Raw genomic sequence first — 47,045 nt, forward strand, 5'->3', positions numbered from 1 at the left:
AGCAAGCGTGGCCTGGAAAGCGTGCGCCAACACGTGACCACTGTGACCGTCGACAGCATCGAGCAGATGCGCAAAGGCGTGACGCCGCCGGACCTGTTTGCCTCGGTGCTGGAGCGCCTGACTTCATCGACGGTGTGTCACATCCTCGGCATCCCCGAAGAGGACCGGCTGCTGTTCCGGCCCTGGAGCCAGATGATTCAATCGGCGCCACCGGACGATATCGTCGGCATCGAAGCAGCGGTCAACGCCAGTTTCGATTACATGATGGACTTCGTGCAGGGCCGCAGGGAGGCGCATCCGGACGGCTTTATTCGCCAATATGTCGACCAGCGTCACACCCTGGAAGACCCACTGAGCGACCGGGAGTTTGTCGGCGTGCTGCTGGGTATTCTGCTTGGGGGCGACCATAACGCCCTGAGCGTGATGACTAAAAGTCTCTATACCTTGCTGTGTGCGCCATCGCTCTGGCAGCACGTCCGGGAAAACCCCGATCGAGCGCCGCAATTGATCGAAGAGCTCATTCGGCTGATTCCCATCGGCAAGTTATCGGCGTTCCCTCGGATGACCACCCAGGCCCTGCAAACCAGCCGCGGCGTGATTGCGGCGAACACCACGGTGTACGCCAACGTGTTCCTCGCCAATCGCGACCCCAGCGTGTTCAACGCACCGCTGCTGATCAATCCCGACCGCCAGGACAAGGCCGCGCATATGCAATTCGGCCATGGCATCCACAGCTGCATGGGCCCGGCGCTAGCGCGCCTGGAAATAGCCACCGTGCTGTCGACCCTGGTACAGGCATTGCCCGACCTGGAACTGGCATGTGACCCGGCGTCGATCCGCTGGATCAACGGTACGGTACTGCGCCGCCCCGACGAACTGCCCGTGCGTTTCTGATGCCATTTCAATCAAGGGAATAAGCCATGATCTTTAAACCGCTGATAAACGGATTTGCGCAGTTTTCGAACCAGATCTTTCTGAATGACCCTGAACAGTCCTACACCTACGCCCAGTTGAGCGACGAGATCGGTGTTCAACTGGACTGGCTGGCCGCCAATGGCGTGCCCAGGCAAGCGGTAGTTTTCATGAGCGGCGACTTTTCGTTCGCGGGCATCGCGCTATTCCTGGCGCTGTACCAGAACGGCCACATCATTGCCCTCAACACCGCTGAAAACCCGGCGGAAATTCAAAACAAGCAGGCGGCGGCAAACCCTGAGTTTGTGATCGATATCGATACCCGTCAGATCCGGCCATGCGTCCGTGCTCAAGCTCCGGAAAACCCGATGATCGGCGAGCTTAAAAAACAGGGGCATGCCGGCCTGATTCTATTCAGCAGTGGCACCACCGGCACACCCAAGGCGATGTTGCATGACCTTGACCGACTGGTGGGCGAGTTTTCCGAAAAACGATCTCGTCGCCTCGATATCTTTCTGTTTTTACTGTTCGATCATATCGGCGGCATCAATACGCTGTTGAACATACTTTCCATTGGCGGAACGGCAACGATCTCGGCCAGCAAAACCCCGGACACCGTTGCCCGCCTGATTGAAAAACACCGCATTACCGTGTTGCCGACCTCGCCGACATTCTTGAACCTGATGCTGATCAACCAGGTGTTCGACACCTGCAACCTCAGCAGCTTGCGCATGATTACCTACGGCACGGAGCCGATGCCGGAGAGTTTGTTGCTCAAACTGCGCGAGCGCCTGCCACGGGTAAAATTTCTGCAGACCTTCGGCACCAGCGAGACGGGCATTATCAACACCAGCTCGTTGTCGTCCGATAGCCTGTATATGCGCTTTCAGGAAGGCTCGAGTGAACACAAAATCGTCGATGGTGAGCTCTGGCTGCGCAGTGCGACTCAAGTCATGGGCTACCTTAACCACTCGATGGACAGCTTCACCGACGATGGCTGGTTCAAGACCGGCGACCTGGTGGAGGTCAATGCCGATGGTTACCTGAAAATCCTCGGTCGCAGCAAAGAGATCATTAACGTCGGTGGCGAGAAGGTCTACCCCGCGGAAGTTGAATCCGTGCTGCTTCGCCATCCGCAAGTGCGTGATTGCAAGGCGTACGGAGAGGCCAATGGCTTGACCGGGCAATTCGTCGCTGCGCACATCGTCCTGGATAGCGACTATGGGGACTCGACGGCGACGGTGCTGCGTGATATCCGGCACTTTGCCCGGCGGCTGATGGACGCCTATAAGGTGCCGGTACGCTTGAAGTCGGTGGAGGCTATCCAGTATTCGACGCGTTTCAAAAAGCTGCTGATCGACTGAGTCTGTGGCGTGCCCTGAAGGAGCGATCAGCCGCCTTCAGGGCTGCTCATCAGTTGCGCTTCACCGAGAAAATCAATGAACGCGCGGGTCTTGGGTGACAGCAAGCGGCTTGGCGACCAGACAATCCAGAAATCCCCCTCCAGGCTCAATTCGGGCAACACCCTGATCAATTCGTGGCTGGCCAGGTATTCCTGAATGACGAAGTCAGGCAGGTAGGCCAGGCCCAGGCCATTACGGCACGCTGCCAGGACCGCTTCCACGCTGTTCATGACCACCGTGGTTTCCAGGCTGATCTTGACGGTGTCGCCATTGACCTTCAGCCACCAGGGCTGAAGTTTGCCGTTCGAGGGAAATTTATAGGCGATGCCTTTGTAGTGCTGGAGATCCTCGACGCTCTTTGCTGTGCCGTGGCGCTGCAGGTAGTCGGGCGCTGCGCACAAGACAAACCTGAACGTGCAGATTCTTTTCGCCGCGAGGCTGGAATCGGGCAGTTCGCCGCTTCGGATCACGGCATCAAAGGCTTCATCGACCACATCGACCAGTCGGTCGCTGAAGTCCAGATCCAGTTCGATTTCCGGATAGCGCTGGTAAAACTCGCGCAAGATACCTGAGATCAGACGATAGCCCACAGCCGGCAAACTGATTCGCAGACGCCCTCTGGGGCGGGTCTTGGAGTGGGAAAGCGCGGCCTCGGCATCCTGCAATTGCTGGAGCAAGGTCCGGCAACGACCAAAAAAATCCAGGCCTTCGCTGGTCAGGCTGATTTGCCTGGTACTACGGTGGAACAAGCGCACGCCAATCCGCTCTTCAAGACGGCTGACACTTTTTCCTACTGCAGAAGACGAGATGCCCAGCGCTCTGCCCGCCAGGGTAAAACTTTGATTTTCCGCTGCCCGCACAAAAGCAATCAACCCGCTCAGATTATCCATATTCCGTGTCCGCCCACTTATTGGGGAGGGGGTCGATAGCAGACCTATTGAGGCTTCAGAATTCGACAGGTCAAAAGAGAGGCATCGCTGCTTTATTCTTGGGAATTAAACAGCACTTCTCCCGCCTATTCGTCGATTTCGGAGTCTGACGTGACGCCACAGAGAGAGCAACCATTTTGTCTGTGGAGCGGTGAGTCGATAGTAATACCGGGTAGCGTTACCAGATTTCAGGCACAAAAAAAGACGTCCGTGGACGTCTTTAGATGATGAAGTGGTGGAGCCGGGGGGATTTGAACCCCCGTCCGCCAGTACTCCGCTGTCGGTACTACATGCGTAGCCGTGTCTATTAAGTTAACCCTCAGCGACCCGACGGGCAGGGTGCTTTGGGCGAGTTGTGTAAGTTTTAGCCGCTTCGTCCACAACGTACTGCACGGCGATTCTGTTCTATATGACAATCATTTTGGGTTTACAGACATCCCCTGATGATTGCTGGCACCGAAGTAGCCAGAAGTGCATGTCAGCTGCAATTAAGCAGCGAGAGCAGCACCGTATTGGTCGTCATTGGCAACTATAAGTAGTTGCAACAGTGGATTTACGAGTTCTGTTACCAACTCGGCATGCACCTAAAGTTTCGCAACCGGCGTCGAATCCTAAACGGCCCCGAACCTGCTGTGCGTAACCAGCAGGTAAGCGCAGTGTACGCCAATGCGCGTGGCGAGTCGACCTCCTGTCCTTACCTGTGTGTCAGGGCCAACGGCGGATTGGCTCTGGCCCGGCCCTAATGGCTATTCATGTGGCTTTGAATGTCCTGGAGCGCTTGCTGCGCCAAGGAAACACATTCTTTGTCATTGTTGGAAGCGTGGGCGGCCTTGGCTTGTTCGGCCTTGGTGATGACGACACCTTTGGTGGCGGCGTCCAGCGTGGCAGCGCTGGACAGCTTGCTGTTGACTTCCTGGAGCTTCATTACGCATTGATCGCTATCGTTTGAGGCGTATGCGGAGGAGGCCAGCATTGTTGCAGCGATGAGCAGTCCAGCCAGGGCGGAACGCTTCATGGGTATCTCCTGGAACGGGGGTGGGGATTGGGGCCACGCTTATTGGGGCTTAACAAATGGACTGTGACGGCGTGCAAGGGTTCTATATTCGCTTGCGAGGGAGTGCAAGATTTTTCTGGGAGGCGGGGGCTAAAAAGGGGCAAAAACGCCCCTTCTTTTTTTTGTGCTTCGGTGTCAGACCGCTCTGGCCCGGGTCACCCGATCCACCAGATAGACCAGCCCATGGTAGTCAATTCCACCGTGTTGTGTCAGACCGATCTCACAGGTGCGGCTGGTGGAAATCCCCTCGCTGCATTGCTGTACCGCGTCCTTCAGCGTGCGCAATGAATGCGCGTTCAATTCCGGGGTGGTAAAGCCCTTGTCACCGGCAAAACCGCAGCAGTGAATGCCTTCCGGAATGACCACGTTTTTACTGCACTTGCGCGCCAGATCGATCAACGCCTGGCTCTCGCCAAGATGCTGCGTGCTGCACGTGACGTGCACCGCGATCGGCGCTTCTTGCGGGGTGAAGTCCAGTCGATCGATCAAATGCGTACGAATGAAACGCACCGGGTCGTACAGGTCCAGTCGCACGTCGCCCAGGTCCTGAACCAGCCGCAAGGTGCAGGGGCTGGTGTCGCAGTAGATCGGATCGAGCCCGCCACGGCTGGCGTGCAGCAGCGCGCCGATCAGTTCCTGACGTTTGTGTTCGGCCTGTTCGGCATAGCCCTTGGAAGCGAATGGCTGGCCACAGCAGAGGTTGTCCTGATTGTCTGGAAAGACTACCTGGTAACCGGCCTTTTCCAGCAGGCCACGGGTTTTGTCGTACAGCGACATTTGCTCTTTATCACCCGCCGCCGGGCCCATGACCCGCGACACGCAGGCCGCCAGATACACCACCCGAGGGCGTTCGTCCGACACGCTCGGGCTGAAACGAATGGCCTTTTCTGGTTGTGGCATGGCGTTGGTCCATTGTGGGACCTGGCCTTTGGATAGGCGCGTCAACGTTGCCGACAGTTTTGCCAAACGTGGAGCCCCCAGCAGCATCCGCGCACCGTTGGCGACGTGCAGGGTGAAGCGTGCGCCTTGCAACGCAGTGGCGAAATTACCTTCAATCCAGTTGGCGGTTTTCGTATGGGTCGCGTTACGGCCACGGAGCTTTTTCACCAGCTCGCCAGTGTTGATTCCTACAGGACAACGTTGTGCACACAGGCCCGTGGCGGCGCAGGTATCGATGCCCTGATATTCGTAGGCCTGTTCCAGTTCGGCGGTGTCTATGCCGGCGCGCTTCTTCGCCTGGATGTCACGCCAGATCACGATGCGCTGGCGTGGGCTCAAAGTCAGGCCTTTTGACGGGCATACCGGTTCGCAGAAACCGCACTCGATGCACTTATCCACAATCTCATCGGCGGCGGGCAACGGTTTCAGATGTTTGAGGTGGATCTGCGGATCGTCGCTGAGCACCACGTCGGGGTTGAGAATGCCGTTGGGGTCGAGCAGGCGTTTGAGTTGCCACATCAACTGGTAGGCGTCGCTGCCCCATTCCAGTTCGACAAAGGGCGCCATGTTGCGACCGGTGCCGTGTTCGGCTTTCAACGAACCGCCGAACTCCACGGCCACCAACTGCGCCACGTCATCCATGAACGCCTGGTAGCGTGCGACTTCTTCCGCGCTATTGAAGCCTTGGGTGAAGACGAAGTGCAGATTGCCTTCCAGGGCGTGTCCGAAAAGGATCGCTTCGTCGTAGTGATGTTTGTCGAACAGCTCGATCAAGCGGTTCACGCCGATGGCCAACTGCTCCACCGGGAAGGTCACGTCTTCGATGATCACCGTGGTGCCGGTTTTGCGCACTGCGCCGACGGCGGGGAAGGTGTCTTTACGGATTGCCCAGAGCCGGGCGTTTTCCAGCGGGTCTTCGGTGAAGTCGACTTGTTTCTCTACCGGGAATCCCATCAGCGACGCCATGATTTGCGCCAGTTGTTCCTGCAGCAAAGTGGAAGAGGCGGCGCGGGATTCGATCAGCAGGGCGCAGGCGTTGGTCGACAGTTGTTGTACGAAAGCCGGCATGCCGGGCTTGTCCTGCACCGAGCGCAGACTGCGACGGTCCAGCAATTCCACGGCCGACACCGGTTGGCTTTTTAATACAGTGACGGCGTTGCAGCAGGTTTCTACGTCCGGGAACACGATCAGCGCCGACGCCTTGTTCGGGTGATCGATCACCGTGTCGTAGGTCACCGCGCTGATGAACCCGAGCGTGCCTTCGGAACCCACCAGCAAGTGGCTCAAGATATCCACAGGCTCGTCAAAATCCACCAGGGCATTGAGTGACAGCCCGGTGGTGTTTTTCAGACGGTATTTGTGGCGAATTTTCGCAGCCAGTTCGGCATTGGCGCGGGTCTCGCGGCCCAACGTCGCCAGACGCTCCAGCAGTTCGGCGTGGCTCTCTCGGAACGCCGCAACACTGCTGGCGTCTTCGGTATCGAGACGGCTGCCATCGGCCAGTACCAGACGAATACCGGCCAGGGTGTGATAGGTATTTTGCGCTGTGCCGCAGCACATGCCGCTGGCATTGTTGGCGACGATGCCGCCGATTTTGCAGGCGTTGATCGACGCCGGGTCCGGACCGATCTTGCGTCCGAACGGAGCCAGCCAAGCATTGGCCTGGGCGCCGATCACGCCCGGTTGCAGACGGATTCGCGTGCCCTGGCCACGGATCTCGCGACCGTTCCAGTTGTCCCCCAGCACGATCAGCACCGAGTCACTGATAGCCTGGCCAGACAGGCTGGTGCCGGCGGCGCGGAAGGTCACCGGGACTTGGTCCCGCTGCGCCAGTTTGAGCAGCGCCACCACTTCGTCTTCGGACTCGACGCGAATCACCAGTTTTGGAATCAGCCGATAGAAACTGGCGTCGGTGCCGAAGGCCAGAGTCGACAGCGGGTCGTCGAAACGTCGTGCTTCGGGAATCAGTTGCTGCGCATCGCGCAGGAAAGCCGCCGGTAGACTCATTGGTCCTCCCGGATCAGCACCACCAGGTCTTTCGGGCCGTGGGCGCCGTAAGCCAGCACTTGCTCGATGTCGGCAGTCTTCGACGGGCCGGACACCAGCAAGGCGTTGGTCGGCATGCCTTGGGCCCATTCGAATTCCTGCTGCACCTGATAGAAGTTGTCGCGAATTTCACTGGCCTTGAGCAGGGCGAAATGCACCGGTGGCACCAGGCTCATCAACCGCGGTTCTTCCCGCGTCGGCCAGAGAATCAGGCTACCGGTCGCAGCGATCGCGCCGAGGGTGGTGGTCAGGCTGGCCGGGGTGTCGTTGAACAACTCGGCTTTCCATTCCTCGACCGGGCGGTTGTAGGCTTTGAGCGCTGGCAGGCCAGGATTTTTCGCCCAATGCTCGGTGATGCGCTGCCCGTGAGGTGTCGTCGGCGCAATCAGCAGGCTCGGCAATTGGCGATCCCGCAGCAACTGTGCGAGCAATTCGGGCCAGCCTTCTCTGGACGTCAGGTGAATTTCGGTGTGCACCGCTTCCATCAGTTTGCGCAGTTGCGAGATGCGCTGTTCCGGTGTGTAGGTGTAGGGCTCGGTCACCAGTTCGACATCGAAGTTGTCAGCCACCGGCGTGGTGCCCGTCAGACTGTTGCGCAACTTGGCGAGGATATTTTGTTTGGCGCTCATCAACGGTCCCCCTGTTTGGCCAGATGCTCGCGGGCCATGTCATGCAGTGAGCGGGCCGCGGGTTTCGGTGCGCTGTGGTTCTGGGTCCATGGGCCGACGTTGCTCGGTGTCAGCGCTCGCAGGCGAGTGGCGAAGAAGCCGAACAGGCGATAAAGCATTGGCGAACTGTTGAGCCTGGCCCAGGCGTTCCAGATAAATCGTTCTTTGCGCGAGTATTTGCTGCCCTGACCGCGCATCACTTGATGCGGGCTGTCCGGCGCTTTGACGTTTTCTTCCCGCAAGCGACGCAGCAATGCAGGGATCGGAATTTTTACCGGGCAGACTTCACCGCAAGCGCCGCATAACGAAGACGCACTCGGGTGGTCGGGGACTTTCGCCAGGCCGACCATGTGCGGGGTGATGATTTTTCCGATGGGCCCAGGGTAAACCTCGCCGTAGGCATGGCCGCCGATTCGGGTGTAGACCGGGCAATGATTCATACAGGCGCCGCAGCGAATGCAGTTCAGGGTCTGGCGCAATTCGCTGTCGGCAAATGCCTGGCTGCGACCGTTGTCCAGCAGTACCAGGTGCACTTCCTGTGGGCCGTCTAGCTCATGTTCCTTGCGTGGGCCGGAGATCATGTTGACGTAGGTGGTGATCGGGATGCCCAGGGCCGAGCGGGTCAGCAGCGACAACAGCGGCACGACGTCGCGCAGGTTTTCCACGACTTTTTCGATGCCGGTGACAGCGATGTGCACCGGCGGCACCGTGGTGGTCATCCGCCCGTTGCCTTCGTTTTCCACCAGCAGCAAGGTGCCGGTTTCGGCCACGGCGAAGTTGACGCCGGAGACGCCGATGTCGGCTTCGAAGAATTTCTGCCGCAAGACTTTGCGACCGATCTGAATGAGTTGGTCAACGTCCTTGGTGTACTCCACGCCAAGTTTGTCGTGGAACAAGGACGCGACCTGACCGGCATTCTTGTGGATCGCCGGCATAATGATGTGTGAAGGCTTCTCGTGGTCGAGCTGGACGATGTATTCACCCATGTCCGACTCCAGGCATTCAATGCCTTGAGCTTCGAGGACATGGTTCATCTCCATCTCTTCGCTGACCATCGATTTGCCCTTGATCACTTGCCGCCCCTCGTGAGCGCGGATGATCGATAAGACGATGCCATTGGCTTCGTCCACCGTTTCCGCCCAGTGCACTGTCACACCGTTGCGGGTCAGGTTCTGTTCAAGCTGCTCGAGCAGGTCGGGCAACTTGGATAACGCACGGGCGCGGACCGCATTGCCCAGCGCTCGCAAATGTTCTCTTTCATGGGCATCGCTGAAAGACGCTGCCCGTTTGCTCATCAGTGAATCCATCGCCGTGCGAAAGTTGTTTCGCAGTTGCGTGTCAGCCAAAGCCTTGTGAGCCCGGCTGCGAAAATCTTCTTCTACGGCGACCGTAGGAATAATCGTGGAAGTGCTCATCGGACACCTCCGGTACGCTGCCAAAGGAAGCTGGCCAGATGCTGACCGCGCAACGCTTCCTGCTGTTTCTCCAACGAGCCGTTGATGTTCATCAGGCAACCGCAGTCGGCACTGAGTACCTTGTGCGCGCCGGATTCCTTCAACGCACGGGTCTTGTCGGCCACCATCGCGCCGGAAATATCCGGCATACGGACGCTGAAAGTCCCACCAAAGCCACAGCATTCACTTTCGTGGCTGTGGTCGACTCGCTCCACGTTGCTCAGCTGCGCCAACAACTCGCGACCATGCAGGTGGGTGTTCATTTCACGGCGTGCCGAGCACGACGTGTGCAACGCCACTTTGACCGGTTCGCCGCTGTCCTTGAGCTGCACCTTGCAGACAAACAGCAGGAACTCGGCGAGTTCGTAAGTCCGTGCAGCGAGGGCCTGAACCTGTTTCAGTGTCTGCGGCTCGTCCTTGAACAAGTCGGCATAGTGTTCGCGCAACATGCCCGCGCAAGAGCCCGACGGCACCACTACCGGATAGTCCCCGGCAAACAACGCCAGTTGCGAGCGCGCCACGGTCCGGGCCTGTTCGGTGTAACCCGAGGTGTAGGCCGGTTGCCCACAGCAGCTCTGCCCTTGCGGGTATTCGACACGAATGCCCTCGCGTTCCAGCAGGTGGATCGCGTCCATCCCGGCTTCGGGGTAGAACAGATCCACCACGCAGGTCCCGAACAGGTACACCCGTGACGGTTTTTCGCTGGGGTATCGCCGAGGTTCAGGCAGTGGCGGGGCGACGCGGGTCGCGTTCGGCACAGCGTTGTAAAAAAGCTCGCTCATCAGGCGTGTCTCCGGGTGGTCCCGGTTATCCGTCCGCTGAGGCTGCTGAATATAGAGAGGGAAGCTTTCAGCAGCCTTGCAGACCCGGTTGTGAATAGCTGACGCCGGGGGCGTAACCCAGCGTCGGTTTTTTCCGTGTGGCGTGTAGTGCTTAGTGCACCAGCATGCCGGTGAACCAGTAAGCCTGGGCCAAGGTGATCAGGCCGACGATCGTTGCAAAGAATAGGCTGTGCTTGAGGGTGAAGCGGAACAGGTCCGATTCTTTGCCCACCAACCCGGTCGCGGCGCAGGCCACAGCGATCGATTGCGGCGAGATCATCTTGCCGGTCACCCCGCCGCTGGTGTTCGCCGCCACCAGCAAGGTGTCGTTGACGCCGATCTGGTGCGCGGTGGTCGCTTGCAGCGAACTGAACAGTGCGTTGGACGAGGTATCGGAGCCGGTCAGGAACACACCGAGCCAGCCGAGGAATGGCGAGAAGAACGGGAACGCCGCGCCGGTGCCTGCCAATACCAGCGCCATGGTCGACGACATGCCTGAGTAGTTGGTGACGAAGGCGAAGGCCAGCACCATGCCGATGGACAAAATCGGCCAGCGCAGTTCGTAGAACGTTTCCTTTAAAGTGGTAAGACCAGTTTTAATGTTGACCTTCAGCACCAGCATCGAGATCAGCGCGGAGAAGAAAATCGCCGTGCCGGTCGCGGAAACCGGATCGAGTTTGAACACCGCCGGAATCGCTGTCGGGTTGGTCACGATCGGGGCGACCTTGATCACCATTTGATCCAGGTGCGGGATCGCGAAGTTGAACACCCAGCCATACATCGAGCCACCTGCGGCAAACATCGCCTTGAACGGTTTCAGCGTCCAGATAGTCACCAATACGGTGAGGATCAGGAACGGCGACCAGGCTTTGAAAATCTCCCCCAGGCTGTAAGGCGAAGCCACGGTGGTGCGTGGTTGGCCGAAACCACCGGTGCTGGCCACCACGGAAGCCGAGACGGCGCCGACGATGTGTGCGCCCGCAGCGCGTTTTGGCTGCCAGATTTTCAGGAACAGTGTCAGGGAAATCAGGCTGACCAGCGCCGAGGTGATGTCCGGCAGTTCCGGGCCAATGAAGTTCGAGGTGAAGTATTGGGTGATGGCAAAACTCAAGCCGGCCACCAGCGCAGCTGGCCAGGTTTCCCGAACGCCGCGCAGGCCGTCCATCATGAACACCAGCCAGAACGGCACGAACAGCGACAGCAACGGCAGCTGGCGACCGGTCATGGCGCCGATCTTGAACGCGTCGATGCCAGTGACTTGCCCGGCGACGATGATCGGAATCCCCAAGGCGCCGAAGGCCACCGGCGCGGTGTTGGCGATCAGGCACAGGCCGGCGGCGTACAGCGGGTTGAAGCCCAGCCCTACCAGCAGCGCGGCGGTAATCGCTACCGGTGCACCGAAACCGGCGGCACCTTCCAGGAACGCGCCGAAGCAGAAGCCGATCAGCAGCACTTGCAGGCGCTGGTCGTCGGTGATCGACAGCACCGAGCTGCGGATCACTTCGAACTGGCCACTCTTGACCGTCAGTTTGTAGAGGAACACCGCTGCCACGATGATCCACGCAATCGGCCACAGCCCGTAGGCGAAGCCATATCCGGCGGCGGCGAAAGCCATATCGACCGGCATCTGGAAGGCGAAGATTGCCACGGCAATGGACAACGCCAGGGTGATGCTGCCAGCTACATGGCCTTTGAGGCGGAACACGGCCAAAGCCAGGAAGAAAAATACGATGGGAATGACGGCCGCGAGTGCGGACACGCCGAGACTGCCGAGCGGGCTGTAGAGCTGTTGCCAGGTTTGCATATGGGGTGGCCCCTAATTGTTGTTGGTCAGGCACTGGTCAGCGTTCTTGGATAATTGGTAAGACCAATTTACAATCGCTGTTGGCTAGGGTAAAAGCCTTGGAGGCGGTGTGTCAATTTGCCGCCCTAAAACTTTTGTCGAATGAGCGGCGCAGAACGCATCTGATCTGTTCGATCAAGCGTCGTCTGGTAGGTGCTGGCGCAGCGCCGATAGGCCAGAATAGAGAGCCCGGCGAGCCGCCGGGATCGTGGAGAACTGAGTGATGGGGTTTGATCAGATTCGGCAACGCCGTTTGTCTGACGATATTGTCGAGCAACTCGAGGGGATGATTCTCGAGGGCACCTTGAAGGCTGGCGAACGCCTGCCAGCAGAGCGTGTGTTGGCCGAGCAGTTCGGCGTGTCACGCCCTTCGTTGCGTGAGGCGATTCAGAAACTGGTGGCCAAAGGGCTGTTGGTCAGTCGTCAGGGCGGCGGCAACTATGTGGTGGAATCCCTGGGCTCGACGTTCAGCGATCCACTGCTGCATCTGCTGGAAAGCAACCCCGAGGCCCAGCGCGATTTGCTGGAGTTTCGCCATACCCTGGAAGCGTCCTGTGCTTATTACGCAGCTTTGCGCGCCACCGACGTCGATCGCGAGCGGCTGACGGCGGCGTTTGACGAATTGCAGGACTGCTATTCGCGCCATGATGAGGTGAGCCGGGCGGAAGAGGGCGCGGCAGATGCGAATTTTCACTTGGCGATCGCTGAGGCCAGTCATAACGCAGTGTTGTTGCACACCATTCGCGGGCTGTTCGACCTGCTCAAGCGCAACGTGGTGACCAACATTGGCGGCATGTACAAACAGCGCGTCGAAACCCGCGACATGCTGATCGCGCAGCACCGGGAGTTGTACCAGGCGATTATTGAGGGGCGGGCGGAGCAGGCGCGAGAAGTTTCCAGCCGGCACATTTTGTATGTGCAGGAAGTGCTGGAAGAGGTGCGTCAGGAAGTGCAACGCATGGCTCGGGCGGAGCGGCGCAAGGGGATGTAGTCAGATGTGATCGTTCCCACGCTCTGCGTGGGAATGCATCCCGTGACGCTCTGCGTCACAAAGCGGACGCAGAGCATCCATCGCTGCATTCCCATGCAGAGTGTGGGAACGATCAGGCAGGAAAATTAATCTTCCTTGCCCTTGTTCCGCACCGCACGCTGCAATTCACGACCGGCGTCGCGTTCGCGTTCGGTATCACGCTTGTCGTATTCCTTCTTGCCCTTGCCCAGAGCAATCTCGCACTTGACCATGTGCTTGCTCCAGTACCAGGACAGGCACACGCAGGCGTAGCCTTTTTGCTGCACGGCGGCGGCCAGCTTCTCCAGCTCGCGCCGGTTGAGCAGCAACTTTCGGGTGCGGACCGGATCGGCAATGACGTGGGTACTGGCGGTCGTCAGGGGCGTGATGTGGCTGCCGAGCAGCCAGGCTTCGCCATCCTTGAGCAGTACGTAACTGTCAACCAGTTGCAGCTTGCTTGCCCGCAGACTTTTTACTTCCCAGCCGGCCAGGACCAGACCAGCCTCGAACTTATGCTCGATGAAGTAATCGTGTCGCGCCTTTTTATTTTGCGCGATGGTCCCTGTTGGGTGTTTCTTCTGTTTAGCCATAGGGGCGGCATTATAGGGAGTTGCACGCGAGTCGGCTACGGTGACGCTACGTGCTTGAGCAGGTTGATTGAATCCCGGACAATGCGGCCTCTTTTTTGAACGCTTGGGCGTGATAACGATGTCGACAGACAAGGTTTCTGTCCACGGCAGTTGGGCTAGCCGCTGGGTCTTCATACTCGCCGCGACCGGTTCGGCCGTGGGTTTGGGGAGTATCTGGAAATTCCCTTATATGGTTGGCGTCTATGGCGGCGGGGCCTTTGTGCTGATGTTCCTGGCCTGTATCGCGCTGATCGGTGTGCCCGTCATGTTGGCCGAAACCCTGATCGGCCGGCGCGCGCGGCATAGCCCGGCCAATGCCTTGAAGGTCCTGGCGCTGGAAGCGGGGCATTCGGCGAAGTGGTCCTGGGGCGCATTTGCCGGGATGATCACGGCATTGCTGATTCTGTCTTTCTATAGTGTGGTTGGCGGTTGGTCGCTGGATTACATCATCGACATGGGCCGTGGCGACTTTCGGGGCGTGACGGCTGATCAGGTCGGCGCATACTTCGGTAATGTGATCGCCGACCCATGGCGCCTGACACTTTGGCACACGATTTTCATGCTGTTGTCGGCAGTAGTGATCGCCAAGGGTGTGGTCGCCGGGCTGGAGCGCAGCCTGCGGATCATGATGCCGCTGCTGTTCGTGATGGTGATTGTCCTGCTGGGTTACAGCATGACCACGGGGCACTTCATGGAAGGCGTGCATTTCATGTTCGACTTCCACCCGGACAAGGTGCTTGATGGCTTGCTACCGGCCATGGGGCACGCGTTCTTCTCCCTGAGCGTGGGTGTCGGTTCGATCATGATCTATGGCGCTTACATGCCGAAGCACTCGTCGATTTCCGGAACCGTCGTTGGTGTGGCGCTGCTCGATACCTTCGTTTCGCTGTTGGCCGGTCTGGCATTGTTTCCGATTGTGTTCGCTGCCGGCCTGAACCCGAGCGAAGGCCCCGGCCTGATGTTCGTCAGCCTGCCATTTGCCTTCGGTAACGTAGCGTTCGGCCAGTTGATGGGCGTAGTGTTCTTCGTACTGGTAGCGATTGCGGCCTGGAGTTCGGCGATTTCCCTGCTCGAGCCGATGGTGGCTTACCTGGTTGAACGCACCAAAATCAGCCGCGCCTGGGTCACCTTCTGGCTGGCATTCACCTGCTGGTTCGTCGGCCTGGGTACCGTGTTTTCTTTCAATATCTGGAAGGAAGCCAAGTTTTTCGTGAACGAAGGCGGGATGTTCCACCTCTACCAATGGGGAGCCGTCGGTGGCCTGGACTTCTTTGGTGTGATCGACTTCTTCACTTCGCGGATCATGTTGCCACTCGGTGGTTTGTGTTTCGTGGTGTTTGCGGGCTGGGTGATGGGGCGTGAAGCGGTGCGCGACGAGTTGTCGATCCGTAGCCCGGTATTGTTCGCCCTGTCCCTGTTTTTGATGCGCTATGTGGCGCCCATTGGCATTCTTGTAGTGTTTGCCGCCCAGCTGTGGAAGTAACGCTGACATGACGACACATATTCAACGTTCAGCCCTGCTGCCGTATCCGGCGCAAGCGCTTTATGACCTGGTCAACGACGTGGCCCGCTATCCGGAGTTCCTGCCGTGGTGCTCATCGACCGAAATTCTGGAAAGCTCTCCTGAGTTCATGCGCGCCAGCGTCGGCGTGGCCAAGGGCGGTCTTAGTCAGCATTTCGTAACGCGTAATACCCTGGTGCCCGGGCGTTCGATCGAAATGAACCTCGAGGAAGGTCCGTTCAGCCAATTGCATGGCGTCTGGGTGTTCAAGCCGTTGGGCGAGAAGGCCTGCAAGATCAGCCTGGACCTGTCGTTCGACTACTCGGGGCCGCTGGTGCGCGCGACGTTGGGGCCTTTGTTTAATCAGGCGGCGAATACGTTGATGGACGCATTCTGCCAGCGCGCGAAGCAAATGCATGGTTGAGGCCGTGATCAAGGTCGAGGTGGTGTATGCCGCCGTTGATCGTCAGGTGCTGCTGAGCGTAACGGTGCCGGTGGGCGCGACGGTACGGGATGCGTTGTTCAAATCGGGCCTGAATGGCGAGTTCCCGGAACTGGATCTGGCCAGTTGTCCGGTCGGGATCTTTGGCAAAGTGATCGCTGAGCCGGCCATTCGCCAGGTTCAGGCAGGGGATCGCATCGAGATTTACCGGCCGTTGCTCGCCGATCCGAAAGAAGTTCGCCGGTTACGTGCAGCCAAAGCAGCCGAGGCCAAAGCCCGGAATCAGTGATTCAGTTAAACACCAGACAATAAAAAACCCGGACATGCCGGGTTTTTTATTGCGTCGCAAATTATTGCGGCGAGGTTTCCAGCGGTTCTGGCGTCGGGACAGGGACAGTTTCTACGTTGTCCACGTCCTTCTGGATCTGATCCAGCAGCGAGCCTGGCTTGACCGGTTTTTCTGGCTTCGGCTTCTCGGCGTTTGCTGCCGGCGCGGTCACGGTGGTGCCGCTGTCCTTGCCGAGAATGGCCTCGTCGCGGCTCACGCCAGGCATGAAATCGCCAGAGAGGCTGACAAGTTGGTCATTTGGGTTGAAGATAACGCTAATGCGTTCCTGTTGGCGTTCACCACCACCCGGTTGCAGGCTATACAGGTAATCCCAGCGATCGGCGTGGAACGTGTCGGTCAGCAGAGGGTTGCCCATGATAAACCGTACTTGCCGGCGGGTCATTCCCGGGCGTAACTGGTCTATCATGTCCTGCGTGACGACATTGCCCTGCTGGATGTCGATTTTGTAAACCCCGGGGAATGAACAACCGGCGAGTGCGAGCAGTCCCACAAAGGTGAAACTGGTTAGCAAGAGCTTGGTGTTTTGCATCGGTGGGCGACTTCCACTATCTTGGCTGGGACAACGTAAACGCCGATCATACCCGCATTAAGAGAAGCTGCGAAGCAGCATCGCGAGAAAGCTGACCATGGTTGAAAATAGCGAACTACGCAAAGCCGGCCTCAAAGTGACCCTTCCACGGGTCAAGATTCTGCAAATGCTCGATTCCGCCGAGCAACGCCACATGAGTGCCGAGGACGTCTACAAGGCACTGATGGAGGCTGGTGAGGACGTCGGTCTGGCCACGGTTTACCGTGTTCTGACCCAGTTCGAGGCAGCTGGCCTTGTGGTGCGGCACAACTTCGACGGAGGCCATGCGGTCTTCGAGCTGGACGACGGCAAGCATCACGACCATATGGTCAACGTCGAGACCAGTGAAGTGATCGAATTCTTCGACGAAGAAATCGAGCGGCTGCAGAAAGCAATCGTCGACAAGTACGGCTTCGAGATGGTCGATCACAATCTTGTACTGTACGTGCGCAAGAAAAAGTAAGCATGTCGCGCGAACTTCAGGTTCGCGAAACGAACGAAGGCGACCTCAGGGTCGCCTTCGTGCTTTCTGCCCTTCTTAGATTTTCGCGGTAACAACCATTTTCTTCGCGTGAGCCAGGGACTCCTTGGTGAGGTCGATGCCGCCCAACATCCGCGCCACTTCTTCGACGCGATCATTTTTGCTCAGCTTGGAGACGGCCGTGTGCGTGGCATCTTCACCGCGGACCTTGTGCACGAATAGATGTTGATGCCCCTGCGCCGCCACTTGCGGCAAGTGCGTCACGGTTAGAACCTGCCCGCGCTCCCCGAGGCGTCGCAGCAACTGGCCGACAATCTCGGCGGTCGGGCCGCCAATGCCTACGTCCACTTCGTCGAACACCAGTGTCGGTACGCGGGAGGTCTGTGCGGTGATCACCTGAATCGCCAGGCTGATGCGCGATAGCTCGCCACCCGATGCCACTTTTGCCAGGGCTTTCAATGGTTGCCCCGGGTTGGCGCTCACCAGCAGTTCCACTTGTTCGAGCCCGTTGGGCAGTAGTTCGTCGCTGCTGTTGGGGCGCAGTTCGATGGTAAAGCGGCCGCCAGGCATGCCCAGGCGCTGGATTTCTTGCTCCACGGCACTGGCCAGGCTGCTCGAGGCTTGATGGCGCAGGTCGCTCAACTCCCGAGCCTTCTCCTGATAATGACGGGCGTAGGAGGCCAGCTCATCGCTCAGTCGTTCGATGGATTCATCGTTGGCATTCAGGGTTTCGATTTCATCGAGCAGTTTCTGTTGCATCTCGGCGACCTCGGTCGGCTGGATGCGGTGTTTGCGCGCCAGGGTGTAGATCGCATCGAGGCGTTCTTCCAGGTATTGAAGGCGTGCCGGGTCCGCGTCGAAATTGTCGAGAAAACGGTTCAATTCGCCCACGGCTTCTTCAACCTGAATCTGCGCGCTGGTCAGCAGGTTGCTGGCTTCACCCAGGGCGCCGATCGAATTGTTCACGCTCGATAGGCGATTGAGGCTGGCGGTCAGTGCGTTCAATACATTGCCGGAATCACTTTCGCTGCATTGTTCGACCACTTGCCGACAAATGCCCAGCAGGGTTTCGGCGTTGGTCAGGTTCTTGTGTTCCTGCTCCAGTTGCTCCAACTCACTTTCGCCGAGGCCGAGATTTTCCAGTTCTTCGAGTTGATAGCTGAGTAACTGATGACGAGCGCGCTGTTCATCGCCGGAGTTGGAGAGGCGTTCCAGCTCCTGGCGGGTCTGGCGCCAACGTTGGGCGGCCAGTTGCACCTGGCGGGCAAGGTCCGTGGCGCCAGCGTACTCGTCGAGCAGGCGGCGATGGGTATCGGTTTTGAGCAGGGATTGGTGTTCGTGCTGGCTGTGGATATCGATCAGCAACTCGCCCAGGGCCTTCAGGTCGCCGAGAGGGCAGGGGGTGCCGTTGATATAGCCGCGCGAACGCCCTTCGGCGGTGATCACGCGACGCAGGATGCACGGGCCGTCGTTCTCGAGGTCGCGTTCGGCCAGCCAAGCGCTGGCTTCAGGGATGTCGATCAGGTCGAAGGTGGCCAGGATGTCGGCCTTGTCGGCACCGGGGCGGACCACGCCGCTGTCGGCGCGATCGCCCAGGGTCAGGCCGAGGGCGTCGAGCATGATCGACTTGCCGGCGCCGGTTTCCCCTGTGATCACGCTCATCCCGCGATCGAGTTCGAGATCGAGATGTTCAACGATGGCGTAGTTGTGTACGGACAGGTGCACCAGCATGAAGGCCGCTCCCAGGCTTTAGGTCTGGTTATTTATACAGTGTTTTGTTTCTGGCTGACAATGCCCCCTCTTAGGTCGATTTGCTTGATTGAAAGAAATCCTTAGCGCGCCTGGGAATGACAAAGCAGTTGTTTTTTGTAGGGTTAATCATCAAACAGCCCTTGAAGCTGAATTTTGCGGCCCCATATACCGGGGCAGAAGCGCGAGTTGAGCTCGCGGACGATATTGGAAGGAGAAATCTATGGCTGACGAACAGACAGTGGATACGCAAAATCTAGACGCCAACCAGACCCCCGAGGCTTCGGGTGATGACCTGGCGGCTCGTGTACAAGTGCTCGAAGAGCAATTGGCTGGTGCGCAGGATCAGGCTTTGCGTGTAGCCGCCGATCTGCAGAACGTCCGCCGTCGTGCCGATCAGGACGTTGAAAAGGCTCACAAGTTCGCCCTGGAAAAATTCGCAGGCGACCTGCTGCCGATCATTGACAGCTTGGAGCGCGGCCTGGAGCTGTCCAGCCCTGACGACGAAAACATTCGTCCGATGCGCGAAGGGATCGAGCTGACCCTGAAGATGTTCCAGGACACCCTGAAACGTTATCACCTGGAAGCCATCGATCCTGAAGGCGAACCCTTCAATGCCTCGCACCATCAGGCAATGGCCATGCAGGAAAGCGCCGACGTCGAGCCAAACAGCGTGCTCAAAGTGTTTCAGAAGGGCTATCAGCTCCACGGTCGCCTGCTGCGCCCGGCCATGGTTGTGGTCAGCAAGGCACCTGCACCGGTTTCGCCTTCGATTGACGAGCAGGCTTGAAATTAGCCGCAAGGCCCCCATTTAGAAGTCAAGCGTTTAAGTGCTACCGCAGTCAGCCACCACTACTGCGGCATCCAAATCCAAAGTTTCGGGAGAGTGAACATGGGCAAAATTATCGGTATCGACCTGGGGACTACCAACTCCTGCGTCTCCGTGCTGGAAAACGGCAAGGCCAAAGTTATTGAAAACGCTGAAGGCGCGCGTACCACGCCGTCGATCATCGCTTATGCCAACGATGGCGAAATCCTGGTTGGCCAGTCGGCCAAGCGTCAGGCAGTGACCAATCCGCATAACACCCTGTACGCGGTGAAGCGTCTGATCGGTCGTCGTTTCGACGAAGAAGTCGTACAGAAAGACATCCAGATGGTCCCTTACAAGATCGTCAAGGCTGACAACAGCGACGCCTGGGTTGAAGTGAACGGCCAAAAAATGGCTCCGCCACAAATCTCGGCTGAAATTCTGAAGAAAATGAAGAAGACCGCCGAAGACTACCTCGGCGAGCCTGTAACCGAAGCGGTAATCACCGTGCCGGCCTACTTCAACGACAGCCAGCGTCAAGCCACCAAAGACGCCGGCCGTATCGCGGGCCTGGACGTAAAACGCATCATCAACGAACCAACCGCAGCCGCACTGGCCTACGGTATGGACAAGGCGAAAGGCGATCACACCGTGATCGTTTACGACTTGGGTGGCGGTACTTTCGACGTTTCCGTGATCGAGATCGCTGAAGTCGATGGCGAGCACCAGTTCGAAGTGTTGGCCACCAACGGTGACACCTTCCTGGGCGGTGAAGACTTTGACATCCGTCTGATCGACTACCTCGTCGACGAATTCAAGAAAGAAAGCGGCATGAACCTTAAAGGTGACCCGCTGGCGATGCAGCGCCTGAAAGAAGCCGCTGAGAAAGCCAAGATCGAACTGTCCTCGAGCCAGTCGACCGACGTGAACCTGCCGTACATCACTGCAGACGCTACCGGTCCTAAGCACTTGAACGTGAAAATCTCCCGCGCCAAGCTCGAAGCGCTGGTGGAAGACCTGGTTCAGCGCACCATCGAACCTTGCCGCATCGCCATGAAAGATGCCGGTATCGAGATTGGTGCGATCAACGACGTGATCCTGGTCGGCGGTCAGACCCGTATGCCACTGGTTCAGAAGCTGGTGACCGATTTCTTCGGTAAAGAAGCACGTAAAGACGTCAACCCTGACGAAGCTGTTGCCATGGGTGCTGCTATCCAGGGCGCGGTATTGGCTGGTGACGTGAAAGACGTTCTGCTGCTCGACGTCAGCCCGCTGACCCTGGGTATCGAAACCATGGGCGGCGTGATGACTGCGCTGATCGAGAAAAACACCACGATTCCTACCAAGAAATCGCAAGTGTTCTCGACTGCTGATGACAACCAGGGCGCCGTGACCATTCACGTGCTGCAAGGTGAGCGTAAGCAAGCCGCACAGAACAAGTCCCTGGGCAAGTTCGACCTGGCCGAGATTCCACCGGCTCCACGTGGCGTGCCGCAAATCGAAGTGACCTTCGACATCGACGCCAACGGCATTCTGCACGTAGGTGCCAAAGACAAGGCTACCGGCAAGACTCAGTCGATCGTGATCAAGGCCAACTCCGGTCTGTCCGAGGACGAAATTCAGCAAATGGTTCGCGACGCTGAGCTGAATGCCGAAGAAGACCGCAAGTTCGAAGAGCTGGCGAGTGCTCGTAACCAGGGCGACGCACTGGTTCACTCGACGCGCAAAATGGTCGCTGATGCTGGCGACAAGGTGAGCGCTGAAGAGAAGACTGCAATTGAAGCGGCAGTAGTTGCCCTGGAAGCCGCTGTTAAAGGCGACGACAAGGCTGCTATCGAAGCCAAGGTTGAAGAGCTGTCCAAGGTCTCCGCGCCAGTGGCTCAGAAAATGTACGCCGATCAGGCTCAGCCAGCTGAAGGCGCGGCACCGAAAGGCGAAGCGGCTGAAAAAGCTGACGACGTCGTCGATGCTGAGTTCGAAGAAGTCAAAGACCACAAGTAAGTTGTTGGTCGCCCGGTTGACTGCCTTCAGGCGGTGACTGGTAGGATGTCGCCGCGCGGGAGCTTGCTCCCGCGTTGGCGTGTCTGGAGTTAGCGAATTTTTACAGCATGCGACAACCGTTCGGATGCTGGTGGTATGGCCGGGAATGCTCCTGCTTTTCGAGCCGAAAGTACCGCATTGAATCAAAGACCAGGATCGTTGAATTGACGTGAGTTGGGTCCGGGCCTGTATTGGGGCTCAACGAGTTCGGCGAGGCTCAGGAGAGGTTTGTCGAACGTCCTTAAGAGTGCAAAGACTTATGGCAAAGCGTGACTATTACGAAGTATTGGGTGTTGAGCGTGGTTCAAGCGAAGCGGACCTGAAAAAGGCCTACCGTCGCCTGGCGATGAAGCACCACCCGGACCGTAATCCCGATGACAAGGCGTCGGAAGAGATGTTCAAGGAGGCCAACGAGGCCTACGAAGTGCTGTCCGATTCCAGCAAGCGCGCAGCCTATGACCAATACGGTCATGCTGGTGTCGACCCGAGCATGGGGGGCGGCGGTGCCGGGTTTGGCGGCCAGAACTTCTCCGACATCTTTGGCGATGTCTTCAGTGACTTCTTCGGTGGCGGTCGCGGCGGTTCCCGTGGCGGCGCTCAGCGCGGCAGCGACCTGCGCTACACGCTGGAGTTGAACCTGGAAGAAGCGGTGCGCGGCACGACCGTGAATATCCGCGTTCCGACACTGGTCAACTGCAAGCCGTGCGACGGCTCGGGCGCCAAGAAAGGCTCCTCGCCGATCACCTGCCCGACGTGCGGCGGTATCGGTCAGGTACGCATGCAACAAGGCTTCTTCTCGGTACAGCAGACCTGCCCTCGCTGCCATGGCCAGGGCAAGATCATTTCCGATCCGTGCGATTCCTGCCACGGCGAAGGTCGTGTCGAAGAGTACAAGACGCTTTCCGTCAAAGTGCCGGCCGGTGTCGATACCGGTGACCGTATTCGTCTGTCCGGCGAAGGCGAGGCAGGCGCACAGGGTGGCCCGACCGGCGACCTGTACGTGGTGATCAATGTGCGTGAGCATGCGATCTTCCAGCGTGACGGCAAACACCTGTTCTGCGAAGTGCCGATCAGCTTCGTCGACGCGGCGCTGGGCGGCGAGCTGGAGATTCCGACCCTCGATGGTCGGGTCAAGCTGAAGATCCCTGAAGGGACCCAGACCGGCAAGCAGTTCCGTGTTCGCGGCAAAGGCGTTGCGCCAGTCCGTGGCGGCGGTGCTGGCGACCTGATGTGCCGCGTGGCGGTCGAAACTCCGGTCAATCTGGGTCGTCGTCAGCGCGAATTGCTGGAAGAGTTCCGCAGCTCCCTGGCGGACGACAACAGTCATTCGCCGAAAACCACCGGCTGGTTCGAAGGCGTGAAGCGCTTCTTCGGCGATTTGTAAGGAGTGAGCATGCGACGTATAGCTGTGATGGGCGCCGCCGGCCGCATGGGCAAGATATTGATCGAGGCGGTGCAGCAGCGCGCGCCGCTGACCGGTCTGACAGCCGCCATCGTTCGTCCCGGCAGCACGCTGATTGGCGTGGATGCTGGTGAGTTGGCCTCGTTGGGGCGTATTGGTGTGCCGCTGTCCGGTAGTCTGGACTCGGTGGCTGATGAGTTCGACGTGCTGATCGACTTCACGCTCCCGGAAGTGATGCTGAAAAACCTGGCTTTCTGCCGTAAGGCGGGCAAGGCCATGGTGATCGGCACGACGGGATTGGACGCTGCGCAGAAGCAGTTGCTGGCCGAGGCGGGCAAGGATATTCCTATCGTGTTCGCGGCCAATTTCAGCGTCGGTGTAAATTTGTCGCTGAAGCTGCTCGACATGGCCGCGCGCGTGTTGGGCGATGATGCGGATGTCGAAATCATCGAGGCTCACCATAGGCACAAGATCGATGCGCCTTCAGGCACGGCACTGCGCATGGGTGAAGTGATCGCCAATGCGCTGGATCGTGATCTGCAGAAGGTTGCGGTCTATGGGCGTGAAGGTCACACCGGTGCGCGCGAGCGTGAAACGATCGGCTTTGCCACTGTTCGCGGTGGTGATGTGGTCGGTGATCATACGGTGCTGTTCGCCTGTGAGGGCGAGCGACTGGAGATCACGCACAAGGCATCCAGCCGCATGACCTTCGCCAAGGGCGCGGTACGTGCGGCTTTGTGGCTGGACGGTCGTGAGCCAGGCCTCTACGACATGCAAGACGTGCTCGACCTGCGTTAAGATGCAGCCGAAACCGGGTTCAAACATAGTCTTTGAGCCCGGTTTTAAACCGCCAAGCGACGTCCTGTCGCATTCTCCGGCCTTTAAGGCTCATTGGCGGTAGACCAAAAATGCCTTTTTCTGTAAGCTACAGCTTTAGTGTGTCCACTAAAAGCGCGCAGAATAATTCGATGAAGAAGCGGGGTGACGTGTCCATACGTCACTCCGCTTTTTTACAACCTGCGATCGCCCTTTCAGGCTTTATTTACGGGAGGTCTTCTTGACTAAGCCAGCCATACTCGCCCTTGCTGATGGCAGCATTTTTCGCGGCGAAGCCATTGGAGCCGACGGTCAAACCGTTGGTGAGGTGGTGTTCAACACCGCAATGACCGGCTATCAGGAAATCCTTACCGATCCTTCCTACGCCCAACAGATCGTTACCCTGACTTACCCGCACATCGGCAACACCGGCACCACGCCGGAAGACGCCGAGTCCGATCGCGTCTGGTCCGCTGGCCTGGTCATCCGTGACCTGCCACTGGTTGCGAGCAACTGGCGCAACACGATGTCTCTGTCCGACTACCTGAAAGCCAACAACGTCGTGGCTATCGCCGGTATCGACACCCGCCGCCTGACACGCATCCTGCGTGAGAAAGGCGCGCAAAACGGCTGCATCATGGCCGGTGACAACATTTCCGAAGCCGCCGCCATCGCCGCCGCCCAAGGCTTCCCTGGCCTCAAAGGCATGGACCTGGCGAAAGTCGTCAGCACCAAGGAAACCTACGAGTGGCGCTCGACTGTCTGGGACTTGAAAACCGACAGCCACGCGACCATCGACGCTTCCGATCTGCCGTACCACGTGGTTGCCTACGACTACGGCGTCAAGGTCAACATCCTGCGCATGCTGGTCGAGCGCGGTTGCCGCGTGACCGTGGTGCCAGCTCAAACGCCGGCGGCCGACATTCTGGCGCTTAAGCCGGATGGCGTGTTCCTGTCCAACGGCCCAGGTGACCCTGAGCCATGCGACTACGCGATCCAGGCCATTAAAGACGTGCTGGAAACCGAGATCCCGGTATTCGGTATCTGCCTCGGCCATCAACTGCTGGCTCTGGCCTCCGGTGCCAAGACCCTGAAAATGGGCCACGGCCACCACGGTGCCAACCACCCGGTCCAGGATCTGGACAGCGGCGTGGTGATGATCACCAGCCAGAACCACGGTTTTGCGGTAGACGAGGCGACCCTGCCAGGCAACGTTCGGGCGATCCACAAATCGCTGTTCGACGGCACCCTGCAAGGCATCGAGCGTACCGACAAGAGCGCCTTCAGCTTCCAGGGTCACCCTGAAGCCAGCCCTGGCCCGAACGACGTAGCGCCACTGTTTGATCGCTTCATCAACGAAATGGCCAAGCGACGCTAATCGCTCGCCCTGATGTAGCGAAGCCTGAGGGCGGTCCCGAAACCGGCGGCCCCCTCAAGGCTTCAGAGATTGAACAAGACGGCTTGCCGACTGACCTGCGGATTTGAGTGACAACCCATGCCAAAACGTACAGACATTAAAAGCATCCTGATTCTCGGCGCTGGCCCGATCGTGATCGGCCAGGCCTGCGAATTCGACTACTCCGGCGCCCAGGCCTGTAAAGCCCTGCGCGAGGAGGGCTACCGCGTCATCCTGGTGAACTCCAACCCGGCGACCATCATGACCGACCCGGCCATGGCCGACGCCACCTACATCGAACCGATCAAGTGGCAGACCGTTGCCAAGATCATCGAGAAAGAGCGTCCGGACGCGCTGCTGCCGACCATGGGTGGCCAGACCGCTCTGAACTGCGCCCTGGACCTGGAGCGCGAAGGCGTTCTGGAGAAATTCGGCGTAGAGATGATCGGCGCCAACGCTGACACCATCGACAAGGCCGAAGACCGTTCGCGCTTCGACAAGGCGATGAAATCCATCGGTCTGGACTGCCCGCGTTCGGGTATCGCCCACAGCATGGAAGAGGCCAATGCGGTTCTCGATCGTCTGGGCTTCCCGTGCATCATTCGTCCGTCCTTCACCATGGGCGGCACTGGTGGCGGTATTGCTTACAACCGTGAAGAATTCGAAGAAATCTGCGCCCGTGGTCTGGACCTGTCGCCGACCAAAGAACTGCTGATCGACGAATCGCTGATCGGCTGGAAAGAATACGAGATGGAAGTTGTCCGCGATAAAAAGGACAACTGCATCATCGTCTGCTCCATCGAGAACTTCGACCCGATGGGCGTGCACACCGGTGACTCGATCACGGTTGCACCCGCACAGACCCTGACTGACAAGGAATACCAGATCCTGCGTAACGCCTCCCTGGCGGTACTGCGCGAGATCGGCGTGGAAACCGGCGGCTCCAACGTCCAGTTCGGCATCTGCCCGAACACTGGCCGCATGGTGGTCATCGAGATGAACCCGCGGGTATCCCGTTCCTCGGCCCTGGCATCGAAAGCCACCGGTTTCCCGATCGCCAAGGTCGCGGCGAAACTGGCCGTGGGTTACACCCTCGACGAGCTGTCGAACGACATCACCGGCGGCAAGACCCCGGCGTCCTTCGAACCGTCCATCGACTACGTCGTCACTAAACTGCCACGCTTTGCCTTCGAAAAATTCCCGAAAGCCGACGCACGCCTGACCACTCAAATGAAGTCGGTCGGTGAAGTCATGGCCATCGGCCGGACCTTCCAGGAATCCCTGCAGAAAGCCCTGCGCGGTCTGGAAGTGGGTGTTTGTGGACTGGACGAGAAGCTCGACCTGGGCAATCCGGAAAGCATGAGCATCCTCAAGCGCGAACTGACCGTGCCGGGAGCCGAGCGCATCTGGTACGTGGCTGACGCGTTCCGCGCAGGCCTGTCGGTCGAAGACATCTTCGGCATGAACATGATCGACCCGTGGTTCCTGGTGCAGATCGAAGATCTGATCAAGGAAGAAGAGAAGGTCAAGACCCTGGGTCTGTCCGCTATCGACCGCGACCTGATGTTCCGCCTCAAGCGCAAAGGCTTCTCCGATCAGCGTCTGGCCAAGCTGCTGGGCGTCACCGAGAAGAACCTGCGTACCCATCGTCACAAGCTGGAAGTGTTCCCGGTCTACAAGCGCGTCGACACCTGTGCCGCCGAGTTCGCCACCGACACCGCGTACCTGTACTCGACTTACGAGGAAGAGTGCGAAGCCGCGCCGTCGGGTCGCGACAAGATCATGATCCTGGGTGGCGGTCCAAACCGCATCGGCCAGGGCATCGAGTTCGACTATTGCTGCGTACACGCAGCGCTGGCTCTGCGCGATGACGGGTACGAGACCATCATGGTCAACTGCAACCCGGAAACCGTTTCCACCGACTACGACACCTCCGATCGTCTGTACTTTGAACCAGTGACCCTGGAAGACGTGCTGGAAATCGTCCGCGTCGAGAAGCCAAAAGGCGTGATTGTTCAGTACGGCGGTCAGACCCCGCTGAAACTGGCCCGTGCCTTGGAGGCTGCCGGCGTGCCAATCATCGGCACCAGCCCTGACGCCATCGACCGTGCCGAAGACCGTGAGCGCTTCCAGCAGATGGTTGAGCGTCTGAACCTGCGTCAGCCGCCTAACGCCACCGTGCGCAGCGAAGACGAGGCGATTCGCGCCGCCGCCAAGATCGGTTACCCGCTGGTGGTTCGTCCGTCCTACGTGCTGGGCGGCCGTGCGATGGAAATCGTTTACGAAGAAGAAGAACTCAAGCGCTACCTGCGTGAAGCGGTTCAAGTGTCCAACGACAGCCCGGTGCTGCTGGACCACTTCCTCAACTGCGCGATCGAGATGGACGTGGATGCGGTCTGCGACGGCACCGACGTGGTGATCGGCGCGATCATGCAGCACATCGAGCAGGCCGGCGTTCACTCCGGTGACTCCGCATGCTCCCTGCCGCCGTACTCGCTGCCTGCACATATCCAGGACGAGATGCGCGAACAGGTCAAGAAAATGGCCCTGGAACTGGGCGTGGTCGGCCTGATGAACGTTCAGTTGGCGCTGCAAGGCGAAGACATCTACGTCATCGAAGTCAACCCGCGCGCATCCCGCACCGTACCGTTCGTCTCCAAGTGCATCGGTGTGTCCCTGGCGATGATTGCGGCTCGCGTGATGGCCGGTAAAACCCTGAAGGAAATCGGCTTCACCAAAGAAATCATTCCGAACTTCTACAGCGTGAAAGAGGCGGTGTTCCCATTCGCCAAATTCCCTGGCGTGGACCCGATCCTGGGCCCAGAGATGAAGTCCACCGGTGAAGTGATGGGCGTGGGCGACACCTTCGGTGAAGCCTTTGCCAAAGCCCAGATGGGCGCCAGTGAAGTGTTGCCGACCGGCGGCACCGCGTTCATCAGCGTGCGTGACGATGACAAGCCACTGGTTGCAGGCGTGGCCCGTGATCTGATCAACTTGGGCTTCGAAGTGGTTGCCACTGCCGGTACTGCCAAGCTGATCGAAGCCGCAGGCCTGAAAGTGCGTCGTGTGAACAAGGTGACCGAGGGTCGTCCGCACGTGGTCGACATGATCAAGAATGACGAAGTCACGCTTATCATCAACACCACCGAAGGTCGTCAGTCGATCGCTGATTCCTACTCCATTCGTCGTAATGCCTTGCAGCACAAGATCTACTGCACCACTACTATTGCTGCTGGCGAAGCTATCTGCGAAGCGCTGAAGTTCGGTCCCGAGAAGACCGTGCGCCGCTTGCAGGATCTACATGCAGGATTGAAGGCATGATCAAATACCCAATGACCGTCAAGGGCGCTAAAGCCCTGGAAGAAGAACACACTCATCTGACCAAGGTCGTTCGTCCGAAACTCAGTCAGGACATCGGTACGGCTCGTGAGTTGGGTGACTTGAAGGAAAACGCCGAATACCACGCTGCTCGCGAGCAGCAGGGGATGGTCGAGGCGCGGATTCGTGACATTGAAGGCCGGATTCAGAATCAGGTCATCATCGATGTCACGACCATTCCTCATACCGGCAAAGTGATTTTCGGCACCACCGTTGAAATCGCCAACGTCGAGACGGATGAGCGCGTCACTTACCATATCGTGGGTGAGGATGAGGCTGACTTCAAACTCGGCAAGATCTCCGTCGGTTCGCCACTTGCCCGTGCCTTGATCGCCAAGGAAGAGGGTGATGTGGTGGCGGTCAAAACGCCGGGTGGCGTTATCGAGTATGAGATTGTCGAAGTTCGCCACATCTGAAAGAAGGCGCCCGCTACGTGCGGGTGCCATGCTTTGGCAGCTGACCCAGATGCTCTGGGTTGGCGGCTTGTGGTTGTTGCACATCGGTCTGCTGCCGGTGCTGGGGCAAATAGGCCTGGCGCCGCTGCTGATCGACGAAATTGCAGGTGCGTTGAATACGCTGATGGTGGGATTCGCCACGGCGAGTGTGATTTTTCAGGCTTTGGTGCTGGTACAGGCCGAGGGCCTTGCCAGTCTATGGCGGGATATTCGCGGGCAACTGCTGCTGATGGCGCTGTATGGGTGCGCGATGTATTTCGCAGTACGCTTCGGTTGGCCTCAGGCGCTGCATTGGCAGTTGTTCAGCTATCTTGTCCTGGGCTTTTCCGGGCTGGTGCTGGTGATGCAGCCGGTGCCGGGATGGAGTGTCAGGGTGCGCGAAGCACACCCTTGACCCTTGCCATCACTTGAAGCGATGGACGTTCGACAACTGCTTGTTGACGCTGAAGTTCTTGCGGTAAATCAGTGCCATCTTGCCGATGACCTGAACCAGATCGGCTTTGCCGGCCTTGCAGAGTTCTGCAATGGCTGCCAGGCGAGATTCGCGATCGAGGATGTTGAGCTTGATTTTGATCAGCTCGTGATCCGCCAAAGCGCGTTCAAGTTCGGCTAACACACCTTCAGTCAAACCGTTGTCAGCCACAATCAAAACTGGTTTCAGATGGTGGCCAATGGACTTGTACTGTTTCTTCTGCTCTTGAGTGAGCGGCATAATCTGACCCTTTCGTCTGGATTCTGTAAAATGGCGGCCATTTTACCCGAGGGCTCGTGGATCCGCCCAATTAATCACGACCCTTATCATCGAGGTGCCCAATGGCGCGTTCCAAGACAAGCCTTGGTTGGCTGAAAAGACATGTCAACGATCCCTATGTGAAACAGGCGCAGAAGGATGGCTACCGCTCGCGTGCGAGTTACAAACTTCTGGAGGTCCAGGAGAAATACAAGCTGATCCGTCCCGGCATGAGCGTTGTCGACCTGGGTGCGGCGCCCGGGGGGTGGTCGCAGGTGACTAGCCGTCTGATTGGTGGTCAGGGGCGTCTGATCGCCTCGGACATTCTGGAAATGGACAGCATTCCGGACGTGACTTTCATTCAGGGGGACTTTACCGAGGACGAAGTGCTCACGCGGATCCTTGAAGCTGTGGGTAATTCGCAGGTGGACCTTGTGATTTCCGATATGGCCCCCAATATGAGTGGTACGCCTGAAGTGGACATGCCAAAAGCCATGTTTCTTTGCGAGCTGGCGCTTGATTTGGCGGAACGGATACTCAAGCCGGGTGGTAATTTTGTGATCAAGATTTTTCAGGGCGAAGGGTTTGATGTTTACCTGAAGGATGCTCGTCGGAAATTCGACAAGATCCAGATGATCAAGCCAGACTCTTCCCGTGACAGTTCCCGCGAGCAATACATGCTGGCTTGGGGTTACCGCGGGCGTAGTGAGTAAAACGAGGTTTTTTGGCGGGGTGATAGGTTTTTCATATTTCGCCCCGCGTGCATTAGCGAATATTGTGTAGAAAGTGTTTCACAAAGGGTTACAGACGGCGCCTGCCAGAGCCGTAGGTAATGTAGTAAGTTAGGCCGGTGAATATCATGCGAAGCGCGCGCCATTAGCGGAGCTTGCTTCAGAGGGTAGTTAATTGAACGATATGGCAAAGAATCTGATCCTGTGGTTGATCATCGCGGCTGTCCTGGTGACGGTGATGAACAACTTCTCCAGCCCTAACGAGCCGCAGACCCTCAACTATTCCGACTTCATCCAGCAGGTCAAGGATGGCAAGGTCGAGCGCGTAGCGGTTGATGGCTACGTGATTACCGGCAAGCGCAACGATGGCGACAGCTTCAAGACCATTCGTCCGGCAATTCAGGACAACGGTCTGATCGGCGACCTCGTGGATAACCACGTTGTGGTCGAAGGCAAGCAGCCTGAGCAGCAAAGCATCTGGACTCAACTCCTGGTCGCAAGCTTCCCGATCCTGGTGATCATCGCCGTCTTCATGTTCTTCATGCGGCAGATGCAGGGCGGTGCCGGTGGCAAGGGCGGGCCGATGAGCTTCGGCAAGAGCAAGGCGCGCCTGCTCTCCGAAGATCAGGTGAAAACCACCCTGGCTGACGTTGCAGGTTGTGACGAAGCCAAGGAAGAAGTCGGCGAGCTGGTCGAGTTTCTGCGTGATCCGGGCAAGTTTCAGCGCCTGGGCGGTCGCATTCCTCGCGGCGTGCTGATGGTTGGTCCTCCGGGTACCGGTAAAACCTTGCTGGCCAAGGCGATTGCCGGCGAAGCCAAAGTGCCGTTCTTTACTATTTCCGGTTCCGATTTCGTCGAAATGTTCGTCGGTGTCGGTGCCAGCCGTGTTCGTGACATGTTCGAGCAGGCGAAGAAGCACGCGCCATGCATCATCTTCATCGATGAAATCGACGCCGTCGGTCGCCACCGTGGTGCCGGCATGGGTGGCGGTCACGATGAGCGCGAGCAGACCCTCAACCAGTTGCTGGTGGAGATGGACGGCTTCGAAATGAATGACGGCATCATCGTCATCGCCGCGACCAACCGTCCGGACGTACTGGACCCTGCGTTGCTGCGTCCGGGCCGCTTCGACCGTCAGGTCGTGGTTGGCCTGCCGGACATCCGTGGTCGCGAGCAGATTCTCAAAGTCCACATGCGCAAAGTGCCGATGGGTGACGACGTCGCTCCGGCCGTGATCGCTCGTGGTACTCCTGGTTTCTCCGGTGCTGACTTGGCCAACCTGGTGAACGAGGCTTCGTTGTTCGCAGCTCGTGCCGGCAAGCGCATCGTCGAGATGAAAGAGTTCGAGCTGGCCAAAGACAAGATCATGATGGGTGCCGAGCGCAAATCCATGGTCATGTCCGAGAAAGAGAAACAGAACACTGCTTATCACGAAGCCGGCCACGCTATCGTCGGTCGCGTCGTGCCTGAGCATGACCCGGTCTACAAGGTGTCGATCATTCCGCGCGGTCGCGCACTTGGTGTGACCATGTTCCTGCCGGAAGAAGATCGCTACAGCCTGTCCAAGCGTGCACTGATCAGCCAGATCTGCTCGCTGTACGGCGGTCGTATCGCTGAAGAGATGACCCTGGGCTTCGATGGTGTCACCACCGGTGCGTCCAACGACATCATGCGTGCCAGCCAGATAGCGCGAAACATGGTGACCAAGTGGGGGTTGTCGGAAAAACTCGGTCCATTGATGTACGCCGAAGAAGAGGGCGAAGTGTTCCTCGGTCGCGGCGGCGGTGGTCAGCATGCCAGTTTCTCCGGCGAGACGGCCAAGCTGATCGACTCCGAAGTGCGCAGCATCATCGACCAGTGCTACGGCACGGCCAAGCAGATCCTCACGGATAACCGTGACAAACTTGATGCAATGGCGGATGCCCTGATGAAGTACGAGACGATCGATGCCGATCAGATCGACGACATCATGGCGGGTCGTACGCCTCGCGAACCACGCGACTGGTCTGGCGGCAACGACACTTCTGGCACGCCTCCGGTGGTGCAGGATGGGCGTCCGGAAACACCTATCGGCGGCCCGGCTGCTGACGTTTAAGGTTTGAAATGACTTCTGTTCAGTCCTCGACCCGGTTGCCTTGCGGCAACCGGGTTCTTGATTTGGCCCAGACGCATGTCATGGGCATTCTCAATGTCACTCCCGATTCCTTTTCCGATGGCGGCCGATACAGCCAGCTGGACGCGGCCCTGCGCCACGCCGAAGCGATGGTGGTGGCCGGCGCAACGCTGATTGATGTCGGTGGCGAGTCGACCCGGCCTGGTGCCAGGGCCGTTTCACCACTTGAAGAGCTCGAGCGCGTAGCGCCTATCGTTGAGCGCATCTGTCGCGAACTGGATGTGATTATCTCGGTCGATACCTCCACGCCTGCCGTCATGCGTGAAACCGCAAGGCTGGGGGCAGGGTTGATCAATGACGTGCGCTCGTTGCGTCGCGACGGTGCTCTTGATGCAGCGGCGGCCACCGGTTTGCCGGTGTGCCTGATGCATATGCTCGGCGAGCCGGGCGATATGCAAGACAATCCGCAGTACCAGGATGTTACGAAAGAGGTCGGCGAGTTTCTCGCCGAACGCATGGCCCAGTGTGCGTCGGTGGGTATTCCCGCTGAGCGGATCATCCTCGATCCGGGCTTCGGCTTCGCGAAAACCCTGCAGCACAACCTAAGCTTGTTTAAACACATGGAGGCCCTGCATGCCTTGGGGCGGCCCCTGTTGGTCGGGGTTTCGCGAAAGAGCATGATCGGGCAAGCCTTGAATCGGCCGGTGGGAGAGCGTCTGCATGGCGGCTTGGCACTTGCGGCGCTGGCTTCAGTCAAAGGTGCGCGTATATTGCGCGTCCATGATGTGGCGGAAACGGTCGACGTGGTGCGGATGATTGCCGCCGTAGAATCAGCCGAATAAAAATGATGGAGTAATTATGAGTAAAAAATACTTTGGCACCGACGGCATTCGTGGTCGGGTCGGTCAATACCCTATCACTCCTGATTTCATGCTCAAGCTTGGCTGGGCGGCTGGCATGGCATTTCGCAGCATGGGCGCCTGTAAGGTGCTCGTGGGCAAGGACACCCGGATCTCCGGTTATATGTTTGAGTCAGCGCTTGAGGCCGGGCTGACCTCGGCAGGTGCTGATGTGATGCTGTTGGGGCCAATGCCGACGCCGGCCATCGCCTATCTGACGCGGACCTTTCATGCCGAAGCGGGCATCGTGATCAGTGCTTCGCATAATCCTCATGACGACAACGGCATCAAGTTTTTCTCTGGTAAGGGCACAAAGCTCCCGGATGAAGTCGAGCTGATGATCGAAGAACTGCTCGACACCCCGATGACCGTGGTTGAGTCGAGCAAGATCGGCAAGGTCTCGCGAGTCAACGATGCCTCGGGCCGTTATATTGAATTCTGCAAGAGCAGCGTTCCGACCGGTACCAGTTTTGCCGGCCTGAAGATCGTGCTCGATTGTGCCCATGGTGCGACTTATAAAGTGGCGCCTAGCGTGTTCCGTGAGTTGGGGGCGGATGTCGTTGTGCTTTCTGCCAATCCTGACGGCCTGAACATCAATGACAATTGCGGTTCGACCCATATGGCGCCGCTGCAAGCGGCCGTACTGGCCGAGTGTGCCGATTTGGGTATTGCCTTCGACGGTGATGGTGATCGGGTGCAGATGGTTGATCACACCGGTGCTGTCGTCGATGGTGATGAGCTGCTGTTCATTATCGCTCGCGACCTGCAAGAGCGTGGCAAGTTGCAGGGCGGTGTGGTCGGTACGCTGATGAGTAACCTGGGGCTGGAGTTGGCCCTGGCGGATCTGGCGATTCCTTTTGTGCGTGCCAACGTTGGTGACCGTTACGTCATCTCCGAGTTGCTGGAGCGCGATTGGCTGGTGGGCGGTGAAAACTCGGGGCACATTGTCTGCTTCAGTCACACCACTACCGGTGATGCGATCATTGCCGCGTTGCAGGTATTGATGGCGCTGAAGCGGCGTGCAGAAGGCCTGGCTCAGTCGCGTCAGGCGTTGCGCAAGTGCCCTCAGGTGTTGATTAACGTGCGGTTTGGCGGTGGTGTGAGCCCGCTCGAACATCCGACCGTCAAAGAGGCCAGTGATCGTGTCACTCAAGCGATGGCGGGTCGTGGGCGCGTGTTGTTGCGCAAGTCCGGGACAGAGCCGCTGGTGCGCGTCATGGTCGAAGGCGAGGACGAAACGCAGGTTCGCGATTACGCCGAAGAGCTGGCAAAACTGGTAACTGAAGTTTCTGCCTGATTTCGGCTTGCCAGCCATGATTGTGTTGGGTAACATCTGCGCCCACTTTGACCGACGAGGTACAGCATGCGTCGCCCTATGGTAGCTGGTAACTGGAAGATGCACGGTACCCGCGCCAGCGTCGCTGAGCTGATCGACGGTCTTCGTCATCTGGCCTTGCCGAGCGGTGTTGATGTCGCGGTGTTCCCGCCTTGCTTGTACATCAATCAAGTGATTGATGGTTTGCAAGGGAAGTCGATTTCGGTCGGCGCGCAGAACTCTGCGATTGAGTCCGGGCAGGGTGCGTTGACAGGTGAGATTTCGCCGAGTCAGTTAGTGGATGCAGGTTGTTCCCTGGTGCTTGTCGGGCACTCCGAGCGCCGCCAGATAATGGGCGAACTCGACGGGACGCTGAATCGCAAATTTGCGGCAGCACAGGCATGTGGCTTGATTCCGGTGTTGTGTGTAGGGGAAACCCTCGAGCAGCGCGAAGCCGGAAAAACTCTTGAGGTTGTCGGGCGTCAGCTGGGCAGCATCATCGAGGAGCTGGGTGTTGGTGCTTTTGCAAAGGCAGTAATTGCTTACGAGCCGGTCTGGGCCATTGGCACCGGGCTGACTGCTTCGCCGCAACAAGCGCAGGATGTGCATGCAGCCATTCGCGCCCAGTTGGCGGCAGAGAATTCTGAAGTCGCACAAGGTGTGCGGCTTCTATACGGCGGCAGCGTGAAGGCGGCCAATGCGGCCGAACTGTTCGGCATGCCGGATATCGATGGGGGGCTCATTGGTGGAGCTTCCCTGAATGCAGATGAGTTCGGTGCGATTTGTCGCGCCGCGGGAAACTGAAAAAATGCTGGAAACAGTCGTAGTCGTTTTTCATCTGCTGGGTGCATTGGGCGTAGTTGCTCTGGTATTGCTGCAGCAGGGTAAGGGTGCGGACGCTGGCGCATCTTTCGGAGCAGGTGCTTCAAATACTGTGTTCGGAAGCCAAGGTTCCTCTACCTTTCTTAGTAAGTTTACTGCTATACTTGCCGCCGGTTTCTTCATAACCAGCTTGGGGTTAGGTTACTTTGCTAAAGAGAAGGCTCATCAGCTGACTCAAGTAGGTTTGCCAAACCCGGCAGTGTTGGAAGTTCCAAAGCAACAACCGGCTTCTGATGATGTCCCGGTGCTTCAAGAGCAAAAGTCGGCTACTCCAGCGACTGACGTACCTCCAGCTCAAGAGCAGAAGTAAGAAGAGTTTCAAACGTAGTATCGCCGAGGTGGTGGAATTGGTAGACACGCAACCTTGAGGTGGTTGTGCCCATAGGGTGTAGGGGTTCGAGTCCCCTTCTCGGTACCAATTATCAGGAGAGCCCGCTGTTGCGGGCTTTCTTGTAGGTGGAAGGTTACATTGACCCTGTCAGGGATCGGTCGTATACTTCCGCCCCAGCTTTGTCGCGGGGTGGAGCAGTCTGGTAGCTCGTCGGGCTCATAACCCGAAGGTCGTCGGTTCAAATCCGGCCCCCGCAACCAGTTTAAGGAGCCCCTTTTCAGGGGCTTTTTGTTAGCTGGACACTTTCAACGCCGCTATTCGGCGGCGTTTCAAGGATGGGCGTTTCGCCCATTTTTTTATTTTGCATAGCATGCACATACATGCACGAGGGGGTTCAGGTGTCGAGCAAGCTAGAAGAGTTGCAGGCCTTGCTGGCCCCGGTGGTCGTGGCCCTAGGCTATGAATGCTGGGGTATTGAGTTTTCGGCTCAAGGTCGCCACTCAATGTTGCGCGTTTATATCGATAAGGAAGGCGGCGTGCTGGTGGACGATTGTGCCATCGTCAGTCGCCAGATCAGCGGTGTGCTGGATGTTGAAGACCCAATCTCCGTTGAATATACCCTTGAAGTTTCCTCGCCTGGCATGGAACGCCCACTGTTCACTCTTGAGCAGTTTGCAAAATTTGCCGGTGAACAAGTGAAGATCAAGCTGCGCTCGCCTTTTGAAGGTCGACGCAACTTTCAGGGCCTTCTGCGCGGTGTAGAAGAGCAGGACGTCGTGGTGCAGGTTGAAGACCATGAGTTCCTGTTGCCGATCGATATGATCGACAAGGCCAACATTATTCCCAGTTTTGACTGAGACGCGGATCCCGCGGATCCAATGGCTTGCGAAAGGCGAGGCGTACGATGAGCAAAGAAGTACTGCTGGTTGTTGAGTCGGTATCCAATGAAAAGGGCGTACCGGCAAACGTAATTTTTGAAGCGCTGGAGCTGGCTCTGGCCACTGCTACCAAAAAGCGTTTCGAGGACGAAGTCGATCTGCGTGTGGAAATCAATCGCCACACCGGTGCTTATGAGACATTCCGTCGCTGGACGGTCGTCGAAGAAGCCGACCTGGACGATCCGGCTATCGAAACCTGGCCGAGCAAGGTTGCGCAAACGCATCCTGGTGCCAAGGTCGGTGACGTTGTCGAAGAAAAAATCGAATCCATCGAGTTCGGCCGCATTGCTGCACAGACTGCCAAGCAAGTCATCGTGCAGAAAGTTCGCGAAGCCGAGCGTGCTCAAGTCGTTGATGCCTATCGCGAGCGCCTGGGGGAAATCATCTCCGGCACCGTGAAGAAAGTCACCCGCGACAACGTGATCGTCGACCTGGGCAATAACGCAGAAGCGTTGCTGGCCCGTGAAGACATCATCTCTCGCGAAACCTTCCGGGTTGGCGTGCGTCTGCGTGCGCTGCTCAAGGAAATCCGCACCGAGAACCGCGGCCCGCAGCTGATCCTGTCGCGTACCGCGCCGGAAATGCTGATCGAGTTGTTCCGCATCGAAGTGCCGGAAATCGCTGAAGGCCTGATCGAAGTAATGGCTGCGTCCCGTGACCCGGGTTCGCGTGCCAAGATCGCGGTCCGCTCCAAGGACAAACGCATCGACCCGCAAGGCGCTTGCATCGGTATGCGCGGTTCGCGCGTCCAGGCAGTGTCCGGCGAGTTGGGCGGTGAGCGTGTGGACATCGTCCTGTGGGACGATAACCCGGCTCAGTTCGTGATCAATGCAATGTCGCCGGCTGAAGTGGCGGCAATTATCGTTGACGAAGATGCCCATGCAATGGACATCGCCGTTGGCGCAGACAATCTGGCTCAGGCCATCGGTCGCGGTGGTCAGAACGTGCGTCTGGCTAGCCAGTTGACTGGCTGGACCCTGAACGTGATGACCGAATCGGACATCCAGGCTAAGCAGCAAGCAGAAACCGGCGACATCCTGCGCAACTTCATCGACGAGCTGGAAGTCGACGAAGACCTGGCACAGGTGCTGGTAGATGAAGGTTTCACCAGCCTGGAAGAGATTGCCTACGTACCGTTGGAAGAAATGCTCAACATCGACGGCTTTGACGAAGAAACCGTCAACGAGCTTCGCGCTCGCGCCAAGGATCGTTTGTTGACCAAAGCCATCGCTACTGAGGAAAAGCTGGCAGACGCCCATCCGGCCGAAGACCTGCTCTCGCTTGAGGGTATGGACAAGGATTTGGCGATGGAACTGGCGGTGCGCGGCGTAATTACCCGCGAAGACCTGGCCGAGCAGTCTATTGACGACCTGCTCGACATCGACGGCATTGACGATGATCGTGCCGGCAAGTTGATCATGGCCGCCCGAGCCCACTGGTTCGAGTAATTAGGCGCGGCCTGAGGAGAGAAGTGCATGACGCAAGTCACGGTGAAACAACTGGCCGATGAGGTCAAAACACCGGTAGAGCGCCTGTTGCAGCAGATGCGTGAGGCAGGTCTGCCGCACACCGCCGCCGAAGAACATGTGACTGACAGTGAGAAGCAATCTTTGCTGACTCACTTGAAAAGCAGCCACAAGGCGAAAGTGGAAGAACCACGCAAGATCACGCTGCAGCGTAAAACCACCAGCACCCTGCGTGTTGCTGGCAGCAAAAGCATCAGCGTTGAAGTACGCAAGAAGAAAGTCTTCGTGCAACGCAGCCCGGAAGAAATCGAAGCTGAGCGCAAACGCGAACTGGAAGAACGTCGCGCAGTAGAAAATGCTGCACGTCAGAAGGCTGAAGAAGAAGCCAAGCGTCGCGCCGAAGAAGAAGCGCGTCGCCAGCCTGCTCCTGCGCAAACCGCTCCTGTCGAAGCTGTCGCAGCGCCTGTTGCGGTTGCCGAGCCCGTGCGTGAAAGCGCCCCGGTCGTGGCCGCTGCACCTGCAGCTGACACTCGCAAACGCGACGAGCAGCGTCGTCCGGACAAACCACGTGCCGACGATAGCAATCGTCGTGGCAGTGGCGATGGCGAGCGCAAAAACGCTCCGCATCGTGCTTCGGTCAAGGAAAAAGCGCCTGCTCCACGCGTTGCTCCACGTACTACCGACGAAGAAAGCGATGGCTTCCGTCGTGGTGGTCGCGGCAAGGCCAAGCTGAAGAAACGCAACGCCCACGGTTTCCAGAGCCCAACCGGCCCTGTTGTGCGCGAAGTGAAGATCGGCGAGACCATCACTGTTGGCGATCTCGCCCAGCAGATGTCGGTCAAGGCTGCTGAAATCATCAAGTTCATGTTCAAACTGGGTACCCCAGCGACCATCAACCAGGTACTGGATCAGGAAACTGCCCAACTGGTTGCCGAAGAGCTGGGCCACAAAGTGACCCTGGTCAGCGACACGGCCCTGGAAGACTCCCTGGCAGAGTCCCTGAAGTTTGAAGGTGAGACGTTCTCCCGTGCACCGGTTGTGACCGTAATGGGTCACGTTGACCACGGTAAGACCTCGCTGCTCGACTACATCCGTCGTGCCAAGGTAGCTGCTGGCGAAGCCGGTGGTATCACCCAGCACATCGGTGCATACCACGTTGAAACCGAACGCGGCATGGTCACCTTCCTCGACACCCCTGGTCACGCCGCGTTTACCGCCATGCGTGCCCGTGGTGCCAAGGCGACCGACATCGTGATCCTGGTGGTTGCAGCGGACGACGGCGTAATGCCGCAGACCGTTGAAGCTGTTCAGCACGCTCAGGCGGCTGGCGTACCTCTGGTTGTTGCAGTGAACAAAATCGACAAGCCGGGCGCCGATCTCGATCGCATCCGTAGCGAATTGTCGGTTCACGGCGTGACTTCGGAAGAGTGGGGCGGTGACACCCCGTTCGTATCGGTTTCGGCGAAGGTCGGTACCGGCGTGGACGAGTTGCTCGAAGCTGTTCTGCTGCAGGCTGAAGTTCTCGAACTGAAAGCGACCCCTTCGGCTCCTGGTCGTGGTGTTGTGGTTGAATCGCGTCTCGACAAAGGTCGTGGTCCGGTTGCAACCGTTCTGGTTCAAGACGGTACCCTGCGCCAGGGCGACATGGTGCTGGTCGGTTCGAACTATGGCCGCGTTCGCGCCATGCTCGACGAGAACGGCAAGCCAATCAAGGAAGCCGGTCCTTCCATCCCTGTCGAGATCCTCGGCCTGGACGGTACTCCGGACGCTGGCGACGAGATGAGCGTAGTTGCTGACGAGAAGAAAGCCCGTGAAGTGGCTCTGTTCCGTCAAGGCAAGTTCCGCGAAGTCAAATTGGCCCGTGCTCACGCCGGCAAGCTTGAAAACATCTTCGAGAACATGGGTCAGGAAGAGAAGAAGACGCTCAACATCGTCCTCAAATCCGACGTCCGTGGTTCGCTGGAAGCGTTGAACGGTGCCTTGAATGGCCTGGGTAACGACGAAGTGCAAGTGCGTGTGGTCGGTGGCGGTGTCGGTGGTATCACCGAGTCCGACGCCAACCTGGCACTGGCCTCCAACGCTGTACTGTTCGGCTTCAACGTGCGTGCCGATGCCGGCGCTCGCAAGATCGTCGAGCAGGAAGGTCTGGATATGCGTTACTACAACGTGATCTACGACATCATCGAAGACGTCAAGAAAGCCCTCACCGGTATGCTGGGCAGCGATGTTCGCGAGAACATCCTGGGTACCGCTGAAGTGCGTGACGTGTTCCGTTCGCCGAAGTTTGGCGCGATCGCCGGTTGCATGGTTATCGAAGGTGTTGTTCACCGTAACCGTCCAATCCGTGTACTGCGTGAAGACATCGTTATCTTCGAAGGCGAGCTGGAATCCCTGCGCCGCTTCAAGGATGACGCTTCCGAAGTACGTGCCGGCATGGAATGCGGTATCGGCGTGAAGAGCTACAACGACGTCAAAGTCGGTGACAAGATCGAAGTCTTCGAGAAGGTTCAGGTTGCTCGCAGCCTCTAACTCGCGCACTTCAAGAGCCGTGATGGCCAGCCGCATGCAATTGCGCGGCGCATCAGTCGGACTCTAAACGCAACGCCCGGTCTGGCTTTTGTCAGGCCGGGCGTTTGCCGCTTTCAGACCCTTCGGGTTTCACCGTGGGGCAGTAACAGGTAACAAGACATGGCAAAAGAATATAGCCGTACCCAACGTATCGGCGATCAGATGCAGCGTGAGCTGGCACAGCTGATCCGTCGTGAAGTCAAAGACCCGCGCGTCGGGCTGGTCACCATTACCGCTGTTGAAGTCAGCCGTGACGTCGGTCACGCCAAGATATTCATCACCGTGATGGGGCAGGACAGCCGCGACGACATCGCGCAAAGCATCAAGGTGCTCAACTCCGCCGCCGGCTTCCTGCGCATGCAGTTGGCTCGCGAGATGAAGTTGCGCAGCGTTCCACAGTTGCACTTCCATTACGACGAAAGCGTCGTGCGTGGCGCGCACCTGTCGGCCCTGATCGAACGCGCGGTGGCTGAAGACAATCAGCACCCGGTAGCGGCTGAACCCGAAGACGCCAAGGAGTAATCGGTGGCTCAGGTCAAACGTATCCGTCGTAACGTCAGCGGTATCATCCTGCTCGACAAGCCGTTGGGGTTCACTTCCAACGCGGCGTTGCAGAAGGTCCGCTGGTTGCTCAATGCCGAGAAGGCCGGGCACACCGGCAGTCTCGATCCGCTGGCCACCGGCGTGTTGCCGTTGTGCTTCGGTGAGGCCACCAAGTTCTCGCAATACCTGCTCGATTCCGACAAGGGTTATGAAACCCTGGCGCAACTGGGCAAGACCACCACCACGGCGGATGCCGAAGGTGAGGTTTTGCTGGAGCGTCCGGTGACCGTTGGTCGTGCCGATATCGAAGCTGTGTTGCCGAAATTTCGTGGGCAAATCAGTCAGATACCGCCGATGTACTCGGCACTCAAGCGCGATGGTCAGCCGCTGTACAAGCTGGCCCGTGCAGGTGAAGTAGTGGAGCGCGAACCGCGTTCTGTTACTATTGCGCGCTTGGAATTACTGGCCTTTGAGGGTGATACTGCGCGGCTTGCGGTGGATTGCAGCAAAGGCACCTATATCCGCACCCTGGTGGAGGATATCGGTGAGCAACTCGGTTGTGGCGCTTACGTGGCTGAATTGCGACGTACCCAGGCCGGGCCTTTCACGCTTGCACAGACTGTCACGCTGGAAGAGCTGGAAGCGGTACATGCCGAAGGCGGCAACGAAGCGGTCGACCGCTTCCTGATGCCATCGGACAGCGGCCTGCTGGATTGGCCACTGTTGCAGTTCTCGGAAGCGAGCGCGTTCTACTGGCTCAACGGCCAGCCGGTACGTGCCCCGGATGCACCGAAATTTGGCATGGTACGGGTACAGGATCACAATGGTCGCTTCATCGGTATCGGTGAAGTGAGCGAAGACGGGCGCATCGCGCCACGTCGTTTGATTCGGTCAGAATGACCGAAAACCAGTCTGTGTAACAGCAGGCTGGCGAGGGTGGCTGTCAACAGGCACGGTCACTACTCTTTTTTAGATACAGGGATTTGTCCCTGGCCTGTTGAAGCTGTTTCCCTGAAACAGTTTCCTGATAAAAGGATTGCCTCATGGCTCTCGACGTTCAAGAAAAAGCTCAAATCGTAGCTGACTACCAGCAAGCTGTTGGTGACACTGGTTCGCCAGAAGTGCAAGTTGCACTGCTGACCGCCAACATCAACAAACTGCAAGGTCACTTCAAGGCCAACGGTAAAGATCACCACTCCCGTCGTGGTCTGATCCGCATGGTTAACCAGCGTCGTAAGCTGCTGGACTACCTGAAAGGCAAGGACGTGAGCCGTTACAGCGCTCTGATCGCTCGCCTGGGTCTGCGTCGCTAATAAGCGATTGCGCTAGAGGTTGGTTGTCTGTCGTGCGTCAGCGGGTTACCCGCCAGCGCATGGCAGGCTTCCAGCCTCAAGTTTTATCTGGATATCTGCTTTGCCTGAGTGATAGCACCCTGGACAATCCTGTCGGGCCGATTCCCGGCGTTGCCCAAGAATTTCGCAAGAAACCAGTTCCCCCAAGAGCCACAAAGAAGGTAGGACACCGTGAACCCGGTAATCAAAAAATTCCAGTTCGGTCAGTCGACCGTTACCCTCGAGACTGGCCGTATCGCCCGTCAGGCCTCCGGCGCAGTATTGGTCACCGTTGACGACGACGTCAGCGTATTGGTGACCGTCGTCGGTGCCAAACAAGCCGATCCAGGCAAGGGCTTCTTCCCTCTGTCTGTTCACTACCAGGAAAAGACTTACGCTGCCGGCAAGATCCCTGGCGGTTTCTTCAAGCGCGAAGGCCGTCCTTCCGAGAAAGAAACCCTGACTTCCCGACTGATCGACCGTCCGATCCGTCCGCTGTTCCCTGAAGGCTTCATGAACGAAGTGCAGGTTGTCTGCACCGTCGTTTCCACCAGCAAGAAGACCGATCCGGACATCGCTGCGATGATCGGTACCTCGGCTGCGCTGGCCATCTCCGGCATTCCTTTCGATGGCCCGATCGGCGCTGCCCGCGTTGCGTTCCACGAAAGCACCGGCTACCTGCTGAACCCGACTTACGAACAACTGAAAGCTTCGAGCCTGGACATGGTCGTTGCCGGTACTTCGGAAGCGGTATTGATGGTTGAATCGGAAGCCAAAGAGCTGACCGAAGACCAGATGCTGGGCGCGGTACTGTTTGCTCACGACGAGTTCCAGGTGGTGATCAACGCCGTTAAAGAACTGGCCGCTGAAGCTGCCAAGCCAACCTGGACCTGGGCTCCACAGGCCGAAGCGACCGAACTGCTGGGTGCTATCCGTGCCGAGTTCGGCGAAGCGATCTCCCAGGCCTACACCATCACCATCAAGGCCGACCGTTACGCTCGTCTGGGCGAACTGAAAGACCAGGTGGTTGCCAAGCTGTCCGGCGAAGAAGGCCAACCTTCGGCTGCTGACGTCAAAGCTGCGTTCGGCGAAATCGAATACCGCACCGTTCGCGAAAACATCGTTAACGGCAAGCCACGTATCGACGGCCGCGACACCCGCACCGTACGTCCGCTGAACATCGAAGTCGGTGTTCTGCCGAAGACTCACGGTTCGGCACTGTTCACCCGTGGCGAAACCCAGGCTCTGGTAGTCGCGACACTGGGCACCGCCCGTGACGCACAACTGCTGGATACTCTGGAAGGCGAGAAAAAAGACCCGTTCATGCTGCACTACAACTTCCCTCCGTTCTCGGTGGGCGAGTGTGGTCGCATGGGTGGCGCCGGTCGTCGCGAAATCGGTCACGGCCGTCTGGCCCGTCGTTCGGTTCAGGCCATGCTGCCTGCTGCCGACGTGTTCCCGTACACCATCCGTGTTGTGTCGGAAATCACCGAGTCCAACGGTTCGAGCTCCATGGCTTCGGTCTGCGGCGCTTCCCTGGCTCTGATGGACGCCGGCGTTCCGATGAAGGCACCGGTTGCCGGTATCGCCATGGGTCTGGTTAAAGAAGGCGAGAAATTCGCCGTCCTGACCGACATCCTGGGTGACGAAGACCACCTGGGCGACATGGACTTCAAAGTAGCCGGTACCGCCAAAGGTGTGACCGCGCTGCAGATGGACATCAAGATCAAGGGCATCACCGAAGAAATCATGGAAATCGCTCTGGGCCAAGCCCTGGAAGCGCGCCTGAATATCCTCGGTCAGATGAACCAGATCATTGGCCAGTCGCGTACCGAATTGTCGGAAAACGCTCCGACCATGATCGCGATGAAAATCGACACTGACAAAATCCGTGATGTCATCGGTAAAGGCGGCGCGACCATTCGTGCGATCTGTGAAGAGACCAAGGCTTCGATCGATATCGAAGACGACGGTTCGATCAAGATCTTCGGCGAAACCAAGGAAGCGGCTGAAGCGGCACGTCAGCGCGTTCTGGGTATCACCGCTGAAGCTGAAATCGGCAAGATCTATGTAGGTAAGGTTGAGCGCATCGTCGACTTCGGCGCATTCGTCAACATCCTGCCGGGCAAGGACGGTCTGGTTCACATCTCGATGCTGAGCGATGCTCGCGTAGAGAAAGTGACCGACATCCTGAAAGAAGGCCAGGAAGTGGAAGTTCTGGTACTGGACGTGGACAACCGCGGCCGTATCAAGCTGTCCATCAAAGACGTAGCAGCGGCTAAGGCTTCGGGCGTTTAATTACCCCCGCGCCAACCGCTTCACCGTTATAAAAAATGCCCCGCCGTGAAAACGGCGGGGCATTTTTTTGTGTGCAGGAAGATCAAGAGATCGCAGCCTTCGGCAGCTCCTACAGTTTCGATGTACGCCGCCATATCGCGGTTGAACACAATCTCGGGCAGGAGCTACCGAAGGCTGCGATCTTTTGATTTTGCGGTGCGCGAAGTTGCCGGACCTCGAAGCCGGTGCTAGGTTTAGCCCACAGCCCGTGTAGCTCAGCCGGTAGAGCAGCGCACTCGTAACGCGAAGGTCGCAGGTTCGATTCCTGTCTCGGGCACCATTTCCCCCGCTTACTTCACCTTTCTGCTCAGGTCCTCGACGGTGCGCTTGAGCTGATCCATCGCGCGATCCTGATCGCTGATTTCCCGTTTCAGGCTGGAGATCTCGCTGCTGTTCGAGCTGGAGCTGGAGCCGCTGTTGCGGAGTTCTTCGATCTGACGGGCCTGTTCGCTGATGGTGCGCTTTTGGCTTTCCAGTTCACTGGCATTGGCCTTCACGGTTTTTTGCAGGTTTTCCAGATCATCGATGCTGACGCTGGTTCTGACGAGCGTGTCCTTGCCGTATGTGTTGTGGAGTGCGGGGATTTTGTCGGAGTACAACGAAGGGTCAGAGGTGACTTCGACAGCCGCTTAAGCAGCGCTGGCCAGTGTCAGGCTGCCGAGCAGCAGGGTAGCGGCGGCAAGTCGGGTAGACGAAAGCTTCGAAAAACTGCGCATCACCGGGGTTCCTTGTGAAGTGCCGACATGGCACATCGCTATGACTTGGGATTTGGATTTATGTTCCCCCGAGGTCTCCAGCTCTCTTGCACACAGCTTTTTGCGGGATAGATGTAAAGAGCCGTGTAAATCATCGGCAAAACGTCCTATATTCGTTGCCTGCATGAGCATCGCCCAGCAGTTTTCAGATGATCCCGAATGGTTCTGAAGGCCAGACAAACCGGGCTTCAAACGGTTTTTTTGCGTCAGAGAGATCCTTGATGATCCAGATCCATCTTCCATTCCCCAGATCAGCGAGAACGCCATGACCGTTAAAGAATTGACCCAAGAAGCCAGACACGAAGAAGCCCTGAGAAAGTACGTGCTGGACGCACCCGAATTGATGGATGAGATCAAGGACTTGCCACCCGATGATCAGAAAGACCAGATCCAGTGGGCGTTCGAAGATGAGGCCGAAGCCCAGGGCCTGCAGCCGTGGGAGCTGACGCTCAAGTACACCTCAAGCCCGGAAGAGTACGAGGCCGCACGCCTGGCGCTGCACAAGGAGGCGGCCGAGGTATTGGGCGTCGAGTGGGAAGAGTACTGCGAGATGAACAATCTGGTGGTCTGAAAAAAACGCCAGCCTTCATGAGGCTGGCGTTTTTCATTATCGGGGGCGTGATCAGAGACTCAGTCGCATCGACAGGTCCACGGCCTTCACGTCCTTGGTCATCGCACCAATCGAAATGTAATCCACCCCGGTTTGCGCAATCGGCAGCAACGTACTTTCGTTGATGCCGCCGCTGGCCTCCAGTTTTGCCTTGCCGGCGTTCAGGCGCACGGCTTCGCGCATGTCATCCAGGCTTAGTTCATCGAGCATGATGATGTCGGCACCCGCCGCCAGGGCTTCTTTGAGCTCCGCCAGGTTCTCCACTTCGATCTCCACCGGTTTGCCCGGAGCGATCTTGTGCGCGGCAGTAATAGCCTCAGGGATGCCACCGCAGGCGGCGATATGGTTTTCCTTGATCAGGAAGGCGTCATACAGGCCGATGCGGTGGTTATGGCAACCGCCGC

The 47,045-nt window shown here is 58.2% G+C and carries 42 protein-coding genes, 3 tRNA genes, 1 other RNA gene and 1 pseudogene (1 of these 47 only partly in view); 33 read left to right on the plus strand and 14 right to left on the minus strand.

Going from position 1 to position 47,045, the window contains the following annotated elements; all coding sequences use genetic code 11:
• Both PMI21_RS26695 and PMI21_RS26690 read left to right on the plus strand, forming a co-directional pair.
• A protein-coding gene (locus PMI21_RS26695; RefSeq protein ID WP_007933478.1) for a cytochrome P450 crosses the window boundary here: on the plus strand, nt 1–894 show its 3' portion. 303 nt of this gene lie to the left of the window's left edge; 894 of the gene's 1,197 nt are visible here — the last part of the coding sequence; its start codon lies off the left edge, out of view; its stop codon occupies nt 892–894.
• Nucleotides 895–920: 26 nt separating this feature from the next.
• Entirely contained in the window at nt 921–2,276 is a 1,356-nt protein-coding gene (locus PMI21_RS26690; protein ID WP_007933481.1) for an ANL family adenylate-forming protein, read from the plus strand.
• A 26-nt stretch (nt 2,277–2,302) separates the two neighbouring features.
• Here PMI21_RS26690 and PMI21_RS26685 read toward each other — a convergent pair whose 3' ends face one another.
• From PMI21_RS26685 to PMI21_RS26655, 8 genes are all read right to left on the minus strand, one after another.
• Nucleotides 2,303–3,205 (minus strand): LysR family transcriptional regulator, encoded by a 903-nt coding sequence (locus tag PMI21_RS26685; protein WP_007933482.1) that lies wholly within the window; start codon nt 3,203–3,205, stop codon nt 2,303–2,305.
• A gap of 272 nt (nt 3,206–3,477) precedes the next feature.
• Nucleotides 3,478–3,867: a transfer-messenger RNA gene (ssrA, locus tag PMI21_RS28515) on the minus strand.
• 116 nt (nt 3,868–3,983) lie between these two features.
• Nucleotides 3,984–4,259 (minus strand): hypothetical protein, encoded by a 276-nt coding sequence (locus PMI21_RS26680; RefSeq protein ID WP_007933483.1) that lies wholly within the window; start codon nt 4,257–4,259, stop codon nt 3,984–3,986.
• 174 nt (nt 4,260–4,433) lie between these two features.
• Nucleotides 4,434–7,244 carry an FAD-binding and (Fe-S)-binding domain-containing protein gene (locus PMI21_RS26675; protein ID WP_007933484.1) on the minus strand — a complete coding sequence of 937 codons (2,811 nt, stop codon included), beginning with the start codon at nt 7,242–7,244 and terminating at the stop codon, nt 4,434–4,436.
• Nucleotides 7,241–7,912, minus strand: a complete 672-nt coding sequence (locus PMI21_RS26670; RefSeq protein WP_007933485.1) for a LutC/YkgG family protein — start codon at nt 7,910–7,912, stop codon at nt 7,241–7,243. Before PMI21_RS26670 ends, PMI21_RS26675 begins: the two co-directional genes overlap by 4 nt.
• Entirely contained in the window at nt 7,912–9,366 is a 1,455-nt protein-coding gene (locus PMI21_RS26665; RefSeq protein ID WP_007933486.1) for a LutB/LldF family L-lactate oxidation iron-sulfur protein, read from the minus strand. The genes PMI21_RS26670 and PMI21_RS26665 overlap by 1 nt, the downstream gene beginning before the upstream one ends.
• Complete coding sequence (locus PMI21_RS26660) at nt 9,363–10,187, minus strand: (Fe-S)-binding protein (RefSeq protein ID WP_007933487.1); 825 nt, start codon at nt 10,185–10,187, stop codon at nt 9,363–9,365. The genes PMI21_RS26665 and PMI21_RS26660 overlap by 4 nt, the downstream gene beginning before the upstream one ends.
• Before the next feature lie 151 nt (nt 10,188–10,338).
• Nucleotides 10,339–12,030, minus strand: coding sequence for a lactate permease LctP family transporter (locus tag PMI21_RS26655; protein ID WP_007933491.1), 1,692 nt, complete (start codon nt 12,028–12,030; stop codon nt 10,339–10,341).
• Between the two features lie 262 nt (nt 12,031–12,292).
• Between PMI21_RS26655 and PMI21_RS26650 the strand changes: the two genes are divergently transcribed.
• Nucleotides 12,293–13,060: an FCD domain-containing protein gene (locus tag PMI21_RS26650; protein WP_007933494.1), complete on the plus strand. Its 768-nt coding sequence runs from the start codon at nt 12,293–12,295 to the stop codon at nt 13,058–13,060.
• Nucleotides 13,061–13,185: 125 nt separating this feature from the next.
• Here PMI21_RS26650 and smpB read toward each other — a convergent pair whose 3' ends face one another.
• Nucleotides 13,186–13,668 (minus strand): SsrA-binding protein SmpB, encoded by a 483-nt coding sequence (gene smpB, locus PMI21_RS26645; RefSeq protein ID WP_007933497.1) that lies wholly within the window; start codon nt 13,666–13,668, stop codon nt 13,186–13,188.
• A gap of 118 nt (nt 13,669–13,786) precedes the next feature.
• On the opposite strand from smpB, the gene PMI21_RS26640 reads away from it, so the two are divergent.
• From PMI21_RS26640 to PMI21_RS26630, 3 genes are read left to right on the plus strand one after another with little or no spacing between them, the layout of a single operon-like run.
• Complete coding sequence (locus tag PMI21_RS26640; protein WP_007933500.1) at nt 13,787–15,190, plus strand: sodium-dependent transporter; 1,404 nt, start codon at nt 13,787–13,789, stop codon at nt 15,188–15,190.
• Nucleotides 15,191–15,197: 7 nt separating this feature from the next.
• The gene (locus PMI21_RS26635; RefSeq protein WP_007933502.1) at nt 15,198–15,632 is read left to right on the plus strand and encodes a type II toxin-antitoxin system RatA family toxin; all 435 of its coding nucleotides are present in this window, start codon (nt 15,198–15,200) and stop codon (nt 15,630–15,632) included.
• Complete coding sequence (locus tag PMI21_RS26630; protein ID WP_007933504.1) at nt 15,625–15,939, plus strand: RnfH family protein; 315 nt, start codon at nt 15,625–15,627, stop codon at nt 15,937–15,939. Before PMI21_RS26635 ends, PMI21_RS26630 begins: the two co-directional genes overlap by 8 nt.
• Before the next feature lie 61 nt (nt 15,940–16,000).
• Here the strand turns inward: PMI21_RS26630 and PMI21_RS26625 are convergent, their stop codons facing one another.
• Complete coding sequence (locus PMI21_RS26625; RefSeq protein WP_007933506.1) at nt 16,001–16,528, minus strand: outer membrane protein assembly factor BamE; 528 nt, start codon at nt 16,526–16,528, stop codon at nt 16,001–16,003.
• 97 nt (nt 16,529–16,625) lie between these two features.
• On the opposite strand from PMI21_RS26625, the gene fur reads away from it, so the two are divergent.
• Entirely contained in the window at nt 16,626–17,030 is a 405-nt protein-coding gene (gene fur, locus PMI21_RS26620; RefSeq protein WP_003197684.1) for a ferric iron uptake transcriptional regulator, read from the plus strand.
• A 75-nt stretch (nt 17,031–17,105) separates the two neighbouring features.
• Here fur and recN read toward each other — a convergent pair whose 3' ends face one another.
• Complete coding sequence (gene recN / locus PMI21_RS26615; protein WP_007933509.1) at nt 17,106–18,779, minus strand: DNA repair protein RecN; 1,674 nt, start codon at nt 18,777–18,779, stop codon at nt 17,106–17,108.
• A 241-nt stretch (nt 18,780–19,020) separates the two neighbouring features.
• On the opposite strand from recN, the gene grpE reads away from it, so the two are divergent.
• The 8 genes from grpE to PMI21_RS26575 all read left to right on the plus strand — a co-directional run bounded on the left by grpE (nt 19,021) and on the right by PMI21_RS26575 (nt 29,486).
• Nucleotides 19,021–19,587, plus strand: a complete 567-nt coding sequence (gene grpE / locus PMI21_RS26610) for a nucleotide exchange factor GrpE (RefSeq protein ID WP_007933511.1) — start codon at nt 19,021–19,023, stop codon at nt 19,585–19,587.
• Between the two features lie 102 nt (nt 19,588–19,689).
• A complete protein-coding gene (gene dnaK, locus PMI21_RS26605; protein ID WP_007933513.1) occupies nt 19,690–21,606 on the plus strand; it encodes a molecular chaperone DnaK in 1,917 nt (638 codons plus the stop codon).
• 298 nt (nt 21,607–21,904) lie between these two features.
• Nucleotides 21,905–23,029 carry a molecular chaperone DnaJ gene (dnaJ, locus tag PMI21_RS26600; protein ID WP_007933514.1) on the plus strand — a complete coding sequence of 375 codons (1,125 nt, stop codon included), beginning with the start codon at nt 21,905–21,907 and terminating at the stop codon, nt 23,027–23,029.
• Between the two features lie 9 nt (nt 23,030–23,038).
• Nucleotides 23,039–23,845: a 4-hydroxy-tetrahydrodipicolinate reductase gene (dapB, locus tag PMI21_RS26595; RefSeq protein WP_007933516.1), complete on the plus strand. Its 807-nt coding sequence runs from the start codon at nt 23,039–23,041 to the stop codon at nt 23,843–23,845.
• Nucleotides 23,846–24,104: 259 nt separating this feature from the next.
• Nucleotides 24,105–25,241 carry a glutamine-hydrolyzing carbamoyl-phosphate synthase small subunit gene (gene carA / locus PMI21_RS26590; RefSeq protein WP_007933518.1) on the plus strand — a complete coding sequence of 379 codons (1,137 nt, stop codon included), beginning with the start codon at nt 24,105–24,107 and terminating at the stop codon, nt 25,239–25,241.
• A 117-nt stretch (nt 25,242–25,358) separates the two neighbouring features.
• Complete coding sequence (carB, locus tag PMI21_RS26585) at nt 25,359–28,580, plus strand: carbamoyl-phosphate synthase large subunit (RefSeq protein ID WP_007933520.1); 3,222 nt, start codon at nt 25,359–25,361, stop codon at nt 28,578–28,580.
• Nucleotides 28,577–29,053 carry a transcription elongation factor GreA gene (greA, locus tag PMI21_RS26580; protein ID WP_007933522.1) on the plus strand — a complete coding sequence of 159 codons (477 nt, stop codon included), beginning with the start codon at nt 28,577–28,579 and terminating at the stop codon, nt 29,051–29,053. Before carB ends, greA begins: the two co-directional genes overlap by 4 nt.
• A gap of 28 nt (nt 29,054–29,081) precedes the next feature.
• Complete coding sequence (locus PMI21_RS26575; protein WP_007933533.1) at nt 29,082–29,486, plus strand: hypothetical protein; 405 nt, start codon at nt 29,082–29,084, stop codon at nt 29,484–29,486.
• Between the two features lie 9 nt (nt 29,487–29,495).
• Here PMI21_RS26575 and PMI21_RS26570 read toward each other — a convergent pair whose 3' ends face one another.
• Nucleotides 29,496–29,804 (minus strand): YhbY family RNA-binding protein, encoded by a 309-nt coding sequence (locus PMI21_RS26570; protein WP_007900503.1) that lies wholly within the window; start codon nt 29,802–29,804, stop codon nt 29,496–29,498.
• Nucleotides 29,805–29,905: 101 nt separating this feature from the next.
• Here PMI21_RS26570 and rlmE point away from each other — a divergent pair, with 101 nt between their 5' ends.
• From rlmE to PMI21_RS26500, 17 genes are all read left to right on the plus strand, one after another.
• Nucleotides 29,906–30,535 (plus strand): 23S rRNA (uridine(2552)-2'-O)-methyltransferase RlmE, encoded by a 630-nt coding sequence (gene rlmE, locus PMI21_RS26565; protein WP_007933535.1) that lies wholly within the window; start codon nt 29,906–29,908, stop codon nt 30,533–30,535.
• 202 nt (nt 30,536–30,737) lie between these two features.
• Nucleotides 30,738–32,648 (plus strand): ATP-dependent zinc metalloprotease FtsH, encoded by a 1,911-nt coding sequence (ftsH, locus tag PMI21_RS26560; protein ID WP_018929483.1) that lies wholly within the window; start codon nt 30,738–30,740, stop codon nt 32,646–32,648.
• 8 nt (nt 32,649–32,656) lie between these two features.
• The gene (gene folP, locus PMI21_RS26555; protein WP_007933539.1) at nt 32,657–33,508 is read left to right on the plus strand and encodes a dihydropteroate synthase; all 852 of its coding nucleotides are present in this window, start codon (nt 32,657–32,659) and stop codon (nt 33,506–33,508) included.
• A gap of 16 nt (nt 33,509–33,524) precedes the next feature.
• Nucleotides 33,525–34,862, plus strand: coding sequence for a phosphoglucosamine mutase (glmM, locus tag PMI21_RS26550; RefSeq protein ID WP_007933540.1), 1,338 nt, complete (start codon nt 33,525–33,527; stop codon nt 34,860–34,862).
• 66 nt (nt 34,863–34,928) lie between these two features.
• Nucleotides 34,929–35,684, plus strand: coding sequence for a triose-phosphate isomerase (tpiA, locus tag PMI21_RS26545; protein WP_007933541.1), 756 nt, complete (start codon nt 34,929–34,931; stop codon nt 35,682–35,684).
• A 4-nt stretch (nt 35,685–35,688) separates the two neighbouring features.
• Nucleotides 35,689–36,072, plus strand: coding sequence for a preprotein translocase subunit SecG (gene secG, locus PMI21_RS0127810; protein ID WP_017336473.1), 384 nt, complete (start codon nt 35,689–35,691; stop codon nt 36,070–36,072).
• 22 nt (nt 36,073–36,094) lie between these two features.
• Nucleotides 36,095–36,180 (plus strand) — tRNA-Leu (locus PMI21_RS26540).
• A 96-nt stretch (nt 36,181–36,276) separates the two neighbouring features.
• Nucleotides 36,277–36,353 (plus strand) — tRNA-Met (locus PMI21_RS26535).
• Between the two features lie 138 nt (nt 36,354–36,491).
• Nucleotides 36,492–36,950 (plus strand): ribosome maturation factor RimP, encoded by a 459-nt coding sequence (gene rimP / locus PMI21_RS26530; RefSeq protein WP_007973115.1) that lies wholly within the window; start codon nt 36,492–36,494, stop codon nt 36,948–36,950.
• Between the two features lie 47 nt (nt 36,951–36,997).
• Complete coding sequence (gene nusA, locus PMI21_RS26525; RefSeq protein WP_007933547.1) at nt 36,998–38,479, plus strand: transcription termination factor NusA; 1,482 nt, start codon at nt 36,998–37,000, stop codon at nt 38,477–38,479.
• 27 nt (nt 38,480–38,506) lie between these two features.
• Nucleotides 38,507–41,026 (plus strand): translation initiation factor IF-2, encoded by a 2,520-nt coding sequence (gene infB, locus PMI21_RS26520; protein WP_007933549.1) that lies wholly within the window; start codon nt 38,507–38,509, stop codon nt 41,024–41,026.
• Between the two features lie 159 nt (nt 41,027–41,185).
• The gene (rbfA, locus tag PMI21_RS26515) at nt 41,186–41,587 is read left to right on the plus strand and encodes a 30S ribosome-binding factor RbfA (RefSeq protein ID WP_007900467.1); all 402 of its coding nucleotides are present in this window, start codon (nt 41,186–41,188) and stop codon (nt 41,585–41,587) included.
• A 3-nt stretch (nt 41,588–41,590) separates the two neighbouring features.
• Nucleotides 41,591–42,508 (plus strand): tRNA pseudouridine(55) synthase TruB, encoded by a 918-nt coding sequence (gene truB / locus PMI21_RS26510; RefSeq protein ID WP_007933551.1) that lies wholly within the window; start codon nt 41,591–41,593, stop codon nt 42,506–42,508.
• A 143-nt stretch (nt 42,509–42,651) separates the two neighbouring features.
• Nucleotides 42,652–42,921, plus strand: coding sequence for a 30S ribosomal protein S15 (rpsO, locus tag PMI21_RS0127815; protein WP_011332409.1), 270 nt, complete (start codon nt 42,652–42,654; stop codon nt 42,919–42,921).
• Between the two features lie 210 nt (nt 42,922–43,131).
• Complete coding sequence (pnp, locus tag PMI21_RS26505) at nt 43,132–45,237, plus strand: polyribonucleotide nucleotidyltransferase (protein WP_007933552.1); 2,106 nt, start codon at nt 43,132–43,134, stop codon at nt 45,235–45,237.
• A gap of 35 nt (nt 45,238–45,272) precedes the next feature.
• Nucleotides 45,273–45,425, plus strand: coding sequence for a hypothetical protein (locus PMI21_RS29405; RefSeq protein ID WP_157214283.1), 153 nt, complete (start codon nt 45,273–45,275; stop codon nt 45,423–45,425).
• Nucleotides 45,426–45,480: 55 nt separating this feature from the next.
• Nucleotides 45,481–45,556 (plus strand) — tRNA-Thr (locus PMI21_RS26500).
• A 10-nt stretch (nt 45,557–45,566) separates the two neighbouring features.
• On the opposite strand, the pseudogene PMI21_RS0127820 reads toward PMI21_RS26500, so the two are convergent.
• A pseudogene (locus PMI21_RS0127820) lies at nt 45,567–45,992 on the minus strand (hypothetical protein).
• Between the two features lie 304 nt (nt 45,993–46,296).
• Here PMI21_RS0127820 and PMI21_RS26495 point away from each other — a divergent pair.
• Nucleotides 46,297–46,602 (plus strand): DUF6388 family protein, encoded by a 306-nt coding sequence (locus PMI21_RS26495; protein ID WP_007933554.1) that lies wholly within the window; start codon nt 46,297–46,299, stop codon nt 46,600–46,602.
• 51 nt (nt 46,603–46,653) lie between these two features.
• Here the strand turns inward: PMI21_RS26495 and PMI21_RS26490 are convergent.
• The coding region (locus tag PMI21_RS26490) for a nicotinate-nucleotide diphosphorylase (RefSeq protein ID WP_007933556.1) at nt 46,654–47,045 on the minus strand (392 nt) is incomplete at its 5' end.

The sequence above is a fragment of the Pseudomonas sp. GM18 genome (assembly GCF_000282195.1).
GTDB lineage: Bacteria > Pseudomonadota > Gammaproteobacteria > Pseudomonadales > Pseudomonadaceae > Aquipseudomonas.

What these genes read in the sequence shown, in the direction of transcription:
- PMI21_RS26690 (WP_007933481.1), top strand. Translation starts at nt 921, where the DNA reads ATGATCTTTAAACCGCTGATAAACGGATTTGCGCAGTTTTCGAACCAG.
- PMI21_RS26685 (WP_007933482.1), bottom strand. Translation starts at nt 3,205, where the DNA reads ATGGATAATCTGAGCGGGTTGATTGCTTTTGTGCGGGCAGCGGAAAAT.
- PMI21_RS26680 (WP_007933483.1), bottom strand. Translation starts at nt 4,259, where the DNA reads ATGAAGCGTTCCGCCCTGGCTGGACTGCTCATCGCTGCAACAATGCTG.
- PMI21_RS26675 (WP_007933484.1), bottom strand. Translation starts at nt 7,244, where the DNA reads ATGAGTCTACCGGCGGCTTTCCTGCGCGATGCGCAGCAACTGATTCCC.
- PMI21_RS26670 (WP_007933485.1), bottom strand. Translation starts at nt 7,912, where the DNA reads ATGAGCGCCAAACAAAATATCCTCGCCAAGTTGCGCAACAGTCTGACG.
- PMI21_RS26665 (WP_007933486.1), bottom strand. Translation starts at nt 9,366, where the DNA reads ATGAGCACTTCCACGATTATTCCTACGGTCGCCGTAGAAGAAGATTTT.
- PMI21_RS26660 (WP_007933487.1), bottom strand. Translation starts at nt 10,187, where the DNA reads ATGAGCGAGCTTTTTTACAACGCTGTGCCGAACGCGACCCGCGTCGCC.
- PMI21_RS26655 (WP_007933491.1), bottom strand. Translation starts at nt 12,030, where the DNA reads ATGCAAACCTGGCAACAGCTCTACAGCCCGCTCGGCAGTCTCGGCGTG.
- PMI21_RS26650 (WP_007933494.1), top strand. Translation starts at nt 12,293, where the DNA reads ATGGGGTTTGATCAGATTCGGCAACGCCGTTTGTCTGACGATATTGTC.
- smpB (WP_007933497.1), bottom strand. Translation starts at nt 13,668, where the DNA reads ATGGCTAAACAGAAGAAACACCCAACAGGGACCATCGCGCAAAATAAA.
- PMI21_RS26640 (WP_007933500.1), top strand. Translation starts at nt 13,787, where the DNA reads ATGTCGACAGACAAGGTTTCTGTCCACGGCAGTTGGGCTAGCCGCTGG.
- PMI21_RS26635 (WP_007933502.1), top strand. Translation starts at nt 15,198, where the DNA reads ATGACGACACATATTCAACGTTCAGCCCTGCTGCCGTATCCGGCGCAA.
- PMI21_RS26630 (WP_007933504.1), top strand. Translation starts at nt 15,625, where the DNA reads ATGGTTGAGGCCGTGATCAAGGTCGAGGTGGTGTATGCCGCCGTTGAT.
- PMI21_RS26625 (WP_007933506.1), bottom strand. Translation starts at nt 16,528, where the DNA reads ATGCAAAACACCAAGCTCTTGCTAACCAGTTTCACCTTTGTGGGACTG.
- fur (WP_003197684.1), top strand. Translation starts at nt 16,626, where the DNA reads ATGGTTGAAAATAGCGAACTACGCAAAGCCGGCCTCAAAGTGACCCTT.
- recN (WP_007933509.1), bottom strand. Translation starts at nt 18,779, where the DNA reads ATGCTGGTGCACCTGTCCGTACACAACTACGCCATCGTTGAACATCTC.
- grpE (WP_007933511.1), top strand. Translation starts at nt 19,021, where the DNA reads ATGGCTGACGAACAGACAGTGGATACGCAAAATCTAGACGCCAACCAG.
- dnaK (WP_007933513.1), top strand. Translation starts at nt 19,690, where the DNA reads ATGGGCAAAATTATCGGTATCGACCTGGGGACTACCAACTCCTGCGTC.
- dnaJ (WP_007933514.1), top strand. Translation starts at nt 21,905, where the DNA reads ATGGCAAAGCGTGACTATTACGAAGTATTGGGTGTTGAGCGTGGTTCA.
- dapB (WP_007933516.1), top strand. Translation starts at nt 23,039, where the DNA reads ATGCGACGTATAGCTGTGATGGGCGCCGCCGGCCGCATGGGCAAGATA.
- carB (WP_007933520.1), top strand. Translation starts at nt 25,359, where the DNA reads ATGCCAAAACGTACAGACATTAAAAGCATCCTGATTCTCGGCGCTGGC.
- greA (WP_007933522.1), top strand. Translation starts at nt 28,577, where the DNA reads ATGATCAAATACCCAATGACCGTCAAGGGCGCTAAAGCCCTGGAAGAA.
- PMI21_RS26575 (WP_007933533.1), top strand. Translation starts at nt 29,082, where the DNA reads ATGCTTTGGCAGCTGACCCAGATGCTCTGGGTTGGCGGCTTGTGGTTG.
- PMI21_RS26570 (WP_007900503.1), bottom strand. Translation starts at nt 29,804, where the DNA reads ATGCCGCTCACTCAAGAGCAGAAGAAACAGTACAAGTCCATTGGCCAC.
- rlmE (WP_007933535.1), top strand. Translation starts at nt 29,906, where the DNA reads ATGGCGCGTTCCAAGACAAGCCTTGGTTGGCTGAAAAGACATGTCAAC.
- ftsH (WP_018929483.1), top strand. Translation starts at nt 30,738, where the DNA reads ATGGCAAAGAATCTGATCCTGTGGTTGATCATCGCGGCTGTCCTGGTG.
- folP (WP_007933539.1), top strand. Translation starts at nt 32,657, where the DNA reads ATGACTTCTGTTCAGTCCTCGACCCGGTTGCCTTGCGGCAACCGGGTT.
- glmM (WP_007933540.1), top strand. Translation starts at nt 33,525, where the DNA reads ATGAGTAAAAAATACTTTGGCACCGACGGCATTCGTGGTCGGGTCGGT.
- tpiA (WP_007933541.1), top strand. Translation starts at nt 34,929, where the DNA reads ATGCGTCGCCCTATGGTAGCTGGTAACTGGAAGATGCACGGTACCCGC.
- secG (WP_017336473.1), top strand. Translation starts at nt 35,689, where the DNA reads ATGCTGGAAACAGTCGTAGTCGTTTTTCATCTGCTGGGTGCATTGGGC.
- nusA (WP_007933547.1), top strand. Translation starts at nt 36,998, where the DNA reads ATGAGCAAAGAAGTACTGCTGGTTGTTGAGTCGGTATCCAATGAAAAG.
- infB (WP_007933549.1), top strand. Translation starts at nt 38,507, where the DNA reads ATGACGCAAGTCACGGTGAAACAACTGGCCGATGAGGTCAAAACACCG.
- rbfA (WP_007900467.1), top strand. Translation starts at nt 41,186, where the DNA reads ATGGCAAAAGAATATAGCCGTACCCAACGTATCGGCGATCAGATGCAG.
- rpsO (WP_011332409.1), top strand. Translation starts at nt 42,652, where the DNA reads ATGGCTCTCGACGTTCAAGAAAAAGCTCAAATCGTAGCTGACTACCAG.
- PMI21_RS29405 (WP_157214283.1), top strand. Translation starts at nt 45,273, where the DNA reads ATGCCCCGCCGTGAAAACGGCGGGGCATTTTTTTGTGTGCAGGAAGAT.
- PMI21_RS26495 (WP_007933554.1), top strand. Translation starts at nt 46,297, where the DNA reads ATGACCGTTAAAGAATTGACCCAAGAAGCCAGACACGAAGAAGCCCTG.